At 58.6% G+C, this 57,671-nt stretch carries 47 protein-coding genes and 2 pseudogenes (2 of these 49 running past the window's edge); 39 read left to right on the forward strand and 10 right to left on the reverse strand.

What is annotated here, in order from left to right; all coding sequences use genetic code 11:
- The 13 genes from AC50YL_RS27120 to AC50YL_RS27180 all read left to right on the forward strand — a co-directional run.
- Positions 1-512, forward strand: partial view of a methyl-accepting chemotaxis protein gene (locus AC50YL_RS27120; RefSeq protein ID WP_494836103.1) — the final stretch only. It extends 1,498 nt beyond the left edge of the window; the window shows 512 of its 2,010 coding nt (coding positions 1,499-2,010); its start codon lies off the left edge, out of view; its stop codon occupies positions 510-512.
- Between the two features lie 248 nt (positions 513-760).
- Positions 761-1,582 carry an oxidoreductase gene (locus AC50YL_RS27125; protein ID WP_494836105.1) on the forward strand — a complete coding sequence of 274 codons (822 nt, stop codon included), beginning with the start codon at positions 761-763 and terminating at the stop codon, positions 1,580-1,582.
- A gap of 149 nt (positions 1,583-1,731) precedes the next feature.
- Positions 1,732-2,412 (forward strand): TetR/AcrR family transcriptional regulator, encoded by a 681-nt coding sequence (locus AC50YL_RS27130; RefSeq protein WP_494836106.1) that lies wholly within the window; start codon positions 1,732-1,734, stop codon positions 2,410-2,412.
- A 100-nt stretch (positions 2,413-2,512) separates the two neighbouring features.
- Complete coding sequence (locus tag AC50YL_RS27135; protein ID WP_494836107.1) at positions 2,513-3,253, forward strand: GDSL-type esterase/lipase family protein; 741 nt, start codon at positions 2,513-2,515, stop codon at positions 3,251-3,253.
- Positions 3,254-4,882: 1,629 nt separating this feature from the next.
- The gene (locus tag AC50YL_RS27140) at positions 4,883-6,658 is read left to right on the forward strand and encodes an ABC transporter substrate-binding protein (protein WP_494836109.1); all 1,776 of its coding nucleotides are present in this window, start codon (positions 4,883-4,885) and stop codon (positions 6,656-6,658) included.
- Positions 6,659-6,740: 82 nt separating this feature from the next.
- A complete protein-coding gene (locus AC50YL_RS27145; protein WP_494836110.1) occupies positions 6,741-7,712 on the forward strand; it encodes an ABC transporter permease in 972 nt (323 codons plus the stop codon).
- Positions 7,709-8,668, forward strand: coding sequence for an ABC transporter permease (locus AC50YL_RS27150; protein ID WP_494836112.1), 960 nt, complete (start codon positions 7,709-7,711; stop codon positions 8,666-8,668). Before AC50YL_RS27145 ends, AC50YL_RS27150 begins: the two co-directional genes overlap by 4 nt.
- A complete protein-coding gene (locus tag AC50YL_RS27155) occupies positions 8,635-9,633 on the forward strand; it encodes an ABC transporter ATP-binding protein (protein ID WP_494836114.1) in 999 nt (332 codons plus the stop codon). The genes AC50YL_RS27150 and AC50YL_RS27155 overlap by 34 nt, the downstream gene beginning before the upstream one ends.
- A complete protein-coding gene (locus tag AC50YL_RS27160; protein ID WP_494836116.1) occupies positions 9,630-10,613 on the forward strand; it encodes an ABC transporter ATP-binding protein in 984 nt (327 codons plus the stop codon). The genes AC50YL_RS27155 and AC50YL_RS27160 overlap by 4 nt, the downstream gene beginning before the upstream one ends.
- A gap of 329 nt (positions 10,614-10,942) precedes the next feature.
- Positions 10,943-12,598: an SGNH/GDSL hydrolase family protein gene (locus AC50YL_RS27165; RefSeq protein ID WP_494836117.1), complete on the forward strand. Its 1,656-nt coding sequence runs from the start codon at positions 10,943-10,945 to the stop codon at positions 12,596-12,598.
- Between the two features lie 171 nt (positions 12,599-12,769).
- Entirely contained in the window at positions 12,770-14,911 is a 2,142-nt protein-coding gene (locus AC50YL_RS27170) for a GH92 family glycosyl hydrolase (RefSeq protein WP_494836118.1), read from the forward strand.
- A gap of 107 nt (positions 14,912-15,018) precedes the next feature.
- Positions 15,019-16,347 (forward strand): response regulator, encoded by a 1,329-nt coding sequence (locus AC50YL_RS27175; RefSeq protein ID WP_494836120.1) that lies wholly within the window; start codon positions 15,019-15,021, stop codon positions 16,345-16,347.
- Positions 16,348-16,641: 294 nt separating this feature from the next.
- On the forward strand, positions 16,642-20,505 hold the full coding sequence (locus tag AC50YL_RS27180) for a sugar-binding protein (RefSeq protein WP_494836121.1): 3,864 nt from the start codon (positions 16,642-16,644) through the stop codon (positions 20,503-20,505).
- A gap of 352 nt (positions 20,506-20,857) precedes the next feature.
- Here the strand turns inward: AC50YL_RS27180 and thrC are convergent, their stop codons facing one another.
- Positions 20,858-22,246, reverse strand: coding sequence for a threonine synthase (gene thrC, locus AC50YL_RS27185; RefSeq protein WP_494836123.1), 1,389 nt, complete (start codon positions 22,244-22,246; stop codon positions 20,858-20,860).
- A gap of 175 nt (positions 22,247-22,421) precedes the next feature.
- Between thrC and AC50YL_RS27190 the strand changes: the two genes are divergently transcribed.
- Positions 22,422-23,402: an aldo/keto reductase gene (locus tag AC50YL_RS27190; protein WP_494836124.1), complete on the forward strand. Its 981-nt coding sequence runs from the start codon at positions 22,422-22,424 to the stop codon at positions 23,400-23,402.
- Between the two features lie 227 nt (positions 23,403-23,629).
- Here the strand turns inward: AC50YL_RS27190 and AC50YL_RS27195 are convergent, their stop codons facing one another.
- Positions 23,630-24,589, reverse strand: coding sequence for an ABC transporter permease (locus AC50YL_RS27195; RefSeq protein WP_494836126.1), 960 nt, complete (start codon positions 24,587-24,589; stop codon positions 23,630-23,632).
- Positions 24,590-25,173: 584 nt separating this feature from the next.
- On the opposite strand from AC50YL_RS27195, the gene AC50YL_RS27200 reads away from it, so the two are divergent.
- The 7 genes from AC50YL_RS27200 (at position 25,174) to yunB (ending at position 33,702) form a co-directional block, all read left to right on the forward strand.
- Complete coding sequence (locus AC50YL_RS27200; RefSeq protein ID WP_494836127.1) at positions 25,174-26,691, forward strand: spore germination protein; 1,518 nt, start codon at positions 25,174-25,176, stop codon at positions 26,689-26,691.
- Positions 26,688-27,779: a GerAB/ArcD/ProY family transporter gene (locus AC50YL_RS27205; RefSeq protein ID WP_494836129.1), complete on the forward strand. Its 1,092-nt coding sequence runs from the start codon at positions 26,688-26,690 to the stop codon at positions 27,777-27,779. The genes AC50YL_RS27200 and AC50YL_RS27205 overlap by 4 nt, the downstream gene beginning before the upstream one ends.
- A complete protein-coding gene (locus AC50YL_RS27210) occupies positions 27,776-28,987 on the forward strand; it encodes a Ger(x)C family spore germination protein (RefSeq protein ID WP_494836131.1) in 1,212 nt (403 codons plus the stop codon). Before AC50YL_RS27205 ends, AC50YL_RS27210 begins: the two co-directional genes overlap by 4 nt.
- Positions 28,984-29,229 carry a hypothetical protein gene (locus tag AC50YL_RS27215; protein WP_494836133.1) on the forward strand — a complete coding sequence of 82 codons (246 nt, stop codon included), beginning with the start codon at positions 28,984-28,986 and terminating at the stop codon, positions 29,227-29,229. Before AC50YL_RS27210 ends, AC50YL_RS27215 begins: the two co-directional genes overlap by 4 nt.
- Positions 29,226-30,335, forward strand: a complete 1,110-nt coding sequence (locus tag AC50YL_RS27220; protein WP_494836134.1) for a GerAB/ArcD/ProY family transporter — start codon at positions 29,226-29,228, stop codon at positions 30,333-30,335. The genes AC50YL_RS27215 and AC50YL_RS27220 overlap by 4 nt, the downstream gene beginning before the upstream one ends.
- 119 nt (positions 30,336-30,454) lie before the next feature.
- Positions 30,455-32,773, forward strand: coding sequence for an ATP-dependent helicase (locus tag AC50YL_RS27225; protein WP_494836136.1), 2,319 nt, complete (start codon positions 30,455-30,457; stop codon positions 32,771-32,773).
- Between the two features lie 74 nt (positions 32,774-32,847).
- The gene (gene yunB, locus AC50YL_RS27230) at positions 32,848-33,702 is read left to right on the forward strand and encodes a sporulation protein YunB (RefSeq protein ID WP_494836137.1); all 855 of its coding nucleotides are present in this window, start codon (positions 32,848-32,850) and stop codon (positions 33,700-33,702) included.
- Positions 33,703-33,770: 68 nt separating this feature from the next.
- On the opposite strand, the gene AC50YL_RS27235 is transcribed toward yunB, so the two are convergent.
- Complete coding sequence (locus AC50YL_RS27235; RefSeq protein ID WP_494836716.1) at positions 33,771-34,775, reverse strand: M23 family metallopeptidase; 1,005 nt, start codon at positions 34,773-34,775, stop codon at positions 33,771-33,773.
- Between the two features lie 135 nt (positions 34,776-34,910).
- On the opposite strand from AC50YL_RS27235, the gene lipA reads away from it, so the two are divergent.
- Positions 34,911-35,888, forward strand: coding sequence for a lipoyl synthase (lipA, locus tag AC50YL_RS27240; RefSeq protein ID WP_494836717.1), 978 nt, complete (start codon positions 34,911-34,913; stop codon positions 35,886-35,888).
- A 120-nt stretch (positions 35,889-36,008) separates the two neighbouring features.
- Positions 36,009-36,899 (forward strand): YutD family protein, encoded by an 891-nt coding sequence (locus AC50YL_RS27245; RefSeq protein ID WP_494836139.1) that lies wholly within the window; start codon positions 36,009-36,011, stop codon positions 36,897-36,899.
- 124 nt (positions 36,900-37,023) lie between these two features.
- Here AC50YL_RS27245 and AC50YL_RS27250 read toward each other — a convergent pair whose 3' ends face one another.
- Positions 37,024-37,821 carry an NAD kinase gene (locus tag AC50YL_RS27250; protein WP_494836140.1) on the reverse strand — a complete coding sequence of 266 codons (798 nt, stop codon included), beginning with the start codon at positions 37,819-37,821 and terminating at the stop codon, positions 37,024-37,026.
- A gap of 128 nt (positions 37,822-37,949) precedes the next feature.
- Positions 37,950-39,029 (reverse strand): sporulation integral membrane protein YlbJ, encoded by a 1,080-nt coding sequence (ylbJ, locus tag AC50YL_RS27255; RefSeq protein WP_494836719.1) that lies wholly within the window; start codon positions 39,027-39,029, stop codon positions 37,950-37,952.
- A gap of 469 nt (positions 39,030-39,498) precedes the next feature.
- Between ylbJ and AC50YL_RS27260 the strand changes: the two genes are divergently transcribed.
- Both AC50YL_RS27260 and AC50YL_RS27265 read left to right on the forward strand, forming a co-directional pair.
- Complete coding sequence (locus tag AC50YL_RS27260; RefSeq protein ID WP_161746747.1) at positions 39,499-39,876, forward strand: globin domain-containing protein; 378 nt, start codon at positions 39,499-39,501, stop codon at positions 39,874-39,876.
- A 24-nt stretch (positions 39,877-39,900) separates the two neighbouring features.
- Entirely contained in the window at positions 39,901-40,593 is a 693-nt protein-coding gene (locus AC50YL_RS27265; protein ID WP_494836141.1) for a DUF2225 domain-containing protein, read from the forward strand.
- A 109-nt stretch (positions 40,594-40,702) separates the two neighbouring features.
- Here the strand turns inward: AC50YL_RS27265 and AC50YL_RS27270 are convergent, their stop codons facing one another.
- Positions 40,703-40,939, reverse strand: coding sequence for a hypothetical protein (locus tag AC50YL_RS27270; protein ID WP_161746694.1), 237 nt, complete (start codon positions 40,937-40,939; stop codon positions 40,703-40,705).
- Positions 40,936-41,118, reverse strand: coding sequence for a YycC family protein (locus AC50YL_RS27275; protein ID WP_494836143.1), 183 nt, complete (start codon positions 41,116-41,118; stop codon positions 40,936-40,938). Before AC50YL_RS27275 ends, AC50YL_RS27270 begins: the two co-directional genes overlap by 4 nt.
- A gap of 258 nt (positions 41,119-41,376) precedes the next feature.
- Between AC50YL_RS27275 and AC50YL_RS27280 the strand changes: the two genes are divergently transcribed.
- The 7 genes and pseudogenes from AC50YL_RS27280 to AC50YL_RS27310 form a co-directional block, all read left to right on the forward strand.
- The gene (locus AC50YL_RS27280; RefSeq protein WP_494836144.1) at positions 41,377-43,167 is read left to right on the forward strand and encodes a M3 family oligoendopeptidase; all 1,791 of its coding nucleotides are present in this window, start codon (positions 41,377-41,379) and stop codon (positions 43,165-43,167) included.
- A gap of 175 nt (positions 43,168-43,342) precedes the next feature.
- Entirely contained in the window at positions 43,343-43,822 is a 480-nt protein-coding gene (ndk, locus tag AC50YL_RS27285) for a nucleoside-diphosphate kinase (RefSeq protein ID WP_494836146.1), read from the forward strand.
- Between the two features lie 264 nt (positions 43,823-44,086).
- Positions 44,087-45,187 carry a P-loop NTPase family protein gene (locus AC50YL_RS27290; RefSeq protein WP_494836147.1) on the forward strand — a complete coding sequence of 367 codons (1,101 nt, stop codon included), beginning with the start codon at positions 44,087-44,089 and terminating at the stop codon, positions 45,185-45,187.
- A 12-nt stretch (positions 45,188-45,199) separates the two neighbouring features.
- Positions 45,200-46,438, forward strand: coding sequence for a TadA family conjugal transfer-associated ATPase (locus tag AC50YL_RS27295; RefSeq protein ID WP_494836148.1), 1,239 nt, complete (start codon positions 45,200-45,202; stop codon positions 46,436-46,438).
- Complete coding sequence (locus AC50YL_RS27300) at positions 46,435-47,274, forward strand: type II secretion system F family protein (protein WP_494836149.1); 840 nt, start codon at positions 46,435-46,437, stop codon at positions 47,272-47,274. The genes AC50YL_RS27295 and AC50YL_RS27300 overlap by 4 nt, the downstream gene beginning before the upstream one ends.
- A 14-nt stretch (positions 47,275-47,288) precedes the next feature.
- Positions 47,289-48,143, forward strand: coding sequence for a type II secretion system F family protein (locus AC50YL_RS27305; protein ID WP_494836151.1), 855 nt, complete (start codon positions 47,289-47,291; stop codon positions 48,141-48,143).
- Between the two features lie 31 nt (positions 48,144-48,174).
- A pseudogene (locus AC50YL_RS27310) lies at positions 48,175-48,333 on the forward strand (Flp1 family type IVb pilin); the annotation flags it as partial.
- Here the strand turns inward: AC50YL_RS27310 and AC50YL_RS27315 are convergent.
- Positions 48,283-48,447, reverse strand: a pseudogene (locus AC50YL_RS27315) (hypothetical protein); the annotation flags it as partial. The pseudogenes AC50YL_RS27310 and AC50YL_RS27315 sit on opposite strands and share 51 nt — an antisense overlap.
- On the opposite strand from AC50YL_RS27315, the gene AC50YL_RS27320 reads away from it, so the two are divergent.
- From AC50YL_RS27320 to AC50YL_RS27340, 5 genes are read left to right on the forward strand one after another with little or no spacing between them, the layout of a single operon-like run.
- The gene (locus AC50YL_RS27320) at positions 48,413-49,057 is read left to right on the forward strand and encodes a pilus assembly protein (protein WP_494836152.1); all 645 of its coding nucleotides are present in this window, start codon (positions 48,413-48,415) and stop codon (positions 49,055-49,057) included. The pseudogene AC50YL_RS27315 and the gene AC50YL_RS27320 overlap by 35 nt on opposite strands.
- Positions 49,050-51,278 carry a hypothetical protein gene (locus AC50YL_RS27325; protein WP_494836154.1) on the forward strand — a complete coding sequence of 743 codons (2,229 nt, stop codon included), beginning with the start codon at positions 49,050-49,052 and terminating at the stop codon, positions 51,276-51,278. The genes AC50YL_RS27320 and AC50YL_RS27325 overlap by 8 nt, the downstream gene beginning before the upstream one ends.
- Positions 51,241-52,347 carry a TadE/TadG family type IV pilus assembly protein gene (locus tag AC50YL_RS27330; RefSeq protein ID WP_494836156.1) on the forward strand — a complete coding sequence of 369 codons (1,107 nt, stop codon included), beginning with the start codon at positions 51,241-51,243 and terminating at the stop codon, positions 52,345-52,347. Before AC50YL_RS27325 ends, AC50YL_RS27330 begins: the two co-directional genes overlap by 38 nt.
- Positions 52,340-52,861: an A24 family peptidase gene (locus tag AC50YL_RS27335; protein WP_494836158.1), complete on the forward strand. Its 522-nt coding sequence runs from the start codon at positions 52,340-52,342 to the stop codon at positions 52,859-52,861. The genes AC50YL_RS27330 and AC50YL_RS27335 overlap by 8 nt, the downstream gene beginning before the upstream one ends.
- Before the next feature lie 20 nt (positions 52,862-52,881).
- Positions 52,882-54,501, forward strand: a complete 1,620-nt coding sequence (locus AC50YL_RS27340; RefSeq protein ID WP_494836159.1) for a DUF6382 domain-containing protein — start codon at positions 52,882-52,884, stop codon at positions 54,499-54,501.
- 80 nt (positions 54,502-54,581) lie between these two features.
- Here the strand turns inward: AC50YL_RS27340 and AC50YL_RS27345 are convergent, their stop codons facing one another.
- On the reverse strand, positions 54,582-55,481 hold the full coding sequence (locus AC50YL_RS27345) for a TIGR01777 family oxidoreductase (protein ID WP_494836160.1): 900 nt from the start codon (positions 55,479-55,481) through the stop codon (positions 54,582-54,584).
- A gap of 63 nt (positions 55,482-55,544) precedes the next feature.
- Positions 55,545-55,976 (reverse strand): DUF2621 family protein, encoded by a 432-nt coding sequence (locus AC50YL_RS27350; RefSeq protein WP_494836162.1) that lies wholly within the window; start codon positions 55,974-55,976, stop codon positions 55,545-55,547.
- 215 nt (positions 55,977-56,191) lie between these two features.
- On the opposite strand from AC50YL_RS27350, the gene AC50YL_RS27355 reads away from it, so the two are divergent.
- The gene (locus AC50YL_RS27355; protein ID WP_494836164.1) at positions 56,192-57,319 is read left to right on the forward strand and encodes a deoxyribonuclease IV; all 1,128 of its coding nucleotides are present in this window, start codon (positions 56,192-56,194) and stop codon (positions 57,317-57,319) included.
- 59 nt (positions 57,320-57,378) lie between these two features.
- Positions 57,379-57,671: the start of a formyltetrahydrofolate deformylase gene (gene purU, locus AC50YL_RS27360; protein WP_494836166.1), read on the forward strand. 607 nt of this gene lie beyond the right edge of the window; 293 of the gene's 900 nt are visible here — the first part of the coding sequence; it begins with the start codon at positions 57,379-57,381; its stop codon lies beyond the right edge, outside the window.

Here is a 57,671-nt window from a genome sequence, read left to right on the forward strand (position 1 = left end):
CCTTGTTGGCGTTGAACGCTTCGATCGAAGCCGCCAGGGCCGGTGAGTACGGGCGCGGTTTTGCCGTGGTCGCGAACGAGGTCAAGAAGCTTGCCGAACAAAGCAAGACGTCCGTTACGACCATCGTTGAATTGATCCAGTCGATCCAGCAATCCTCTACGATCGCCGTCGATCATATGCGCCGGAATGTCGTCGTGATCGAAGACGGCCTCAGCAAGATGCAGGAGATCGGATCCTCGTTCGACGCGATCCAAACCTCGATTCGTCACGTGTCCGCGCAGACGCAGGAAGTATCCGCCACGACCGAGCAATTGTCCGCCGGCACGGAGGAGATCGCTTCGTCCCTCGAGAGCATGGTGGGCATCGCGAAGGACGCCACGGAGAAATCGCAGCTGGTCGCGGGCTCCTCGGAAGAGCAAACCGCTATCATGGAGGATATCACGACTTCGGTCTATGCCCTAAACGAGATGATGGGCGAATTGAAGCATCTGGTCAAAACGTTCAAAGTGTAATCCGAGCTTGACGTTGGTTGACCCGAACGCAAGGCAAAGCGGCATCCGAGGAACTGATATGCCAATGCAAAAAGCCCTGGACATCGGCTAGTACCGATATCCGGGGCTTTTCCATTTACGCGTATTCCCTGAAGGCAAGGCAAGTTATGCTTTACAATCGACTTTGAGTCATTTATTATTGACTCATAGTCATTGACTTATAGTCAATTAAGGCGTTTGTCCCTTACCTACAATTGGAGGCATAGATAATGAGCCATAAAGTCATTTTAATCAAGGGCGCTTCATCCGGCATCGGCAAAGAAACCGCCAAAAAGCTTTTGTCGGAAGGTCACATCGTGTACGCTGCGGCTAGACGGCTCGAGCATATGCGGGATTTGCAGAAATTAGGCGCGATTATCGTGCAATTGGATCTGTCGATCGAGGAAGAGATCGGCGCCTGCGTGGACAAAATCGTCAAGGAGCAGGGCAGAATCGACGTGTTGTTCAACAATGCCGGGTTCGGCCTGTACGGGAGCGTCGAGGAAGTGAGTCTCGCCGACGCGAGATACCAATTCGAAGTGAATGTATTCGGCTTGGCCAGGATGACCCAGCTTGTCGTGCCGCATATGAGGGAATCGGGAAGCGGGAAAATCATCAATACCTCGTCCGTAGGCGGGAAAATCTATACGCCGCTCGGCGCATGGTACCACGCGACCAAGCATGCGCTGGAGGGATGGTCCGATTGCTTGAGAATCGAGCTGCGGCCGTTCGGTATCGACGTCATCATCCTCGAGCCGGGCATTATCGAGACCTCGTTCGGGGATGTGATGAGCGAGCCGCTGCTGAAAAATTCCGGCGCCGGTCCGTACAAGGAAATGGCAAACGCGATCGCGAATACAACGCGAAAATCCTATCAGGCCGGGGGCGGGTCGTCGGCCGCATTGGTGGCGAATACCGTCGCGAACGCCATCTCGGCCGCCAAACCCAAAACCAGATATGCCGTCGGTAAAATGGCGAAACCTTTGATCTCGTTGAGAAAGTGGATCAGCGACCGGAATTTCGACCGACTGATCATGAGCCAGATGAAATAACAATCAGCCTTGCACGCGAATACCTGGGTTCCGGTTTGAGTAGCGCTCAATCCGGAGCCGGGGTATTTTTCGTTCCCTTGACAAGTTTCCCGGTATTCCTTACGATTGACTGCAAGTCAATAATAGGTACGGCGACGGGGGTCTAAGCAATGAAAAGAGCCATGACGGACAGCGCGAAAGCAGAGAAGGCAAGGCTGATTTTGGATACGGCACGCGAAATATACCGGGATCGCGACTTCAATGCCATTAAAATGAGCGATATCGCGAAAGCGGCGAACGTTTCGAACGGGACTTTATTTTTTTACTACAAGACGAAGGAAATCTTGTTTATGGAAATTTTGTTTCAAGAATACGTGAAGCGCTTTCGGAACTTCGCGGACCTCCTTCTTCCCTGCGGCACGATGACGCATGACGAATTCAAAACCTTTTTTCTTGGCGAAATGGCAAACATCCTTGACCGGGATTCTTTTCTGATTCGGTTAAGCGCGATCAAAAATACGATCTTGGAAAAGAATATCGATCTGGAAACGGCCGTTAAAGATAGCACGGGGTTGTACGCGATCTTGGAAAATATCGTGCGCTTGCTGACCGAGCGAGTAAACGATTTGAACGCGGAGGCTTTCTACGAGCTGCTGTTGGCGCAAAACGCCATCATTGTCGGGTACGTCAATATGGCGAGCATGCCCGATGTGCTGCTTCAAGCGATCGATGAGCATCATCTTCAAGGGTTTCAAGTCGATTTCAAGCAAAACGCATTGACCGCAATGGACTATTATTTGGCCGGCTTCTACGAGAGACGGAGGCTTGCGGACGAACGGAAGCGCGGATAAGAAGGGGTTTGCGGCGAGCGCCTTGTCTGCTGCCTGCGGCGGCGATCCTGATTCCACCGAGAAATCGGTCAATTCGAAGCATAGCGCGGGAGGTTGCCGGATGGATAAGATAGCAGCGAGCAGCATGGATTCCGGTGCCGGGGAAGCCGTGAATACGGCCGTAATTCCGGTGCCGAAGCTGGAAGAGGACAGTTATGACTGGTGGGCGCGCCACGAGCAGGTGCTGCTTACGAAGGATGCGAACAATCCGGAAATCGTGCTGATCGGCGATTCGATTACCCATTTCTGGGGCGGCCGGCCGGAATCCGAGAACAGGCACGGCACCGGGCAGGCGTGGGATTCCGTCTTCGCGCGTCGGCGGGTCCTGAATCTCGGCTTTGGCTGGGACCGGACGCAGAACGTGCTGTGGCGATTGGACCACGGACAGATGTGCGGACTCGCTCCCGACTGGGTCGTGATCAATATCGGGACGAACAACACCAGCGAGACGGCCAATGCCCGCGCCAACACGGCGGACGAAATTCGGGACGGAGTGCGGGCGATCATCGGACGCGTCCGGGAATATGCGCCTTCGGCGCAAATCATCCTGATGGCCGTGTTTCCGCGGGAAGAGTCGGCTGACCATCCGCGCAGAAGGCTGATCGAGGCCATCAACGCGCGATATGCGGAGTTGGCCGGGGAGCTCGGCCTCGCCGCTTTTCTGGATATCGGCTCCGGCATGCTTGCCGAAGAGGGCCGCCTGCCGCGGGAGATCGCCTTTGACGGCTGCCATCTGACGGAGCGGGGCTATGAGCGGTGGGCGGAAGCGCTCCGAGGGGCGATGACCGGACTTGACGATTAGCCCGGTCTGCGCCATGCGCTTGGCATGACCGGAGCAAGCTTCATCCTGGGCGTGCGATCGCCGGTGGCGCGGCCGTATTGCGCGTCGCGGTTCTGGACAAGCGGGGAACGGATCTCGCGATCATTCTGAGGTTTGCCGTCCCGGCCGCGGACGGCAAACCTCTTTGCGTTAATCGGCGATCAATGCCGTTTTTCGGTCCGCGTTTCCCGTATCCGGGGCCGGCGGTACAATGGAGCGGTAGCAACGGGTACGGAAAGGATGAGACAGCATGACACGCCTCGCGCGGTTCTTTCAGAGTTGGAGCGTGTAGCCGAACATGTAATACGCTGTCAAGACATACGCGACAGCCTGCAAGGCGTTGTTGTTCCGGTGTGTACTTGACCGTTACTCCAAGCCGATCGACATGTAAATGGCGACGAATTTCGAGGTCTAAAGATCGACACGAAGCTAAGACGTCATAACCTTCATAAAACGACATTTACCCGCCGTCAAACTTGATGCTGCCAAGAAGAGGCTGGTCTCTTTGGCCTGGAATTATGCCGAGTACGACCGTTCGCCGAGATAAAGGAACAATCGCCGACAGAAATAATAGTTTTTCAAACTAGCACAATATCGACTATCGGATCGGCTGCATTCGTGCTTGTTCCCGAGCATAGAAGCATTCTCATGCTTTAGAGTAATGGCCGCGGTATAACGTCAATCTCCCATGGATAGGTAAGCTAAGATTAACTTGATTAATGTGGATAATAGAGCTTTGGAAGATAACGAATTTAATCCGCAGACTCGTAGTTTGGGGCTTGATCCTAGCGAAATGACCTCCTGACCGGTCCGACATAGCGCCCGATGTTCTATGATGTTTACACGCGCATCCGGGCAATCAAGCAGCTGGGTGAATTCCTTTGCTTAGGTAACAGGAGCACTATTTCTACTAAATATTCCCTACCGCATATATCCCTCTTGCCGAGTGAACGACTGTAGACAGATTCGGAATTTCGCAAAGACGTTCCGTTATGAAGTCATCCTATACATTTGTCGAATTGTGTCAGTCCATGTCCAGCTCCGTAATTACGGAATCGGCGTTCGTTTCAGCTTGATCGCTGAAAGCCCGTTTGATTGGCGATTATTTGCACAATGTGGTGCATTCGAACCAGGCAGCCGACGGGCGGTAGAAACCCGTGTTGTTCGCATTTCCGTTCGCAAGATTATGTTAAAGCTGTGGCGCGATACAACGTTACATTGATGTGCCATTAATGGATGAAAGTTATAAATCTTAGTAAAATCTTTAGGTTTGAAAGGGTTTTCAGTCATTCTTCGAATTTCGAGGTTTTTCTCTCTAATACTTCCATTTTCATGCCGTTCTACATCATTTTCACTGCAAAAATCAGGTTTTCGGGCATGTAGAAAAATAGGGAAAAATTATTTAAATTGAGTTAAAATAACTCTTACAAAAATTAATTTAGTCTGCGAATTTAATTATTTAAATTAGCTATTTACATCCGAGATTTTTTGAGTATAAAATGTAATAGTCTTGTTAGACTTTATGACATCAACTAGCATTAAAGACCTATTGTCGGAAGGAGAGTAAGGTAAGTTAACATTATTTACACTACAAAACGGGGATGTGTGAAAATGAGAAAAAGAAACAGAGTAACAATTGCGCTAACGATTCTCGCTATTACCGGATCTTTGCTCGCAGGTTGCAACAATTCCAACACGAACTCGAACACGAACAGCCCGGCTGCCGCTAACGGAAACGACAACGCGACTACCAACGAAACGCCGGCCGCAAACACTGGCACGACGAACACCTCGACTCCCGATCCCAATGCGCCCGTCGACGGCGGAAGCCTGACGGTCGGCACATTCTCGGATATCGTGTCGATTAATCCTCTGTTCATTCAAGACACTTCCTCAGGGGACGTATCTGCTTTTGTAAATGCGAATCTATTCGACATGGACCGTCAAGGCAACGTAACAGCAGAGCCTTGGTCGCTCGCGGCTGAAGCGCCGACTGTCAGCGCGGACGGCTTGAGCTATACGGTCAAATTGAAACCGGAAGCGAAGTGGAGCGACGGTCAGCCGGTAACTGCCGATGACATCAAATTCACGTTCGATACCGTGAAAAACCCCGAATCCGGTTCGCCGGGCATCAGCGCCTTCGACAAAGTCGAATCGGTTACCAAAGTAGACGATAAAACGGTCACGATCAAGCTTAAGCAAATCTACGCACCGTTCCAATATTCGCTTGTTTCGACGCTCGCTCCCTATCATGTTCTGAAAGACGTCGCGCTCAAAGACTTGGCAAAAGACCCGTTCGGCTCGGATCCGGCCAAGACGGTCACGAACGGACCATGGAAATGGACGAAATGGGAACGCGGCCAATACTTGACCTTTGAAGCCGACCCGAACTATTGGGGCAGCCAAAAGCCGCATATCCAAACCCTGACATACAAAATTTACGCCGACCAGAACACGGAAATGCAGGCGCTTCTGAAAGGCGACATCGACTTTACGTCGGCCGTTCCGCTTCCGACGCTGGACGCGGTCAAAGGCAAGGACAACATGGGCTTGATTCTGGCTCCCGGTCCGCAATACGAGTACCTGGAATTCAACTTCGACGGGGCTAACTTCCCTGGCAAGTACGATCTGTTCCAAGGCCAAAAGACGAGACAAGCCATCGCGACGGCGATTAACCGCCAAGGCATGGTCGATAACATCCTTAAAGGAACCGGTACTCTGATGAATGCTCCGTTCCTGCCGAATTCATGGGCGGCTCCGGGCGATGCGGCCGTGAACTACGCGTACGATACGGAGAAAGCCAAGACGATGCTGGCGGAAGACGGCTGGAAGCCGGGCAAAGACGGCATCCTCGAGAAAGAAGGTCACCGCTTCTCGTTCGAACTGCAGTACAACGCGGGCAACAGCCGCCGCGAGCAAGTGGCAGCGGTTATCCAGCAGAATTTGAAGGACGTCGGCATCGAAGTAACGCCGAAAGCGATCGACTTCGCTTCGTGGATCGACCAAAACGTAACGCCGGGTAAATTCCAAGCGCTGCTGTTGGCATGGGTCTTGAACACGCCGGACCCTGATGGCGAATCCACGTTCTCTTCCAAGTATTTCACGCCTGCCGGCCAAAACAACGGCTGGTACAAAAACACCAAGCTTGACGATCTATGGGTAAAAGGCTACTCGACCGTGGATCAAAACGAGCGCAAGGCGATTTACCAAGAAGTCGCGAAAGAAATCTCGACGGATCTGCCTTACGTCTTCTTGTACCAATACGGCTTGCCGATGGCCTTCGACAAGAACAAAGTTCACTTCGCCGAAGCCGATAAACCGGAATCATCGCTTTCCTACGGTTACTTCTTCCATTTGATCAATTGGTGGGTAACGCCCGCTAACTAACTTCAGAACCGCAGCGAAGGGACAGAGAAGGGAAGGTCTTCGGATCCTTCCCTTCTTCCTTTCAAATAAGGGGGTAAGTGATGTGATTGAATATTTCATTCGGCGGTTGCTGCAATCCGTATTGGTCTTGTTTTTCATTACGGTCCTGACATTCCTTCTCATCCATGCCGCTCCGGGTGGCCCCCGGCAAATTTACTTATCGCCGGGTCTTTCCCAGGAAGCGATGGCGGTACAAGCCCATAACCTGGGTCTCGATCGTCCCATTCCGCTGCAATTCGTCAGCTGGATCGGCGATTTGCTGAAGGGCGACCTGGGCTATACGTTCAAGAACCATATCCCCGTCGGGGAGATAATCTGGCCAACGATCGGCCATACCATGGTCCTGATGGGATCCGCATGGCTGTTATCTTTATTGATCGCAATCCCTTGGGGGATCTATAACAGTACCGTTGAATACAGCCTCTCCGACCAAACGGCCTCCTTCGTCGCCTACTTGGGATTCGCGATGCCAACGTTCTGGTTCGGGATTATTTTGCAGGAATTGTTCGCGCTCAAATGGAACCTGCTCCCCTTGTCCGATATGTGGACGATGGGCAGTGAAGGGAATATAGGGAATCTGATCTACCATCTCGTGCTGCCGGTTTCGGTACTGACGCTCGGTTTTCTTGCCGGGTATTCCAAGTATTCCCGTTCGAGCATGCTCGAGGTGCTGGACAGGGATTATATCCGGACGGCGAGAGCGAAGGGACTGAACGAACGAAGGGTTATTTTTCGACATGGCCTTCGCAATGCGCTTATTCCGATCATTACCCTGTTGGGCTTGGATCTGCCGATCCTGGTAGCGGGCGCAGCCTTGACCGAGAGCGTATTCAACTGGCCGGGCATGGGGCGGCTGTTCGTGCAGAACGCCGTTTCCCGGGAATATTCCGTTTTGATGGCGGTCACGCTGATCACGGCGGTATTCGTCATTGCAGGAAACCTGCTGGCCGATATTCTCTACGCGCTCGTCGATCCACGTGTGAGGCTGGATAGAAAGGGAGGCTCCGCAACATGAGCGAAGCGAAAATCGCATTGCAAGAAAAGCCCGTCATCGAGAAATTCAAACGGCCTCCCGGCGTTTGGAGCGTGGGCTGGAAACGGTTCGCGGCCAACCGGTTCGCGTTGGTTGGCTTGATCGTGTTGATCGTGTTCGTCTTGTCCGCAATATTTGCCGAATGGATCGCGCCTTATGACCCGTCCCGCATCGACATGATGTTCCCTAACCTGCCGGCAGGCACGGGAAATCATTTGCTGGGCACCGACGAATTAGGCAGGGACATCTTCTCGCGGCTGCTCTTCAGCAGTCAGGTATCGCTGCTCGTGGGCTTCACCGTCGCGATCGCTTCGGTAATTATCGGGACGCTGATCGGCGCCATCTCGGGCTACTTCGGCGGCTTTATCGATACCTGCTTCATGCGGCTGGTGGACGTGATGAACTCCATCCCGCTGCTGTTCTTGAACATTTTGATCCTGGCGATATTCGGTTCGAAATTTTACTATATGATTCTTGTGCTGTCCTTCACGGGTTGGATGAGCGTCGCGCGGCTTGTGCGGGGCACGTTCCTCTCCCTGCGGGAAATGCAGTACGTGGAAGCGGCCAAGGCGATCGGCGTATCGGACTGGGGTATTATTTTCCGTCATCTGCTCCGCAACGCGTCCGCGCCGATTATCGTCAACGCGACGTTGATGGTAGGCGGCGCCATTCTCAGCGAATCGGCGTTGTCATATCTCGGCTTGGGCGTGCAGATTCCGCAGACCAGCTGGGGTTTGATGCTTTCGAACGCGCAGGAGTTTATGCTGGTTGATCCTGTGCAGGCCGTATATCCGGGCTTGTGCATCCTGATCGTCGTCTTGGCGGTCAACTTTATCGGAGACGGCTTGCGGGACGTGCTTGATCCGCGGCAGAAGGCCATGATGTCCGCAAGGAGGTTAGACCGTTGGCGAAAAAAATTCTCGAAGTCCGGGATCTAACCGTAGGGTTTCCAAGAGAACACGGTCTATTGAAAGCGACCGACCACGTATCGTTCTCGATCGAAGAAGGGCAAACGCTCTGCATCGTGGGCGAATCGGGCAGCGGTAAGAGCGTAACATCGATGGCCATCATGCGATTGATCGATTACGCCGGCGGTATTATCTCCGAAGGCAAGATTACCTTCGATGGCGAAGAGTTGACCACGAAGAAGCAAAGCGATATGAACCGGATACGCGGCGAGCGGCTGGCCATGATCTTCCAGGATCCGATGTCCGCGCTGAATCCCGTGTTCTCGGTCGGCGATCAGATCGCCGAGAGCCTTCGCATCCACAAAGGCATGAAAAAGAAGGATGCATGGAATAAAGCCGTGGATATGCTGAAGCTCGTGGGGATTCCGGAAGCGGAAATCCGCGCGAAGCAATTTCCGTTCGAGATGTCCGGCGGCATGTGCCAGCGGGTGGTCATCGCGATGGCGCTGGCCTGCGATCCGGAATTGATCATTGCCGACGAGCCGACGACCGCGCTCGACGTGACCATCCAAGCGCAAATCCTGGACCTGTTGCGCCGCTTGAAGCGGGAGCTGCGCACGGCGACGCTTCTCATCACGCACGATATGGGCGTGGCGGCCGAGATGGCGGATCGGATTGCCGTCATGTACGCGGGCACCATCGTCGAAGAGGGGACGGTCGACGAAGTATTTCGCACGCCGCGGCATCCCTATACCGTTGGACTATTGCGTTCCATTCCTCGTCTTGAAGAGGAACCGGGGAGCGAGCTCTATACCATTCAAGGCGGTATTCCGGGCATCGGAGAGCTTCCGCAGGGCTGCAGGTTCCACCCCCGCTGTCCGCACGCGATGAGTCGCTGTTTCATAGAGGAGCCGCCGCTGCTTGCCGCCAAAGGCAATGAAGGCCATCGGGCAGCGTGCTGGCTAGAGGGAATTCCGGAGGTGTCGACACGATGACGGAACCGTATTTGGTAGAAGCCAAGGAATTGAAAAAATATTTTCCGATCAAGAAAGGCTTGCTCGGGCGGGTCGTCGGCCACGTAAAGGCCGTCGACAACGTGAATTTCGGCGTCCGTCCGGGCGAGACGTTCGGACTCGTCGGCGAATCCGGCTGCGGCAAATCGACGCTCGGCCGCGTCATGCTGCACCTGCAGAAGGCGACGGGAGGAGAAGTCCGGTTCGAAGGCCGGGATATCCAGCAGGCCGGTCCCAAAGAACTGCGCGCGCTTCGCGAGGAGATGCAAATCATCTTCCAGGATCCGATGGGTTCGCTGAATCCGCGCTTTCTGATCCGGGATTTGATCGGCGAGCCGCTTCGCCTGCACCGCAAGATGTCGGCATCGGATATCGACGATCGCGTCGTCGAGCTGATGAACCTGGTCGGGCTCGACGTGAACCGCCGCAACCGCTATCCGCATGAGTTCTCCGGCGGGCAGCGCCAGCGGATCGGAATCGCGCGGGCGATCGCGCTGAATCCGAAATTCATCGTGGCGGACGAATCCGTGTCGGCGCTTGACGTATCCGTGCAATCCCAAGTGCTGAATCTTATGATGAAGCTGCAAAAGGAGCTCGGCCTGACGTATCTGTTCATCGCGCATGGATTGAACGTCGTCCGGCATATCTCGAATCGGGTCGGGGTCATGTACCTCGGCAAGCTCGTCGAGGTGGCGCCGGCGGACGAGCTGTTCGCCCGTCCGGGACATCCGTACACCAAGGCGCTGATGTCGGCGATTCCCCAGCCCTCGCCGGGTCAGAAGCGGGATCGCATCATGCTGCAGGGCGAAGTGCCTTCCCCGGTCAACCCGCCTTCGGGCTGCCGGTTCCATCCGCGCTGTCCTTATGCGCAGGATCGCTGCCGGACGGAAGAGCCGCTGCCGCAACCGATCGGCTTCGACCGGGAAGTGGCCTGCCATTTCCCGCTGACCATGGATCTCTGATCCTCGTCGCCGCGCTTAGCCGAACGCGATATATCAATAGAAGAGTCAATGATAATCCCGGCCATCAAGGTTCGCTCTTGATGGCCGGGATTTTGTGTGTCGACGTCCAACCAACGTCGCATGCAAGAACAGCGGTACTGATAGATGAAACGAAAGATACACGAAACGGAATTTCCTATCTAATGGCGCCAGCCGAATCATCCGTTTATCCTGCGACCTGGACGATCGCGGGTCTTTTTGACGCGGCGGCGGACTGCGCCGGCAGGAGGTGAAAGCCCGGTCCAGAAATTAAGTAGTAGAATCCGTATTAAGCAGAGGGGGAATCGTTCATGAAGAAATCATCCGGGCCGCTCGCCGGCGCAAACGCTGGATGGGTAGTTTGCAAACCGGGAACTTGGCAGGTAAGGGTGCGGCCCGGAGAAGTCCGAGCGGAGGACGGCCGCATCGTTCGGATCGATTCGGAACGGGTGCTCGCCATCCGCCCGGGCGGCAGAAGAGCGTATCGCTGCCAGCGGTACGCGATCGTCGGCGAAGCGCGGCAGTCTCCCTGCTTCTGGAACGGCGAAGACATTCGCGGAAGCGGCGGCATGCCTTACCAGCGCATGGTACCGGGCTCGCTTCGCGTCTACGACGAACATCGGTCCGCGCTGTACGAGCCCGACGAGGATTATTGCTACGACTATTATTGGGGGACGATCAAGCGCCATCCTGAAGGCCGGATTCGCGAGCAGGAGCTGCTTTCGCTCGATTATGACGTCTGGCTTTGCCGCTACGACGCGATCGTGCTGCGGGAGGACGGCACGATCGCCGTCGCGGAAGGGGCGGAAGAAGCACCGGAGTCTCGCGAGCTGCTGCTCCCGGATCCGCCCGTGGTCAAGCACGGCTTCGTGTTGGCGCATGTGTTCACGGGCTGGGGCGAAGCCTCGCTCTATGACGGATCCGCCGGGATTACGGCGGAGGACGGGGAATGGCCGTCGGATGAAGCTTCGCTGCCCAGCGTGACCGGGCGGTATCTGGATGCGGCTCCGCGCGATTATCGGGTCGAGATCGTCGCGTTGTCGCCGGACGACGATTCGCTCAGCATCATCGTGTCGGCGGAGGGCATCGATTACGGGCGGGAGCGACTCCTGACCGAGGAAACCTTGCGCTGGTCGGCTCCGGTGACGTTTCCGCGCAAGGCGCAGGCGCCGCTCGCGATCGTCAGCGAATACGGACACGCGGTCGATTGGGGATTGTCCATCGATTTCAGCGGACTGGAGCCGGATGCCGGCTGGGTTGGAGCGCGATTCCGCATAGCGGCAAGACCGCATTCGGTCTTGAACCTGACCGCGTCAAGCGCGGAGGCGGTCGATGCGATTCCCGTCTTGAACCGCGAGGCGCTGGAGCCGTTCAGGCGAAAGCTGCTCGCGGGCGGCCCGGCGCGCATCGCGTTCTACGGCGAGAGCACGACGCGTTCGGGACGCTGGCCGTATCAGCTGATGCGCTTCCTGCGGCGCGCCTGCCCCGATGCCGCGCTCTATTCTTCGAACGTGGCGATCGGGGGCGAGAGCTCCGTCCGCGGCGCCCGCCGTTACGAGCATGAAGTGCGCAGCACGGAACCCGGCCTGGTCGTCCTGGAGTATATGCTGAATGATTCCGGCTGCCTCGAAGCGGCGGGACCGGCGGTACGGGAGATCCTCGCCAAGCTTCGCCGCGACGGGATTCCCTGCCTGATCGTGACGAATAACGGCATGAATCCCCTCTTCTGCGGGTCGATGCGCGCGGTCGAAGCCTCGCATGAGTTGTACCGCCGGATAGCGGAGGAATTCGACTGCGCGTTCGTCGGCGGATTCCGGTATTTCGAACGGCTGCACGCGTTAGGCGTTTATTTTCTGACCGCGTTGAAGGGCAATATGGTCAATCATCCGTACGGCAACGCGGACCCCGATTGGGGGAGCTTCGACGAAGCGCTCGGGCATGCGGTCATCAAAGCCGTCGCCCCGTAAAGGGCGCCTTGGAACGGGATATGCGGCCATCCGATCCTCGGAGCGCATTCTTAATTACTGCGCACGCAGGAGGAAAAGCATAGGAATACCGTAGTTTTTGGAGCTTTGCCTTATTTAGCCGAGGAAAGCGCCTTGTTACAATGAGAGGGACTCAGAATTGGAGGGGAATTCATGCTCGCCGTAGACTATGTAAACCCGATGATCGGCACGATCGGCCATCTGCTCACCTCGACCTCGCCGACCGTTTCTTTGCCGCACGGAATGATGAAGCTTGCTCCGATCACGACGCCGGGGATCGCCGACAAGTACCTGGCGGACCGGATATTCGGCTTCCCGGCCGGCTGCTGCTCCATCATGCCAGCGCGGAATCCGGGGCTGCCCGATCCGTCCGCGCATTCGTCGCTGTACGATCACGATCTGGAGCATGCGGCGCCCTATGCCTACCAAGTGCTTCTGGAAGATGAAGAAATCTTAGCGGAGATGACAGTCTCGTATCAATCCGCGATCTACCGGTTCCGCTGTCCGGTCGGCCCGGAGGCCGCGCTCGTGGTCGGTTACCCTGCCGGAAGCCGCTTGACGCTGCTTACGGAGCATGCGGCCGTGATTGCCGGGACGGTGGCGGGCGTGCCGCATTTTACGCATCTCGCATTCTCGCAGCCGGTCGAACTTGACCGCATGTGGGAATCGGAGCAGCAGTCGGGCTGCGTGCTGCGCGCGGCGTTAGCAGGCGGCTTGCTCGAGGTGCGCGCCGGCATCTCGTATATCGACGAAGAGCAGGCCGCGCGCAATCTGTCCCGCGAGCTGGACGGCCGCACCTTCGAGGAGACGAAGCAAGCCGCCCGGGCAATCTGGCAGCAAGCGCTCGGCCGGATCGAAGCGAGCGGCGGATCCGAGGAGCAGAAGACGATCTTCTACACCTCGCTGTATCGCTCGCTGCTCAACATGAGCAGCATCACGGAAGACGGCCGGTATTACAGCGCGTACGACGGATGCATCCACGAGAGCGAAGGGCGCGATTTCTACGTGGCGGACAATATCTGGGATACGTACCGCTGCCTGCATCCGCTGCAGCTGCTGCTGGATCCGGAGCGCAAGCAGGATATGATCCAGTCGTACGTGCGCATGTACGAGCAATGCGGCTGGCTGCCCCAGTTCCCGTTCGCGCAGGGCGATCTGCCCGTCATGACGGGCAACCATACCGCGGCGCTCATCTACGACGTCTACAACAAAGGCTATCGGAATTTCGATGCGGCCAAAGCGTTCGAAGCGATGAAGGTGAACGCGACGGAGGTGACGATGCTGCCCTGGGTGCACGGTCCGCTGACGGAATTGGATCGCGTGTACCAGGAGGAAGGCATCTATCCCGCGCTGCGTCCGGGCGAGACGGAATGGGTGCAGGAAGTGCACGGCTTCGAGCGCCGGCAGTCCGTCGCCGTGACGCTGGAGCATGCGTACGACGACTGGTGCGTCGCGCAGCTGGCGCTCGCGCTCGGTCATGCGGATGATTACGAGGCGTTCATGCGGCGGTCGCGGAATTACCGGAATCTGTATAACGAGACGACCGGGTTCATGTCGCCCAAATCGACCGACGGCGAATGGGTGGAGCCGTTCGACCCGAAGTACGGCGGGGGGCTGGGCGGCAGGGATTATTTCTCCGAATGCAACGCGTGGATCTACAGCTTCCACGTCCAGCATGACATCGAGGGCTTGATCGAGCTGATGGGCGGCGCGGAGCAGTTCGAGGAACGGCTGGACGCGCTGTTCGCCGAGCAGTACGACGGTTCCAAGTATCGCTTTCTGGGGCAGTTCCCGGACGCGACCGGCTTGATCGGACAATACTGCCAAGGCAACGAGCCGGCCTTCCACATCCCGTATCTGTACAACTACACGGCTTCGCCCTGGAAGGCGCAGCGTCGCGTGCGCGAGATCATGAAGCTGTGGTACCAGGCGACGCCGACGGGCATTTGCGGGGACGAGGACAACGGGGCGATGTCCGCCTGGTACGTCTTCGGCGCGATGGGACTTTATCCGATCTGCCCGGGCAAAGCGAGCTACGAGATCGGCAGCCCGCTCTTCGAGAAGACGGAGATCGCCGTTCCCGGCGGCGGGATCTTCACCATTCGGGCGGAGGGCGTATCGGACCGCAACAAATACGTTCAGGCCGCGGAGGTGGACGGGAAGCCGCTGACGGAACCGCGCATCTCCCATGAGGCGATCGCGGCCGGAAGCACCTTGACGCTGCGGATGGGGGACAGGCCCAACAAGGCTTGGGGAACCGCGTTGCCGTACGCTGGCCGGGCGGAGAATAGTTGAAATTCCGTTTCATCATAGGAGTCACGGGCGGCGACGGCGACGTTGCCGCTTTATTCATCCGCGCGCAAGCAAACGGGTGCAAAACCAATCGGAGGGGACGATCTGGCATGTATCAGCTATTGATTGTTGACGACGAGAAAGTAATCCGCGACGGCTTGGCGGCATGGACCTGGGAACGATACGGCGTCCAAGTGGCCGGCTGCTGCGCCCACGGGTTGGAAGCGCTTCAATTCATCTCGAACCATCCGGTCGATATCGTCATGACCGATATCCGGATGCCGTTCATGGACGGGATCGCGCTGATGGAATCGCTGAATCGGCTGTATCCGTTCATTAAAATCATCGTATTGTCGGGCTACAGCGATTTTGCGTATGCCCAGAAGGCGACGCAGCACGGCGCGGTCGATTATTTGCTGAAGCCGGTTCCGTTCGCGGAGCTGCCGAAATCGATCGCGCGCTTGACGGAGCGGCTCGACGAGCAGAAGCAAAAGGAAGAACGGCTGGCGGTGCTGACGCGCAAAGCCAGGCAGCTGACGAAGGTGCTGCGGGACGATTTTCTCGGCCGGCTGTTGGAGAAGCCGCTATCTCCCGAGGTGCTGGAGCAAGGCAGCGCGGAGAGCGAGATTCTGCTGGAGGCCGACCGCTACGCGGTTGCCGTCGTTCAGCTGGACCGGTTCGCAATCCATAAACAACGCATATCGGAACGGGAGCTCAATCTGATCGCGTTCTCGCTTGACAACATATTGAGCGATCTGTGGGACTCGCAGCAGTTCGGCTACCATCTGGTCGACAAGACCGCCATGACGGCCTACATGCTGTCCAAGAACGACGACCATCGGCGCTTCGGCGACATCGCCTCGCAGCTGCACCGCTATATCGGCTTGTTCAAATCGACCTTCTCGATCGGCATCGGGGCGACGGTCGCCAGCCCGTTCGCGATCCATCAATCGATGCAGGCCGCGAGGGCGGCGCTGGCCGATAACGTTCAGGAAGGCGCCGTGCGGATCGGCGGCTTGCCGAATGCGCAGGAATCCGATCCGCCGCCGGCCTTCGTCGGCTTGGAGGATGAAGAAGAGGGGCTCGGGCCGGATCCCGCATTTCACGACAGCATCATCCTGGTGGAGGCCAAGCGGTACATGAAGGCGAATTACGGCCGGAGCCTGACGCTGAAGGAAGTGGCCGACCACGTATTCATATCGACGGGCCATCTGTCGTCCTTGTTCAAGGACGCGGGCGAGCGGTTTTTGAAATACTTGACGACGATCCGCATGAACAAGGCGAAGGAATTGATGCTGGACAACAGCTACAAGGTGTACGAAATCGTCGAGCTGGTCGGCTATTCCGATCCGGCGTATTTCACGGAAGTGTTCAAGAAGCATACCGGCAAGACGCCGAACGAGTTCCGGGGCAAGCTGAAGCAGCCGCGCAACGGCTAGCCGCCTTCGCATCTCCCGACGGATGCCGCAATTCCCGGTGGCCGCCATATCTCCCCATGGTTACCATAGAAATCGCAATTTTGTCCCCTGTGCGCGGCGGCGGGCCGGTGGTACGATCTACTCGCCATTCCGCAGCAATGAATCAGATTCGAAGAAGAGGAGGGATGAGGCCGACGAATGCTCCGGGCTGCGGATCGCCGCAAGCGATTCGGGCGATAACCGGCGAGCGAACGCAAACGATGGAGCGGGACCTTCCGCAGGACCGCAATCCGCATTCAGAAGGAGATGATCGAATTGACGAACAACGCAATAACCAGATGGACGGCCGTGCTGCTGACCGCAGTCCTGCTGCTGTCGGGGCTGATTCCAGGTACGGTCCGCAGCGCCGGGGCCGATCCGCTGCCCGGGGAGAACCTGACGACCGTGGACGCGGCGAGCATTCCGTATACCGGACAATGGACCGGCAATACGACCCAGACGGCCTTCACTTTCACGGGTTCGATGTGGTGGAGCGATGCCTGGTCGTGGATGTACGACAACGTCAGCAACCTGAACGAGGCGGTGACGTTTCATTTCACGGGCGATTACGTCGCGCTCAACATGACGAAGCATGCGCAGGGCGGCATCGTGAAGGTGTACGTGGACGGCGTGTTGAAGAGCACGGTCGACACGGTCAATCCGACTTGGGTGGAATCGGAGAAAGTATTCGAGGCGACGGGACTGACGAACGCCGCGCATACGCTCAAGGTCGAGGTAGCGGGCAAGTCGATCGCGGGCGACGCGTACGTGCTGATCAAGTCGTTCGTATACGGCACGCCGCCGGCGCCGAATCTGGATCCCCCTCCGGCTCCTGCGCCGAACCATACGCTCGTGAATGCGGCCGCGGTGCCGAACTCGGGTCAATGGACCGGCAACGCGTCGCAGACGGCGTTTACGTTCACCGGCACGGGCTGGTGGAGCGACAGCTGGTCGTGGATGTACGACAACGTCGCCAATGCGAACGACGCGGTCCAGTTTAATTTCACGGGCAACTCCATTGCCCTCTACATGACGAAGCACGCGCAGGGCGGCAAAGCCAACATCTACGTGGACGGCACGCTGAAGACGACCGTCGACACCGCGAACGCGGGCTGGGTGGAATCGGCAAAGGTCTATGAGCTGACGGGCCTGACGCAGGGCGCGCATTCAATCAAGGTCGAGGTGGCGGGCAAGTCGATCGCCGGAGACGCGTACGTGCTGATCAAAGCGTTCGATTACGGTACGCAGCCGGCGAATCCGGACCCGGATCCGGACAAAGTGACGGTGAACGCGGACAGCAATCCGCATGCGGGCGCCTGGACGACTAACGCGGCGGAGCCCGAATTCACGTTCAACGGCGCGGGCTGGTGGAGCGATAATTGGTCATGGATGTACGACAACGTGGACAATGCCAACGATTCCGTCGACTTTCATTTCACGGGCACGACGATCGCGCTGTACATGACGAAGCAGCCGCAGGGCGGCATCGTGAAAGTCTACATCGACGGCCTTCTCGAGAGCACGATCGATACGTACAATGCGACTTGGGTCGATTCGGCCAACGTATTCGAGGAAGCCGGGCTGCCCGCGGGCGCCCATACCCTCACGGTCAAAGTGGCCGGCAAATCCGTCTCCGGCAGCGCCTACGTGCTGATCAAGGCGTTCGAATACACGCCGAGCGAAGGCGGCGGAACGAGCCCTTACAAATTCAAGCTGATCACGGTGACGAGTCCGACCTATTACGCCGCGATCAACGGGCAAGTGGGCGTGACGTTCTACGCGCCGGGCTTCACCAGCGCGAGCGCGGAATCGCTGCATGCCCCGGACAGCGGGCATACGAACCCTTACGGCTACATGAAGCCGCTGACGTCCGCGACCATCGCGCTGGATCAGAACGATAACGGCAAGGGCACGTTCACGTTCAACGCCGCGGACTTCCCGAAAGGGCCGGTCGCCATCCACATCAAGGCATGGAACGCGAACGGCGAATCCGACGACAGCTACCTGCAGCTGGTCAACAACGCGGGCGCGGTATGGAGCGGCGGACCGGCCAATACGCGGAATACGGTGCCGGCGGCGCTGAGCGCGCACGGGCTGACGATGCAGCAGGTGTTCCTGGACGACTTCACGACCTTGCCGACGATCTCCTACACCGGCGCGGGCGCCGACAAGTACGCCGCCGCCAAGCCGGACCCGACCGGCTGGCCGGAATACGCCGACGCCAAATTCACGCCGCCGAACTATTCCTACGGCAGCGCGGTCAGCAACTACAGTCCGTTCTCTATCGTCAATTCGGATTACATGAAGATCGAGACGAAGGATTGGGGCACGGTCATCGAGCCGAATTGGGGCCAGACGTACACGACGGGCTTCCTCGCTTCGATGGGCACCGACGGATCGGGCTTCACGACCAAGCCGGGTGCCGCGCAATATTTCGAAACGCGCTTGTTCCTGCCGCCGAATCCGGGCTTGTGGCCGGCATTCTGGACGTTGACGCCGAACGATCCGAACGGCAGACCCGGCAACGACGAGCTCGACGTGCTCGAAGCGTACATGGGCGGCAATCCGACGACGACGACCTACAACCATCACACCTGGGGCGACGGGTACGGCGGCATTCATACCGGCGGCACCGCCAGCACCGACGATTACGGCAACGCGGTCAATCTGGCGGAAGGCTGGCATACGTACGGCATGCTGGTGACCGAGGACACGACGTATTACTACTTCGACGATCAGTACATCCCGGGCTCCTCGCACGCGACGCTGGACCGCAGCTGGACGGTGGGCAACTATTTCATGATTAACAACGCGTTCCGCAAGAGCGATTCCGACTCCTATCGCGGCGGCTTTAACCGGTACGGCAATACGGGCGAGATGTACGTGGACTGGGTGCGGGTCTTCCAGGTGCAGAACACGGGCTTCACGCCAATGTTTAGCAAAACGGTAGCGACGCCGGGCGGCACGGTGTCCATCGACGTGCTTCGCGACGCGGCGGCGCAAGCCCTGTCCGGCACGTATAACCTGACCCTGCCGACGGGCTGGTCGGTCGTCTCGGGCGGCTCGTTCACGTCCGGCCATTCGAAAGACACGATCGTGCTCAGCGTGCCCGCGGGCTTTCAGCAGTTCCAAGGCACGATCGGCATCACGCCGGTGTCCGGCGGCACGTCGTACCCGGCCAAGAACGTCAGCTTCACGACGAAGGGCTTGTTCAGCACGGAGATTTCGCCTTCCGTGAACGCGTCGGGCGGGTACGACCTTAATTTCAAATACAGCAATCATGCGGCGAGCGCGACGACGAATATCGTCATCACGGCCACGGGCCCGAACGGTTGGACGCAAACCAAGACGATCGCTTCGGTAGGCGCGAACGCGTCCCAAACGGCCGTGTTCACGATTCCGACGCTCGACAGCTACGCCACGGGCAGCTTCACGTTCCATACCGTAATCAACGGCGGCTATAGCTTCGACGTGCAGCGTCCGATCAGCGCGCTGACGGCCCGCAAGACGGCATCGCCGATCACGATCGACGGCACGATCCATGCGAGCGAATGGACGGGAGCGACGGACGTCGTGCTGAACCAGGCTTCCCAAGCATCGGGAACATGGGGCGGGGTCAACGATCAGAGCGCCACGGCGAAGGTGAAATGGGACGACGACTACCTGTATCTGGCCGTGCAGGTGAAGGACGACATTCATGCCATGTCGCAGGCGAATATCGTCGACGCCTGGGCGGGAGACAGCCTGCAGGTGTCCTTCGACCCTGCCCGGGTCGCCGGCCCCGTCGCAGGCGGGGCGCATCTCAGCTTCACGGCGGCGCTTAATTCCGCCACGGGCGCCTACGGCATCGCGGTCGACCGCACGGATTATCCGGGCCTCGGCCTCGGCTACGGGCAGCTGCTGACGCGGAGCCACAGCTTCGTGAAGCGGGACGAGGCGGCCAAGACGACGACGTACACGTTCGCCTTCGACTGGGACGATATCCGGCCTGCGGCATATGCCGGCGCCAAGGACCTCGGATTATCCTTCGTCGTCAACGACAGCGACGGTTCCGGCCGAAAGGGCTGGCTGTCGTATATGGGCGGCATCGCGAACGGCAAGGATCCGGCACAGTTCGGCGATTTGATTTTGGCGAATTAATTTAGGAAGCAGCTTGATAGGGAGGGGACCCTGCGTTTAGGCGCGGGGTTCTTTTCGCTTGGTGCGCAAAGGAGGGGCACGCAGAAGATTTTCGGCGCTTTGAGCGATCGTCCGCGCTAGGGAGCGCGCAGAAGCCTATCGGCATCGCGCGGCCCTTTGTGTGAGAGAAGACGTGCATAACGGCCGTCAACCTCATGCCGGTGCTGCCGCCGCTGCCGATCATTCTGATCGCGCGAGCCGCGATCGTCTGCGCGGGCGACAGCACAAGAGCTCCCGGCGGAAGAATCCGCCGGGAGCTCTTGTGCTGCGTTGCATCATATTAGAACACGCTTAGTAATCGTCTAGCGATCGCTTAGAAGAATCGTACGAGCTGTTCCGTCACCGCATCGTTCGTGCCCGCCACGCGCGTCTGGAACTGCGGCTTGTCGGACAGCGCCCGGATCTGGGACGGAGCCGTCTGCTTGATCTCGAGCAGGCGGATCGCTTCGTCGAACTTGGCGGGATGCGCCGTCGACAGGGCGACGGTCACCTCGTCGTCCGCCGTGAACCGGTGAGCTGCCGCCACGCCGCATGCCGTATGCGGATCGAGCAGGTAGCCGTACGCGTCGTAGCAGCTCTTGATTTCATGCAGGCACTCGTCGTTTCGCACGCCATAGGCCGAGAAATCGGCTTGCACCTGCTTCAAGAGGTCGCCGTCGACGACGATCCGGCCGTCCCGCTTGAAGCCGTCCATCAGCGCGGAGACGACGTCGGCGTTCCCGCCGTTCAGATAGTACAAGTAGCGCTCGAAGTTGCTGGCCACTTGAATATCCATGGACGGGCTGTGCGTGCCGCGGAATTCGCCGGGCTGGTAGACGCCTTCCGTCACGAAGCGCTCGAGAATGTTGTTCTCGTTCGTCGCCAGGATGAGCTTGTGAATCGGCAGGCCCATGCGTTTGGCCAGATAACCCGCGAAGATATCGCCGAAGTTGCCGGTCGGCACGCTGAAATTGACCTTCTCGGCTTGTCCCTGCTTCGCCAGCTGGAAGTAAGCGTAGAAGTAATAGACCGTCTGCGCGAGAATCCGCGCGATGTTGATGGAGTTGATCGCCCGCAGGTGGTAGCGCTGCTTGAAGGCCACGTCCGCGAACAGCTCCTTGATGATGCGCTGGCAGTCGTCGAAGTTGCCGTCGACGGCGAGGTTCAACACGTTGGCGTCGTCGACCGTCGTCATTTGCAGCTCCTGCACCCTGCTTACCTTGCCGTGCGGATGGAGGATGCAGATGCGGATCCCTTCCTTGCCGCGGACGCCTTCGATCGCGGAAGCGCCGGTATCGCCGGAAGTCGCGCCGAGTATATGAATCGTGGAATCGCGTTTCTTTGAAATATACGCATACAGGTTGCCGAGAAATTGCAGGGCGATGTCCTTGAACGCGAACGTCGGGCCGTGGAACAGCTCCAGGATGTGCAGGCTGTTGTCGACGCGGCGCACCGGCGTCACCTCGTCTTCGCGGAACGTGCCGTAGCTGTCGTCGACCAGCTGCTTCAAGTCTTCGCGGGGGATCTCGCCGTCGACGTACAGCGAGAACAGTTCAAGCGCAAGCTCCGGGTAGGACAACTGCTGCCAAGCTTGGAGCGTGGCTGCGGATAGCGGCGGGATGTGCTTCGGAACGAGCAATCCCCCGTCGTCCGCCAATCCCATGAGAACGGCGTCGATAAAGCCGACAGGTGCGATTTTGCCTCGTGTGCTGATGTAGTCCATAACGATCCCCTTCACCCAAATTTTCAATCATTGTATCAAAAATCGCGGGTAATTCCCAACATAATTTCAGGTCGGCGCCCGTTTCCGATTTGACATTGTTCCGGGGGTGGCGGGATACTGGAGGATATATAGGCGAATTCGCCGACAAACTCGTAAACGGACAGGAGAGATGGACATGCAATACCGCAGGCTTGGAGGAAGCGGGCTCGCCGTATCGGCGCTGGGACTCGGCACGAATGCGTTCGGCAAGCGCAGCGACCTGGAAGCGTCGACCGCCATTGTCGATTTGGCGCTCGATCGGGGCATTAATTTCATCGACACGGCGAACATTTACGCGGGCACGGAATCGGAGACGATCATCGGCCATGCGCTGCGCGGCCAACGCGACCGGGCCGTGCTGGCCACGAAGGCGGGCCTGCCGCGCAGGGAAGGCCCGAACGGGAGCGGCTCCTCGCGCTACCATCTGCAGCGGGAGCTGGATGAAAGCTTGAAGCGGCTGCAGACGGACTACGTCGACCTGTACCAGATCCATACGTTCGATCCGTACACGCCGCTCGAGGAGACGCTCCGCGCGCTGGACGACTTCGTCCGCGCGGGCAAAGTGCGCTACGTCGGCGCATCCAATTACGCCGCGTGGGAGCTGACGAAGGCGCTCGGCATCAGCGAGCTGAAGAGCCTGAACCGCTTCGTGTCCATCCAGACCAGCTATTCGCTGGCCGACCGCACGCCGGAGCGCGAGCTCGTGCCGGCCTGCGTCGACCAGGAAGTCGGCATCATCCCGTACTTCCCCCTGGCCGGCGGCATCCTGAGCGGCAAATACGCGCCGAATGCGTCCGGCGCCGCGCCGAAAGGCTCGCGGGCCGAGACCGATCAAGGCTTCAACCGCTTCATGAAGGACCGCGAGCTGTCGCTCGGCCAGGCGGTCAAGCGCATCGCGGACGCGCACGGCTTCCGTCCGGGGGCGCTTTCCCTCGCTTGGCTGATGGCCCGTCCGGCCGTGTCCACGGTCATCGTGGGCGCGACGAAGGCCGTGCAGGTCGAAGACAACCTGAGCAGCCTCGACATCGCGCTGACGGCAGAGCTTCAAGCCGAGCTGGACGCGGTCAGCGAAGCGTTCCGCCACGGGGAGCCGTTCGCCGTGTACCGGCTCCCTTAGATAGCGGACGGTCGGGTCCCGCGCAAACGAAGCGCATGCGGCGGGAACAGAAGTTTCGCTCTTTTTACTGCGCTGTTGCACGCTGCTCCGCGTACCTCCGGAGGCGTTGAAGCCTAGGTCCGTATACATGATAGAGCGTCCTTACGAGGAACAACGAACCAACGCAAACTAAAGCTGCCGAAAGCCGGCAGCTTTTTGATTTGATTAGAAAACAAGCGATTCGCGGTTTAATTGGCCTTGCTGCCTACACGGATCCGAGGGTTTAACAGAAAATAGACGATATCGGCAATCCAAGAGAACAAAACGACCACAACCGTGATGATCATGATGACGCTGAGTAGTACTGGAAGGTTGCGACCTTCAGCGGAGTGAACCATTAACGATCCGAGACCGTTCCAATTGAACACTCTCTCGACGACCGCCGAAGAGCTGATAAGCAATGGCAAATCCATTGCGGCGAAGGTTACGACCGGTATCATCGCGTTTTTGAGGGCATGTCTCAGGATGACTCGCTTTTCGGAATTCCCTTTAGCCCGGGCAGTCAGCAGATAAGCCGAAGGAAGCACCTCCTGCAGGCTTGAGCGAATGAACTTGAGATACGAAGCGACCATGCCCAACGTCAAGGTTCCCACGGGCAGAATCATATGTTGAATGAGATCCTGCAGGTTTCCTTCCTTGCTTGGCGTATGTATGCTGCTTGGAGGGAGCCAGAACAGGTGAAACGCAAATATTTGTTGAATCCAGATAGCGGCGGCGGCGCCAGGCAGAGCGAATCCGACCAAGGCCAGGACGGCAGCCACCCGTTCCGATAGGCCTCCCGACCGGTAGCCGTTATAGATTGCCCACGGAAACGCGATCATGAGCGATAGAAGCCAGGAAGTGCCAATCAGGATCAGGCTGTTCTGCGCATTCTTCCAGATGTAGTCGCTGATCGGCTGAGCAAAGAAATCCAGACCAAGCCCTCCATGCCGAAGATCCTTGAGCCAATGCCAGTATTGCACGGGGATGGGCAGGTCTAATCCCAAAGCATGCTTCTGGGCCTCGATGGCTTGTATTTGCTCCGTCGTCATTCCGACCCCCGACCACATGTCTCCCGGCATTTTATGGATCACGTAAAAGCATGCAGCGGAAACGATCAGGAGCACGAAAAAAGATTGAACCGTCCTTCGAATGATGAATTTCCACATTTCAGACCCTCGCTAACTGGAATGGTTTATACAGGTGCATCTCGTCTCCGGACCACGTGTTCGGGGCGCGTTCTCGGCGTGAAATCTTGTTGCATCTTTCTTATCGGACGGAAATTAAGTTCAGTATAGCTAGGTGCGATTTTTATGTCAATATTTCTGACATTAATATGTTCGTATTTGGAAAAAATCATTGATATCTATCGCTATGTGTAGATTGTTGGCACTCGTCGCGGCTGAATTGAGATAATATGCGCTTCAATCCTGGCAAATAGGAATGAAATATTAAATTAATGTAAGGAATGTTTACTTATATGTAGATAAGTGATGTTAATTTATGGGTAGCCAAAGGGGGATAGCAAGAGAGACGCCGCAAGCTGGATGAAGTCGTGGCGTTTGCCGGCAGTCCCAACGTTAATTATTCAAAAAGCCGCCTCGTACCGGTTCTTATTCCCGGTACGAGGCGGCTTTTTCGCGTTCCCGCGGCCGCACGGAGCTCCGGCGTTTGACCGCATTCGTCCGTCCGCGCGTTTATCGATTGGATAAGATGGAAAAATTAATAAGTAACACCGACAAGGAGACTGCCTATGAAGGCCACCGCCGACCCGCAAACGATTTCTTCCGTGATGGAAGATAATTATAAAACGCTGTGCGACATTTATTCGAAGTGCAACGATATCATCTTCCGCGAGCTCAAGATCGGGGGGAAGACGGAGTCGTTTCTCGTCTTCATCGACGGCATGGTCAATGTCGAGGTGCTGGACCTGCATATCGTCCGCTGTCTCCAACGCTTGACGGAGCCGCTCACGAACGAGAACTGCATGGAAGTATTGGGAGGCGAACTGTCCATCTCCAATTTGCTGTCGGTCGAATCCATCGAGGATGCCGTATCGCATATCGGGATGGGCTGCATCACCTTGTTCGTGGACGGGATCAAGATATGCTTCTCCATGGGACTGGCCAAATGGGAAAAACGCGGTATCGAGGAGCCGGCCGCGGAATCCGTCGTGCGCGGTCCGAGAGAAGGATTCACGGAGACGATGAGCGTGAACCGGGCCATGCTGCGCCGCAAAATCAAGACGCCCGCGCTCAAAATGGTCCCGTACCGCCTCGGGCGTCAAACCCATACGGAAGTGAATCTGACCTACATCGAAGGCATCGCGAGCGAGGCGCTGGTGAACGAGGCCAACGACCGCATCTCCGGCATCGATATCGACGGCATTCTGGAGAGCGGCTACGTGGAGGGCTTGATCGAGGACAGTCCCTTCTCGCCCTTTCCGCAGATGCAGGTCACGGAACGGCCCGATGTCGTCAGCGCGGCCCTGCTGGAAGGCCGGGTCGCCATTCTCGTCGACGGCACGCCGTTCGTGCTGATCGCGCCAGCCACGTTGTTCACCATGATGCAGTCGCCCGAGGATTACTACCAGCGGTTCTATATCGGCACGCTGATTCGCTGGCTACGCTATCTCTTCTTCATCACGACGCTGATTTTGCCTTCCTTATATGTCGCGATCCTCACGTTTCACCAGGAGATGGTTCCGACCTCCCTGCTGCTCAGCATCGCGAAATCCAGGGAAGACATTCCGTTCCCGGCGCTCGTGGAAGCGCTTCTGATGGAAGTGTCGTTCGAAGCGCTGCGCGAGGCCGGCGTCCGATTGCCCAAGCAGGTCGGCGCCGCCGTCAGCATCGTCGGCGCGCTCGTCATCGGGCAGGCGGCAACGTCCGCCGGACTCGTCTCGGCACCGATGGTCATGGTTGTCGCCATTACCGGGATCGCCTCTTTCATGATGCCGCAATACAGCGCCGGGATCGCCATCCGGATGCTTCGTTTCCCGATCATGTTCCTATCCGGCGTCTTGGGTCTGCTCGGCCTGATGCTGGGCATTATCTTCATCGTGGTCCACCTCTGCTCCCTGCGCTCCTTCGGCGTTCCTTATCTGCAGCCGATCGCGCCGATGAAAGGCAACGAAATGAAAGACGTGCTTGCCCGGTCGCCGATATGGATGCAGCGCAGACGGCCCAAATTAACCGGTAGGCCGAATAACGTTAACCGTCAAGCTCCGGGCATGAAGCCAGAACCGCCAAAAGGGAATGAGTCGTCATGATCGAAAAAGGCCGCATATCGCCGCTTCAGCTCGCCATATTCATGCATCCCACCGTCCTGGCCACGGCGTCGCTTTCCGTCCCGGCCATCACGATGAAAACGGCGGGCCACGACATGTGGGCCGCGCCGATCGTGTCGTCCCTGATCGGATTTCTGGTCGTGTTCGTCATGTTCAAACTGCATGAGCGGTACCCGAACGAGACGTTCATCCAATACAGCGAATCCATCCTCGGGAAGTACCTCGGCCGGGCGATCGGGCTGGCCTATATCTTCTCGTTCCTGTTCACCAACGGCATCGTGATTCGCGAATACGGGGAATTCATCGCCGCGACGTTCCTGCTTGAAACCCCGATGGTGTTCGTCGTCGTGGGTCTGATGATCGTTTGCGCTTATGCGCTCCACCAAGGCATCGAAGTGTGGGCGAGGGCGGCGCAGCTGCTCGTGCCGACCGCACTCGTCATCATTGTTTTCATGCTGGTTATCATGGTGCCGGATATGCACGTCAAGGAAATGTTTCCGATCATGGAGTACGGCCCGCTTCCGCTTCTTCGGGCGTCGATCGTCCCGTCCTCCTGGTATTCGCAGTATTTCATCATTGCGATTTTTTTGCCCTATTTGTCGAAAAAGGGCCGTACCGCTTTGAATTGGTCGATGATCAGCGTGGTCGCGTCCCTCGCGACGATGACGCTGATCAACTTTGCGGTGCTGTTTATCTTCGGCAACGTCAACAAGAGCTACAATTACCCGTTCCTGATCGCCGTGCGCTACGTCTCCCTGTCCGATTTCATCGAGCATATCGAATCCTTGCTGATGACGGCGTGGCTTGTCGCGATCTTTATCAAGATCACGGTCGTCTACTATGCCGCCGCGCTCGGCACGGCGCAGATGCTGCGGCTATCCGACTACCGCGTGCTGATCGCGCCGATCGGCCTGCTCATGATCCTGCTCAGCCTCTGGTGCGCGCCGAATCTGGAGGAGCTGACGGAGCTGCTGGGCAGGAGCGTTCCCTTTTTCTCGTCGATCTTCCAGATCTGGATTCCGCTGCTGATGCTCGGCTTCGCCATGGCAAGGGGGGCGCGCGCTTCATGAGGAGAAGACGCATTGGCCGAATCGTCCTTCTGATGATGGTCTTGCTCGGCGCTTTGCCTCTGGCGGGTTGTTGGGACCGGACGGAAGTGAATGACCTGGGGTTAATCACGGGGGCGGCCATCGACAAGTACAATGACAAGTTGATTCAGCTTTCCGTGCAAATCTTCATTCCCCGGGCAGCAGCCGGCGGAGGCGGCACCGGCGGCATGGAGATGAGCGGCAAGGGCGGCGGCGCCGGCAGCACGTTCGTGCATTCCGCCACCGGCGAGAACATTGCCGACGCGCTGTCGCATCTGCAGGAGAAGATGCCGCGCAAGCTGTTCTGGGGACATGCCGAAGTCATTATTTTCGGAGAAGCCCAAGCCAGGGCGGGCATCGGCGACGACGTCGATTACTTGATGCGCGCGCCGCAGCCCCGCGAACGGGCTTATATCTACGTTTGCAGCGGCAAGGCAAGGAAGGCGCTGGAAATGCAGGCCGTGCTGGAGCGGGATTCCTCGGAGGCGCTCCGCGAGATCGCCAAGAGCAAGGCGTCCATGAGCGTGACCATGACGGAGCTTGCCCAGATGCTCACCGACCATTCCGGTGGCGCCGCCTTGCCCTGGCTCAGGCAGAACCCGGCGAGATCCAAACGCAATCCCGACAGCACGTCCAATTACACCAACGGCACGGCCATCTTCAAGGGAGACCGGATGATCGGCGTCGTGGACGAAGGCGTGACCAGAGGGATCTTATGGCTGCGCGACGAGATCGTGGATGCCGTCATCACGGTTACGCCCGAAGGCGCCAAAGGGACCGTTTCCGCCAAGCTGCTCCGCAGCAAGACGAGGCTGATTCCGCATATCAAGGACGGCAAATGGAGCATGACCGTCCGGATCCATGTGGAGACCGCCGCGCTTCAGAATGCCTCATCGGCAAACTTATTGTCCAACCCCTTAGACGTCAAGCGCGTAGAGGCGGCCATGAACGCGGAGATGTTGGACCGCGTGAAGCAATCGCTCAAGAAAGTCCAAAAGGATATGAAGTCGGACGTATTCGATTTCGCCGGCGAATTCCACCGCGCGTATCCGAAGGAGTGGCACCGCAACAAGGCGCGTTGGGACGATATTTTCCCCGAAGTTGAAGTTAAGGTCGAACCCGATGCCAGACTGCTGCGGCCGGGATTGACCAATGTGCAGTCGACGACGAAAGCTGGTGAAGAACAATGACGTGGTATGCCATTCCAAGCTTGCTTACGATAAGTCTGCTCATCGCGGGCATCCAATGGCGATGGACGCGCCAATCGCCGGCGAAAGAGAAAGTCGTGTGCCTGGCGATGTTGGCCCTCGGCTGGACGGTAGGGGTGCTCCTGTATATCTATCCTCATCTGCCGGGGCCAAGCCAGCTCGTGGACTTGCTGTTCGGACGCATCGGGTCGATGCTGATTACGCAAGGGCAGGCGGACTCATGAAAGCGGCGCGTATCGGAGGCAAGCAGCTGTTCTGTCTCATGGCGGTCATGCAATCGGGGATGAACGTGCTTCTTACCATCAATCCGGCCATCATGATCGCGAAGCAGGATGCTTGGCTGTCGATGATCGTGGCCGGCACGGTCGGCGTGTTCATGGCTTTCGTGCATTCCAGGCTCAGCCGGCTCTTTCCGGGGCTGACCTTGGTCGAGTTCGCCGTGCGGATCGCGGGCAAATGGGCGGGGAACGTGATCGTCGGGCTCTATATGGTGTTCTTTTACGTTGTCCTCGGCATGATTCTCCGGCAGTATACGGAATTCATTCTGTCGACGATCTTGCCGAAAACCCCCATGCTGGTTCCGCTTGTCTCGATGTTTTTAGTTGCCATCTATGTCACGGCGTCTGGCATCGAGGTGCTGGCGAGATGCGCGGAAGTGTTCGGGCCGTTCATTCTGGGCGGCATTTTCGTGCCGCTCTTGCTGACGATCCACGACGTGAAGGTCAATAATCTGTTTCCGATCTATGCGGATACGGGGTTAACGAACATCGTGCTCGGCTCGCTGCCGACCATGACGTTCCTCGGCGATTGCGCGATGCTGATGATGCTGTACGCGTTCGTGGGGGATGCCAAACGAGGCACGAAGTTTGCGCTTTGGGGCGTCGGCACGTCCGCGTTTCTGACCCTTGCCTCCACGCTTATGGTTATCGCGGTGCTGAGTCAGGCTCAGGGAGCCGGCATCACCTACCCGTATTTCAATTTGATCCGCAACACCTCGTATTTCGATTTCGTGCAAAATCTCGATTCGCTCGTCATCGCGATTTGGATCGTCAGCGTGTTCATCAAAGTATCGCTCTATTTCTTCGTCTGCGTCTACGGGACGGCGCAGTGGGTCAAAGTGCGGAAGTGGAAACGCATGATCTGGATCTCGGCGCCGATCGTATTCGTCATCTCGCTCATTCCGCGCGACTTCGTGGAAAGCTCCGTTATCTTCCCGCAGAAGATCGCGATTCCGTACATCCTCCCCTACCATATGTTCGGCATCCCGCTCGTGCTGTGGGCGATAGCGAAGCTGCGCCATCTCGGAAAGCCGGCCGTCGGGAAAAATTAACCCTTGCGCCGGAAGGCGGATTCTTGCGATACTGGACGTAAAAGCAAACGGCGGAAAACGACATCCCTCTCCGGCTTCGGAGAGGGATGTTTTCGCGTCCGGAACGGAAGGTAGATCGAATGACGGCCGCAGGCATGGATTTTTTCGCGCGCAAGCAGGCGGAGCTTGGCGTGGCATTGAACGAGGTACAGAAGAAGGCCGTGCTGCACGCGGACGGCGCGCTGCTCCTGCTCGCGTCGCCCGGATCCGGCAAGACGACGACGATCATCATGCGCATCGGCTATCTCATCGAGGCGAAGGGCGTTCATCCGTCGCGGATCAAGGCGGTGACGTTCAGCCGGGCTTCGGCGCAGGACATGAAGGAGCGCTACGGCCGCTTTTTCCCGGATCATCCGGAAGGCGGCGTCCAGTTCTCCACCATTCACAGCTTCGCGTTCGAGGTGATGCGGGAACATTTGCGGCGCTCGCGCCTGTCGTTCCAGATCATCGAGGGCGAAGTGGAACAGCCCGAGGAGGAAGAGCTGCCGCTGCACAAGAAGCTGATTCTTCGCGACCTGTACCGCAAGGTGAAGGGCGAGAATTTGACCGAGGACCAGATGGAAGAGCTGACGACGTACATCAGCTTCCTCAAGAACAAGCTGATCCCCGAGCGCGAGTGGGCAGAAGTGCGGTGCGACGTGCCGGAGGCGGCCGCGGTCGCGAAGGAATACGAGGCGTTCAAGCGGTCGTTCGCGGGCAAGCTGCTCGTGGATTACGACGATATGCTCGTGCTGGCGAACGATGCGCTGGAGAGCGGCGGCGAGCTGCTGTGGAAATACCAGAACCGGTACGATTACGTGCTGACCGACGAAAGCCAGGACACGTCGCTCGTGCAGCATGCCATTATCGAGAAGCTGGCGAGAAGGCACGGCTGCCTGTGCGTCGTGGCGGACGACGATCAGAGCATCTACACGTGGCGGGCCGCGGAGCCCCAGTATTTGCTGGATTTCCGGAACGTGTTTCCCGATGCCGCCATCCTGAAGATGGAACAGAATTACCGGTCCTCGCGCAATATCGTGGACATCGCGAACCGGTTCATCAAGCGTAACGAGAAGCGCTACGACAAAAACATGTTCACCCGCAATTCCGGCAGCCGGCCGATCTTCCTGAAGCAGCTGGACGATTACAAGGGCCAGGCGAAGTATGTGGCGTCGGCGGTCGAAGGCACGGAGCCGCTCTCCGAGACGGCCGTCCTGTACCGCAACAACGCCTCGTCGATCATGCTCATGAACGAATTCGACCGCCGGGGCATACCGTTCTACATGAAGGACGGCGACAACCGTTTCTTCTCGCACTGGGTGCTGGAGGACGTGCTCGGCTTCATGCGCATGGCGTACACCGACAAGCGGCCCGACCTGCTGGAGAAGATCCACACCAAGATGGCCGGTTACATAACCAAGGTGCAAATGGCGGCGCTGAACGCGCTGGACAACGGCGAATCCGTCTTCGACAACCTGCTCGCGCACGTACCGCTGCAGAGCTACCAGCCGAAGCAGCTGGCGGACTGCAAGGAAGCGTTCCAATCGATGCGGGGCATGGACCCGCGCGCGGCCATCCGGCTTATCCGGTTCAGGCTCGGCTACGAGCGGGCGATCGACCGGATGTGCGAGCGGCTCGGCTTCCGCCGGGAGAATCTGATCGGCATGCTGAACACGCTCGAGGACATCGCGGACGGGCTGGAGACGCTGGAGGATTTCGCGAACCGGCTGAAATACTTGGAAGCGGCGATGAAGGCGTCCAAGAAAAACAAGCACGCGGACGCCGTCACGTTCTCCACGCTGCACAGCGCCAAAGGCTTGGAGTTCGAGCGCGTGTTCATGGTCGATCTCATCGACGGGATCATTCCTTCGAACGACGATATGAAGAAAGAGGACGGCGAGGTATCCGACGAGATGGAAGAAGCGGTGCGGTTGTTCTACGTCGGCATGACAAGGGCCAAGCGCGAGCTGACGCTGCTTAGCTATGCCAGGCGCGACGGGGAGGACGTGAAGGAATCGCAATTCGTGAAGGCGGTCCGCGAGCTGCAATCGCCGCCTCCGCCCGCGCCGCCCTCCGTCGTCCGGCCCGAGGCGGCTTGGCAGACCGAATCCGGAGGCGGAGCGCGGCCGGCAGCGGCGAAGAAGGCGCCGGCCGCCAAGCGGCTGCGCGCGCCGGGGAGCCCGGGATCCGGCGTCACGGTTACCGAAGGCCGGCCGGGCGAAGCGGCCTCCGAGCGCAACCCGCATGCGCTGAAGAGCTTCGACGGCTTAAAGCCCGGCGACGTCCTCGTCCATTCCGCCTTCGGGGCCGGGGAGTTCGTATCGGCGAACCGGGACTTCGTCGAGATCCGCTTCGGCATCGGCATCCGCAAGCTGTCCGCGGCCGCCTGCATCGGAGCGGGCATGCTGACGCTCCGGTAGGCTTCTTCTTTTTTGTCCGTTTCCCGCATAAGCTTGGAAGGGAAAGCGGACAAACGCCAGGAGGAGGCCGTCGCATGCGAAGGTGGGGGAGAAGAGGCTGGCGGAGCAGGGGCGTCCGCCGCCGTTCCGGCGGCAAGAACGGCAAGTCCGGCAAGCTGCTGACCCGCCGAAGGGTGGTTTTCCTGCTGGTTTTGCTGTTTCTGCTGTTCTTCTTCCAGACGTTCATTTTCATCGAGCGCAACCTGCAGAAGCCGCTGATGACCGTCGCGGAGGTCCGCGTGAAGCAGGTGGCGACGCAAGCGATCAACAAGTCGATCACGGAGCAGGTGGCGGATCAGACCGACGCCGACAAGCTGATCGAATGGAAAACGAACGCGGCCGGCAAAATATCCGGCTTCATGCTCAATTACGCGGAGCATATGCGCATTACGTCGGAGACGATCGACACGGTGCAGAACACGCTCGACCGCATGGGCGACATTCCCGAGAAGATTCCGCTCGGCCAGGCGCTCGGAAGCGCGATTATCGCGTCGTTCGGACCCCGCATCCCCGTCAAGTTCGAGCCGATCGGAGCGGTGAAAGTGGACCTGAATACCCGGCAGAAAGATGCCGGCATCAATATGATTCTCGTGGAAGTGTACATGCATATCGTGGCGGAGGTATCGATTATCATTCCGTTCGACACGAAGCCCGAGCTGGTGGAGACGGAAATCCCGATATCGTATCTGCTCGTCGTCGGCGACGTGCCGACGTATTACTACGACGGCAAGGGCAACCCGGTCGGCGAGACCGCGCCGAATGCGCCGAGCATCGCCATCCCCGCGGAGCCGGGCAAGGACGATGCGGACGTCATTGCCGGCGGCGACGAATCGACGCCGAACGAGAGCGATCCGCCGGCCGACGCGGAAACACCGGAGGATACCCCGTAATAGATGCAAAAAAGAGCGCTTATCGGCCGGTTCCGGATAAGCGCTCTTCTTGTTACGCGGCCCGCGGGCTAATGCCTGCGCAGGCGGCGTCTTTCTTCGGTTTCCCACTGCCTCAGGCTCGGATACGGATCGAAGGACCATTCGACGAGGCCGCGGTCGCGGTAAATCCCGTAATGCAGATGCGGCGGGAATTTGCCCTGCGTGCCGGGCCGGCCGTAGCCGGAGCTGCCTACCCATCCGATCACTTGGCCGGGCTTTACGACGGAGCCCGCGTCTATGGTCTTGTCATAGCCGGACAGATGCGCATAATAATGATAGTAATTATTGAGATCGCGGATGCCGAGCCGCCAACCGCCGTACGGGTTCCATCCCTTCACCTCGATAATGCCGAAGCAGGTGCTCCGCACGGGTACGCCGTGATTGGCGAAAATATCGGTGCCCTCGTGGATCCGGTACCCGCCCCAGCTTCGGCGCGTTCCCCACGTTCCTTTGTAGGAATAATTGGAGCCGATCGGAATTGGAAACGCATGCTGGAACAGGTCGAGCTTGCCGTACGTCTCGTAGAGCCGCGAGAACTGCCGGATGCGCTGCACGGCTCTCGTATTGTGGTAATACTGCCACAGGCCGATGGAGAAATCGTCCTCTTCCGTGCCGTACTGCAGCAAATGGTTCGCGACGGCATACAGCAGATCGGTGTCGTTCGTGCGTTTGGCCAGCCCGTCGCCGTCGCCGTCTTCGCCGATTCCCTTGAACCAGTGGATCGACAACGGAAACTCGTCGCCGCTGTCCGGATTCAGCTCGCCGGCCCACTCCTTGTCCGTCACGAACACGCTGACGAACGCGCCCAGTTGTTGGCGGGTTTTGGGGCGGGCCCTCGTCATCGTCCGTTCGTACTGATCGACGGCGGCCAAGCGAAACCAAGGTACGCCGGTCACGACGCTGATCTCGTCGTACAGGATTCGGCGTTTGGCATAGATGTCGGCGGGGGACATCGCTTTGCCCGTTTCCGCGGCGCGCGCCCGTTCCGGCAGCGGCTGCAGGAGCAGCGAAAGCGCGATCGGGATTACCGCCATGAGGCGGATGGCATATGATTTCACAGATTCAGCCTCCAACAAAACGACCGTCGCGGACGCGGCGAGCATGCGCTGCGGCGCTTCGCTCCCGGCCGGTCGATCCTCTTCAACGGATGCAGCTCTAGCGGCGCTGTCCTGCTGTTATGGTTTGCAAATCATTGGTTTTTATCCGAAACATGCTATAATAAAACGAAAGTGAACAAGGAAAGCAGGTACCAGCGCATGAAGACAAAAGAGAAACAACCCAAGCCGGATTGGCTGCGAATAAAATTAACGACCGGCGGCAATTACGCCGAACTCAAAGATATGATGCGTTCCAAGACGCTGCACACGGTGTGCGAGGAAGCGCGCTGCCCGAACATTTACGAATGCTGGGCGAACCGGACGGCGACGTTCATGATCCTGGGCGATATCTGCACGCGTGCCTGCCGGTTCTGCGCGGTGAAGACCGGCCTGCCGACGGAGCTTGACCTGCAGGAGCCGGAGCGCGTGGCGGAAGCCGCGGAGCAAATGGGCTTGCGCCACTGCGTTATCACCTCCGTGGCGCGCGACGATTTGGCCGATGGCGGAGCGAGCATTTTCGTGGAAACGATCAAAGCCGTCCGCCGCAAGCTGCCCCTGTGCAGCGTGGAAGTGCTCATCCCCGATTTCATGGGCAATTGGGATGCGCTGCAAGCGGTGATGGACGCGAAACCCGATATTTTGAACCATAATATAGAGACCGTCGCCAGACTTTCCGACCGGGTGCGCGCGAAAGCGAAATACCCGCGCTCCATGGAGCTCCTGCGGCGGGCGAAGGAAATGAAGCCGGACATCCCGACCAAATCGAGCATCATGCTCGGCGTCGGCGAGGAATGGGATGAAATTTTGCAGGCGATGGACGATCTGCGCGCCGTGGATTGCAACATTTTGACGCTCGGTCAATATTTGCAGCCGTCGCCGACCCATATGCCGATCGCGCGCTACGTGCATCCCGACGAGTTTGCGAAGCTCAAAGAAGAAGGCTTGAAGCGCGGGTTCAGCCATGTGGAATCGGCACCGCTCGTTCGCAGCTCCTATCATGCGCATGAGCAGGTGAAGTCCGCGGAGGAAGCACAAAGCGCATCCCTGTGAGCTTATGCTTACGAAGTAGTTTTGCTCATTTTTGCCGGATATCCGGAAGCAAACTGTGATCGCAAAACTTTTAAGGAGTGAGAAGCAGCCTTGATCCATATAAGCGGCAGAACCTACGCATTGATACACGAAAACAGAAACGGCTGGAATTTCGAAGCGTTCAGGGAGCGCTACAGCGAAGTGTTGGAACGGTACGATTATGTCATCGGGGATTGGGGATATAATCAGCTGCGCCTGAAAGGTTTTTTTCGCGACGGCAATCCGAAAGCGACCCGGGAATCCGTCATCTCCTCGATGGCGGACTACATCAACGAATATTGCAATTTCGGCTGCGCCTACTTCGTGCTCGAGAAACAGCCGGGCAGCTCGAAGCTGGGCGAGGACGGCGAAACCGGCGAGGACGGCGAGCTGCGGGTCGTAGAACTGCCGGATAGCGCCGAAGAAGCCTATCTGACGGCTTCCCGCGTCATCGCGGCCGCCAAAGCGAGCGATGCGCCGGCTGCGGAGAACCAGCATGTCAAATTCATGCCCCGCCACGAGCGGGACTTGCGCCGCGAGCAGCAGCGCAACAGCCGCAGGGAGACGGTCAAGGAGCCGGAGAAAGAAAAGGACGACAAACGCGAGAACCGCAAGCCGAACGGCAAGGACCGCGACCAGGGCAACCGCCAGGGGCAGCCGGGCGGCCGGGGGCAAGGCCAGCAGCATGAGCGCGGCGAACGCCAGAACCGGGGCGAACGTCCGGAGCGCGGCGACAAGCAGGAACGCGGCGAACGCCAAGAGCGCGGCGGCCAAGAACGAAGCGAGCGGGCCGAGCAGAACCGCGGCGAGCAGCGGAGCGAACGTCCGGAACGCGGCGAGCGTCCGGAACGGTCGGAACGCAGCCGCAACAAGCAGCGCCATTTCAATCCCAATCAGCAGCATCAGAAGGCGCCGGTCGCGGCAGCCTCCGAACCCGGACACCGCCCCCAACAGCCGAACAAGGCCAAGGACGCGGCTCCGAAACAAAGCTGACGACGCGGGGCGGATGGCGTCCAGACCGAAGAATATAGAGCTTGAAGATAAAAGAATGCCATGCGGGCAACAAGCCTGCATGGCATTCTTTGTTTTCGGCCGAAGCGCGTTCGCCACGGTGTCGTTATTTCACTTCGTAGCCCAAGAACGCCTCGCGCACCCGGTTCCAAAACGGGAAAGGCCGGTAGCGGGCAAAGCTGATTTTGCGCGCGGACACGCTGCAGCGGATGGAACGAATATCGGATCGCGTGATGTTCAAATGATCGAAGGTGAGCTGGAGCCGCTGGTCTTTGCGCGATATGATGTCGCAGTGATGATGCTGCGGCAGGACGACCGACGAGCCGAGCGTCCGGTACACGCGGTTGTTGATGGACGCGATCTCGGCGATTTGCAGGCAGTCGATGGACGGATGGATGACCGCGCCGCCCAAGCTTTTATTGTAGGCGGTGCTGCCGGAAGGCGTCGATACGACGATGCCGTCGCCCCGGAACATCTCGAACAGCTCGTCGTTGATGTCGATCTGGGCGACCAGCGTGTTGTCGACGCCCTTCAGCGTGAATTCGTTTACCGCTATATAAGTGGACAGCCCTTCGGACGTGTCGAGCACGATCTCCGCGAGCGGATAACGCACGATCTTGGGCTCGTCCTCCGCCATCATGCGGACCAGCTCCTCGAGCTCGTCCACCTTCCAATCGGCGAAGAAGCCGAGATGGCCGGTATGGATGCCGACGAACGCGATATCTTCGATGCGGTCCACGTATTTGTGAAATGCTTGCAGCAGCGTCCCGTCGCCGCCGATCGATATGACCATGGCGGGCATATCGTCGCTCCGCGTCAGTCCGCGGGCAGCCGCTAAGGTATGGAAATCGGCGGCAAGCTTCTTCGACAGCTTATCGCCTCTGTCAATAACGACGTAATTCAAACGTTGTGGCCCCTTCCGCACGGCCGAATCCGAACGAGCAACCGCGCCGCGTGCGGCATCGGCTGCCCAAATCCCGAAATCAGCCTGTTCTTCTTGCATCATAGCCGAAAACGGGGCTGAATACAACGTCAGGCGGCCGGACCGAGCCAGCCCCAAAACGCGTAAACCAAGACGGCGGCAATGAAGCCGTGCAGCAGGCGCGCGAGGAGAAAAGGCTTGTAGCGCAAATCCGTGCGGCTCAGCAGGCTGGCGACTTGGGCGTGGACGGACAAGCCGGCCCAGGACAGCACGAATGCGGCGATCGCCGCCTGCTGCATGAGCCCGCTGCCCCCGGCGCTGCCCGCCGCTCGCGCGCCGAGCGTCACTTCGAAGATGCCGCTCACGACCGCGTCCGACAACGCCGGCGGCATGCCGACGGCCCCGAGCAGCAGGCGAATCGCGCCGGCCAGCACCTCGATGCTTCCCGTCTGGCGGAGCAGCTCCATGATGACGGAGAAGACGACGACGAGACCGCCGACGACGATCATGAGGCGCAGCGCGGCCTGGACCGCGTCCTGCAGCAGCGTGCCGAGCGGGCGGCCGTCCATCATTCGGGCAGTATGCATGGCATGAATGGCCTCGGCGAGCCTGCTTTTCTTTCTTCTCCCGGCTCTGCCGCCCTTTTCCGCCGATTCGCCGCTGGCGGGGGCATGGCGGTCGTGAAACCGCATCAGCAGTCCGATGATCAGGCCGCCGCCGTAGTGGGCGGCGGCGAGGACGGGGGCGAGCGCGACGCTGTGGAAAAATCCGACCGAGACCGCCCCGATCAGGAAGATCGGATCCGACGTCGTCGTGAAGGCGACGAGCCGTTCGCCCTCCGCGCGGTTGATTAGCTTCTGCTCCCAGAGCTGCGCCGTCAGCCGCGCGCCGACGGGATAACCGGAAGCGTAGCCCATGGTGACGACGAATCCGCCGATGCCCGGGATGCGGAAGAGCGGGCGCATGAAGGGATCCAGGATCTTGCCGAAGAAATGCACGATGCCGAAGCCAAGCAGCAGTTCGGAGATGACGAAGAAGGGGAAGAGCGCCGGAAACAATACTTCCCACCATATCGATAATCCCCGCAAGGATGCTTCCAACGCTTGCGCGGGGAACGCCGCCAGCAGCAACGCGAGCACGGCCGCCGACCATGCGGGAATGACGGACGGGCGGAGCAAGAAACGGACGATATGCAAGGGGGGCTCCCTCCTATGGGCAATTGAAATCGTACTCTTATTGCTATATGTTCCAGTGCGTACAATCATCACTTGTCCCTGCGGAACCTGTCCCGCAAAGGCAGGAAAAATGCCAGATTTACGGCAAAATATTTTTTTAGAAAACGCTTGCAAAACAGGGTGTCTTTTTGTCCCGGGTATGGTACAATCGGATTAAGCTAATCGAACGCACGAGGTGATGACGATGAGTATTATTGCCGGCATTCTTGTCTGCGCTTTCGTTTACGTCATCCGTGAGTCGCTTGTGGCTCCCGGAGAAGAGGATTACGAGAGTTGATCCAGCTGCCTTAGTCGTTTGTTTATACTACTGCCGCAATGCCCTCCTACAAGAGGGCATTTTTTTGATTTTTAACCGTTCGATTGTTTGATGAGGAAAAATGAAAAACTAATTCAAAAGACCTAAAAAACGGAGATGAAAATGACGATGAATAACTATAGCACTATTTTTGAAGCGGTCGGAGGAGTCGAAGGAATCAGAAAAATCGTGGAGGCCTTTTACCCCAAGGTACTGAAAAACCCGCTGATCGGTCCTCTTTTCCCGGCTGACATCGATCCCGTCATGGATCGGCAGACCTTGTTCCTGTCGCAATTTTTCGGCGGTCCTTCCCTGTACTCGGATCAACACGGCCATCCCATGATGCGGGCGCGCCATCTTCCCTTTCCCATTACGCCGGAACGCGCCGAAGCCTGGCTGGGCTGCATGCGGGAGGCGCTCGCCGAGACCGATCTGCCCCATGAGCTGCAGGAGCTGATCCTGGTGCGGCTGTCGGGGCCGGCGCATCATTTTATTAACCAACCTTAAATGACCTGGAGACGTGATGACGATATGGAGCCCCTTTACACGACAAAGAAAACGTGCATTTGCTGCGAGACTTCCTATCAGACATCGCGTGTCCGTCCCAGCTTCAAAAAAGCGGATAGCCGGGATACCGACTTCCGCGCTTGCTACGAAGGCGAGATCAACCCGGATTATTACGTCGCGTGCGTTTGCCCGGAATGCGGGTTCACCTCGACGGAGAACGGCATGACGTCCATGACGGACACGCAGCGGCAAAAGTATTACGGCGAGATCGGCGCGCGCTGGACGCACCGCGATTACGGCGGCAGCCGTACGAGGGCACAAGCGTTGGTCTGCTTCAAACTCGCGCTGGTCTGTGCGGGCCTTGTCGGGGAAAAGGAACGCGTGGTGGCCGGCATTCTTCATCATATCGCATGGCTGTACCGCACCGAAGACGGCGCCGAGCAGGAGCAGCGCTTTCTGCGATACGCCCTGGATGCGTACGTCGCCGTATTCGAAACGGAAGGGGTATCGCTGAATAACGCCAAGCTGATGTATCTGATCGGGGAATTGCATCGCCGAATCGGCGATCCGCGCACGGCCGTCCGCTGGTTCTCCCGCGTCGTGAACGACAAGAAAATCACGGATGCCGCGATGATTCGCGCAAGCCGGGAGCAGTGGCAGCAGATTCGCGAAGCGCAGACGGGCCTGGACGAGGAGACGGCTGCGGGAATCGCATAAATGAACGAAAAAAAGCCGTCCGGGCATCTAGCCCGGGCGGCTTTTTGTCGTTTGATTCGTTGGAGAAAGATGAGTCCGGCGGCCGCCGATCGGCATTGGCCGCTGCAAATTATGCGCGCCTGAGCACCGTATCCGTCAGCAGGTAGTCCTGGTCCGTGTCCACGACGGTCAAGCGGTTGCGGCAGCAGGGGAAGACGAGCAGCTTCTTTTTGCCGTCATGAATGTCGGAGAGTTCTCTAGGCCTTAGCGGCAGCAGGACGTTGTCCTTGCCGCAGAACGGACAAGAAGCAACGTACACGTCCTTCATGATGATGTCGTACGGCCAAGTGCGTTCGAACGGAATCACGGCTTATCCTCTCCTTGAGGATCGGCATCGCCCGCGGGAGCGGCGTCGGCCTTCGCCAGCTCGGCGATTTTCTGCAGCAGGATGTGTTTCGGCATATGCATGAGATGCTCCAGCGGAACGTTCAATTGCTTGGCCAGCTTCACGGCCGTCTCGGCGGAAAGCTGCAATGGTTGTGACATCGGTGTCAACTCCTTATCGTCATGGCCTTCGTCGGAAGCAAGGCCTTCACTTGCATAAAGTGGTAAATGGGACAAGACGTCCGTTATAATCAGTTATACACCGACGCGGCCCATTACGCAACGCGCAGAAAACGGATAAGCCGGCGCTGCGGGCTGCGCCCGCAAAAACTTAAGCGTATGCTTACGAAGCAGTTTTTGCTTTACCTCGCCGGATCGCCGGCTGCGGGCCGTGCCCGCAAAAACTTTTAGGAGGCCAATATGACCCACTATCCGATGACTTGGGACTTAGACGTGATTTATCCGGGCGGATCGAGCTCCGCCGCGTTTCTGGAGGAGCTGGCCGGCATGGAGCGCGACATCGCGGCGCTGACGGGCGATCTTGCGGCGCTGGCGCCGAACGCGGTTCCGGACGCGAAGCAATTATCCGCTTGGACGGCCGACGTGCAATCGATCTTGCTGCGGATTCGGCAATCCGATTCCTTCGTGTCCTGCCTGCAGGCGCAGCAGATGAAAGACGCGGCCGCTACCGGCTTGAACGACCGCGTGAAGACGATGTCGGCGAAGTTCAATGCCGCCCTGACGAGCTTCGACGAGAAGCTGCTCCGGACGGACGACGCCGCTTGGCGGGCATGGCTGCAGTCGAACGACGCCGCGCCGGTCGCGTTCGTGCTGAACGAGCGCCGCGAAGCGGCAAGGGACAAGCTCCCGCCGGAGCAGGAAGCGCTGGCAGGCGAGCTGGCGGTCGACGGGTATCATGGCTGGGGCGATTTCTACAACACGATCGTCTCCCGCATGCGTTTTGAAGTCACGGAGGCGAACGGCGAGACGAAAGGACTGTCGGCGGGGCAAATGTTCAACCGTCTCTCGAACAGCAACCGCTCCGTGCGCGAAGCGGCTTTCCAAGAGTGGGAACGGGGCTGGGGCGAGCAGGCCGATCTGTGCGCGGATGCGCTGAACCGGATTTCGGGCTTCCGCTTGAAGCTGTACGGCAAGCGCGGCTGGGACGCGATCCTGAAGGAGCCGCTGGACATGAATCGCATGAGCGAAGCGACGCTGAACGCGATGTGGTCGGCGGTTACGGAAGGCAAGCCGAAGCTCGTGCGTTACCTCGAGCGCAAAGCGAAGCTGCTCGGCGTCAACAAGCTCGACTGGTATGACGTCAACGCGCCGCTAGGTTCTACCGACAAGAAGGTTTCCTATGACGAGGCTGCGGCTTTGATTAAAGAACAGTTCGGCTCGTTCAGTCCGGATCTGGCCGATTTCACGGAGATGGCGTTCAAGGACGCCTGGATCGAAGCGGAAGACCGGCCCGGCAAACGTCCCGGCGGTTTCTGCACGGCGTTTCCGAAGAGCGAGCAGACGCGGATTTTCATGACCTATTCGGGAACGCCGGACAATGTGTCGACTCTCGCGCACGAGCTCGGCCATGCATATCACCAGCATGTCATGAACGACCTGCCGCCGCTGGCGCAGGAGTACGCGATGAACGTCGCCGAGACGGCCTCGACGTTCGCCGAAATGATCGTGGCGGATTCCGCGCTGGAAGCGGCGACCGAACGCGACGAGAAGCTGGCGCTCCTGGACGAGAAGCTGCAAAATGCGGTCGCGTTCTTCATGAACATCCACGCCCGGTTCCTTTTCGAGAATCGGTTCTACGAGAAACGCCGCGAAGGCATGGTGAGCCAGGACGAGCTGAACAAGCTGATGGAAGAGGCGCAGAAGGAAGCGTTCAGCGGCGCGCTGGGCGAGCTGCATCCGCATTTTTGGGCGGCGAAGCTGCATTTCTATTTGACGGACGTGCCGTTCTATAACTTCCCTTATACCTTCGGTTATTTGTTCAGCGGCGGCATCTATGCCATCGCGAAGAAGGAAGGCGCATCGTTCGCGGAACGTTATGTCGCGCTCCTGCGGGATACGGGCCTCATGACGGTCGAAGACCTGGCCGAGAAGCATCTGGGCGTCCGGCTCGACGAGCCGGCGTTCTGGCGCGAAGCCGTCGCGCTGCTGCTCGAAGACGTGGATGCGTTCGTCGCGTTGACGGAAGAATAATTCGAGCTTCGTCGCGGGACGGAACGGTCGGCTTGCGCGCGGATGAATGAAATCGCCTTGAACGTGGAATACTGAAGCATAGAAGGAACGGTGCGGCCTTATTAGGCGTCTGCGCCGTTTTTCTGTCCTATATGGACAGGTTGCTTTGCAGGGTTAACACGAAAGGAGACTTCGGATGCAGCAGGAGCAGACGTTTGTCATGGTGAAGCCGGATGGGGTGAGGCGCGGACTGGTCGGCGCGGTTATCGCCCGTTTCGAGCAAAAGGGGTTCAAGCTTGCGGCGATTGAACTGCTGACTATCGATCGCGACTTGGCGGAACGGCACTACGGCGATTTGCGGGCGAAACCGTTCTTCGGCGAGCTGGTCGATTATTTGACGTCGGGGCCGGTATGCGCCATGGTCTGGCAGGGCGAGCACGCAGTCGAAAACGCGCGCTCGCTGATCGGGAAAACGAATCCCGCGGAGGCAACGCCCGGGACGATCAGAGGCGATTTCGCGATGGATATCGCGGGCAATATCGTGCATGGCTCGGACTCAGCGGCGAGCGCGGCGCGGGAGATTCAATTGTTCTTCGGCAGGCATGCCGCTTCGCATCCCCTCGATCTGTTTGCCGGGGACGAAGCGAGGCATGGCGACGAGCATATGCTGCATTAGCCGAATCATTCTGCGCTTGAATGACCTGATTTGGAAAAGCCCTCGCGATCTCATGAACGAGATCGGAGGGCTTTTGGCTGTCTATCGACGGTCAAGCTGCGAACGATTAAAAAATAAAGGAGTTGACGCAAGGGCAAACCCGTGGTAAATTATGGTCAATTCTACATTTTACGCTACGGAAGCACCGTAACCGCGCAGCAGTTCTGCGTTGTTACGGTGCTTTTTTGCGTTCTTTTCATTCTGGAGGAGAGTGGCATCTTCATCATGGGCAAACGAAATCTGATTGTGGCCGTCAAAGAGAGCGAATACGTCGAGCGTCTGGCGGATTACATCCGTCACGCCGCATTCGGCGAGAGCTGGCAACTGACGGCTTTTACGAACCCGGCGGCGCTGCGGGGTTTCATTCGCGGCGGATACCCCGTCGATCTGTTGGCCGCGCAGCCGTCCATGCTGGACGAGCTGGGAGAACTGCCGGCTCATCTTGCCGTTGCGGCGCTTGTCGAATATCGCGGGCAGTCGCGGGACGTGGCGGAAATCATGCAGTTTCAGCCTCTTCCTCTGCTGCTTCAGGCATTTACGGCTCATTTTGCCGCGAGCGGCCATACGCTGCCAAGACCCGCCATTCACGGCAAGGGACCCGCGGTCATCGCCGTGTATTCGGCCTCGGGCGGCACCGGCAAAACCACGCTTGCCCTGCAGCTCGCCCAACAAGCCGGCATATCGGGGATCCCGGCGTTCTACTTGAATTTGGAGCAATGGAATGCTTCCTTGCCCGCGGAGGCAGGCGGAGGGGGCGGCGATTTCGCCAAGCTGCTGTACACGCTCCAATCGGAGCCGGATCAAGGCGCGTCCGCCGTAGCGGCGCTTCGCAAACGGCATCCGACGTTCGGCGTGGATTCCATCGCGCCGTGCGATAACCCCGAAGAGCGGTTGACGCTTGGAGCCGAACACGTGAAGAGCCTGCTCGCGGCAATTGCGAATACGGGAGATTACGGCTGCTTGGCCGTTGACTTGGACACCAGGCTTGACGCGCTTCACATCGGAATATTTGAAGCATGCGATGCCGCGGTCTGGCTCATGACGCCGGATGCCGCGAGCCTGCGGAAGAACGAGCTTGCGCTGCATTACGGGGATCGAAAGTACGGGACGGCGTTCGGGGAGCAGAAATCCAAGTTCAGGTTCGTCCAGGTCGGCGGTTCTCCCCATGAGCCCGCGGTTTATGGCGGCGGGAATATCCGGGTGGACGCGGTGCTTCCGTATGTAGAAGAGTGGGCGAGCGGCGGGCATCTGAGTGGCACGGGCGCGATGGCTCCCCATTACCGGGGAGCGGTGGAATCGCTGCTTCGCAAGCTCGGCATCGCGTAGGGAGGCGGGGAGATGAACGAAGAAACCATACAGCGCTTGAAAGAACGCATCCGCGGACAGCTTGAACTCGACAGTGCCATATCGGACGAAGTGCTGAAAGCCAAAATCGAACACGTCGTATTCGAGTGGTGCACTCAGCACCCCCTTCCAGCCGGCGAGAAAGTGCAGCTGGTTCGCCGGCTCTTTCATGCTTTTCGCGGACTCGATCTGATGCAGCCGCTGATGGACGACCCGACCGTGACCGAGATCATGATCAACGGCCACGAGGAGCTCTTCGTCGAGCGGGCAGGCCGGCTGACGCGGCTGCCGTTCGGATTCGAGAGCAGGGAACGCTTGGAGGATCTGATCCAATCCGTCGTGGCCGGCGTGAATCGCGTCGTCAACGAGTCTTCGCCGATCGTGGACGCCAGGCTGAAGGACGGATCCCGGGTGCATATCGTCCTTCCCCCGATCGCGCTGAAAGGACCGACGATGACGATCCGGAAATTTCCCGAAAAGCCGCTCCTGATGAAAGACTTGATCGCGCTCGGCGCCTTGCCCGACGAAGCGGCAGCCCTGCTGGAAAAGCTCGTCAAAGCCAAATACAACATTTTTATCAGCGGAGGCACGGGTTCCGGCAAGACGACGTTTCTGAATGCCTTGTCCCAGTTCATTCCCGAGGACGAGCGGCTCGTGACGATCGAGGATGCCGCCGAACTTCAAATCGTATCCGTGCCGAATCTCGTATCGATGGAGACCCGCAATGCGAACACGGAAGGCAAGGGAGCCATCTCCATGCGCGATCTGATCCGGGCATCGCTTCGGATGCGGCCGAACCGCATCATCGTCGGGGAAGTGCGGGGCGGCGAGGCGATCGATATGCTGCAGGCGATGAACACCGGCCATGACGGATCGCTCTCGACGGGCCATTCCAACAGCGCCCGCGACATGATCGCGCGGCTGGAGACGATGGCGCTCGGGGGCGCCGAGCTCCCCGTCGCCGTGATCCGGCAGCAAATCGCGTCGGCCATCGACATTATCGTTCATCTGTCCAGGCTGCGCGACCGGAGCCGCCGCGTGACGGAGATCAGCGAAGTGGTCGGCATGGCGGACGGAGAGGTCGCCATTCAGCCCTTGTACCGCTTCGAAGACGAGGGAGAACGAAACGGGCGCGTGCTTGGCGGGTTGCGGCGATGCGGGGATGGACTTCAACGGACCTGGAAGCTGAAGATGGCGGGGATGAGCGAAAGATCGGGGGGCGAGGGCGCGTGAAAAAGAATGGCCGCAAGCCGCGGAGAGATTGGCCGGACTGGCTGGCTTGGCCGGATACGGCGGCGGCGATATTGCGTGCCCGGAACTCCGGCAGCCTGACGCAATACTCGGACTACCGGCTGACCAGGCGGCAATTCGTGTCGTCGGGAATCATCGGCGGGACAATCGTTTTCGCGGCGGCGTTCCTGTTTTACCGTTCGGTGCCGGCGGCTCTTATTCTCTCGGTAATGGGCATCGCGGTTCCGCGCATGCATCGGGGGTTTCTGCTTGAACGGCGGAAGTTCCGGCTTGCGCAGCAATTCAAGGAGGCGCTGTACGCCATTGCATCGTCGCTTGCCGCCGGGCGATCCGTCGAGAACGCGTTCTTGACCGCCCAGGAGGATCTGAAGCTGCTGTACCCTAGTCCGGCGACGGAAATCTTGGTCGAGTTCGACATCTTGGCGGCCCGCTTGGGATTCGGCGAACCGCTTGAGCAGGGGTTGACGGACCTCAGCCGGCGGGCCGGCATCGAGGACATTACGCAATTTACCGATGTATTCACGACATGCAAACGGTCCGGCGGAGATATGGTGGACGTGATCCGGCGAACGTCGCAAATGATCGGCGAGAAGCTGGAGGTGCAGCAGGAAATTACGGTCATGGTGGCCCAGAAACGGTTCGAATCCCGGATTATGATGGCGGTCCCGTTCGTATTTCTCGCTTTTCTCAGTCTGTCCGCGCCGGACTACATGGCCCCGCTGTACAGCGGGGTCGGATATGTCCTGCTTACGGGCGCTCTGCTGATGCTGGGCTTCTGTTATGTGCTTATGTCCAAAATCATGAATATCCGCTTATAAGGAGACGGGCGCCAATGGTTGCAGCTTGGGCGGCAGGATTGCTGCTGACGATCGTATGGGTCTTCGGGATCGTCGAGAACGAACGCGGCGGAGAAGGCGGGAAAGAGCAGAAGAGCCGGTGGATTTCTGGTCCCTTCCTCCGCCTGCTGCTGCGAAGCGGATTGCTTGAGCGGTTCCAGCCGCTCGCGGCGGGATTGCACGGGAAACTGCTGATCCTGAACGGACAAGCTTGGTCCGCGGACGCGAGCCGCGGGTTTATCGCCGAGTCGCTCGGAACCGGCTATGCCGCGATGTGCGGAGGCGCATGGCTGGGCGTCTTGAGCGGCGAGCCGGCGATGCTTTATATCGGGCTGCTGCTCGGCATCGTCATTCCGGCGGCGAAATGGAAGGATGTATACAGCAAGGTAGAGCGCCGCAAGCAGGATATCGTGCTGCTGCTGCCGGAGCTATTGAATAAGTTGATGCTGCTGCTGGGAGCCGGGGAAACGCTCCAGCGCGCCTTGGTCCGCTGCGCGGAGCGCAACGATGGACACGCGCAGCATCCGCTGCTTCTCGAGCTGCGAAAGGTGAACGAGTCCGTGCGCAACGGGGAGTCGTTCGCGGCGGCGATGGAAGTGTTCAGCCGCCGCTGCGGCGTGCAGGAGGTATCGGTCTTCACCACGACGATGCTGCTGAATTACCGGCGCGGCGGCGACCGCCTGGTGCTCTCGCTGAAGGAGCTGTCTTATTCTCTGTGGGAGAAACGGAAGGCAGTTGTCCGATCGCGGGGCGAGGAGGCGTCGTCGAAGCTTGTTTTTCCGCTGGTCGGCATATTTTTCGTGCTAATGGTGCTGGTCGCGTCGCCCGCCATTCTGATGATGCGCGGGTAGATATTTTATTTCATGACAGGGAGAGATGAAGATGCGTAATTGGAAACAGGAAGTTCGTCGATTTTGGAAGGGCGAGGAAGGATTGGGCACGCTGGAAGTCGTGCTCATCATCGCTGTCGTGATTATTTTGGCGCTTATGTTCAAGGGCTGGATCATCAAGCTGCTCAACAATTTGATGAAAAGCGCGGACGATAAGGCAAATGGCATTTTCGACTCGGAATAGACGCCGGTTGGTTGCGTTCCTCAAGCGGGAGGAAGGAAACTTTACGTTGGAAGCGAGCATGGTCGTCCCCGTGTTGTTCATCGCGCTGCTTGCGCTTCTGATGCTGAGCCTATACACGTACCAGACGGTAGTGATCTACCATTCCGCTTCGGAGACCGCGGAGCGTACGGCATTTCGCTGGGATAACAGCGCCCGCGACCCGGTTAGCGGGATCGGTCCGATCGGTCAATACGACGGATTGTATTGGCGGATGGCGGACAACGGGGCTTTGCAGTCGTTGTTCGGCTTCGTTTCGGATAGCGGCGGGGATGGCGGAACGGAGATCGCCATAGGAGAAACGGGCGCCGACGAGGGGAACGGGAGCTCGCTCCCGGAACGCAAGCTGAGAGCGGAAGCGAGCCGGGTTGGAAAACCATTTCAAGGGGCGATGCGGTACGACTACGGGGCGTTGGAGAAACGGGTGCAGGTCAAACTGCGTCAGCCGATCACCATTCCGCCGCTGGAAACGTTTCTCGGACATTCGGAGCCGACTTCCGCGAGTTCCGCTTCGATCGTAGATCCCGTCGAGCTGATCCGCAACGTCGACTTGATTCGCTACTATGCGGGGAAATTCAAAGGCGGCATGGACGGCGATAAACGAAAGCAGGCGCAGGCTATCCTCGGAGATCGGCAGGCGATGAATCATGGCTAGCGGTTTCGGGGAACGCGCGCGCTTCAAGCGCGAAACGAAAAAAGGACGGTTGCGGTTATGGCGGCGCGAGGACGGGGCGGTATCGCTCTACCTGGTCGTCTCGACGGCGGCGATGCTGTTTCTTGCCTCGTTGTTGATCGATTACGCGAGGATCGCCGCATTCGACAAGCAGAGCGAATTGGCCGCGCAATCGGGCATTCGCTCCGCACTGTCCGCGTACGACGAAACGCTGTACGAACAGTACGGGTTGTTCGGCGCGGGAGGGACGGACCGGAATCAGCTGTTCGCGGAGGCAGCCGAGCATAATTGGAAAGCCGAAGCGGGCAATGGCTTTCAGCTTCTCCGGATACGGAAAGAAGCTTCCCACGTGGATTCGTACGAGGTATTAGGCAATCAGACGGTGTTTACGCGTCAGGTGTTGGAGGAAATGAAGTATAAAGGGCCCGTGGACTTCGCGATGGAAATCGCGTCGCGGTTCGCGCCAATGAGCTCGGCCATGAAGGAAGCGACCGCGACGGTCAACGTTTTGGAAGAAATCAAGCAGCTATACGAGGAAAGGGAGAAGCATCTGGAACGAATCGCGGAGCTCCGAAAGCAAAGCGCGGCGCGCCTAGCCGGGTTTTCGGGCAAGCTTGGATCCGCTGCGGACCTCGTCAGCGGGTACGGCGCCTACGAAAGTTGGCTGCAAGCGGATGCCGCGCTCGCCGAAGGCGCAAAACCCGCGCATGGGGCAGAAATCGCAGCGTATCGAAGCCGGGCGCAGAGCGAAGCTGCTGTCTTGAAGACAAGCGCCTTCGAAGAACAGGCGCGGCTCGACGCGGATCTGGCCCAGGCGTTGTCCGAGCTTCAAGCGGCGGAGCAACTGAATGCTTCGATTGCCGCTGCGGTCGCGCGCACGCGGGAGGAACAAGCAGGAAGCGGCTTCGATAGTCTTGCCGGCGCGAACGTTGCCGGACAGGAGGCGTCCTCGATGACGCCGGAAGAACTTGCGCAATTCGGCGATACCCGGTCGTCCGCGGATGGGTTGGTCATGAAAGCGGAATGGTTTGCGGATTATCGGCAGGAATTGAACGATCAGCTTTCCGGCTTTCGGCATGTCGCCGAAGAAACGGAAGCTTTCCGGGCGACGATGCTTTCCGCCGTCTCTTCGTCTGGCGCAGCCTCGGCGCTCAATCAGGCATGGACGAGCTTAAACGAAGCTTATCAAGTTTATTCGCAGCGCTATGTCGATCCGGGAACGGTTATTCGAGCAAGGCAGGATGAGCTTCAGCGGCGGCAATCCCAAGACGCGGAACGGAAATCCAATGAAGCTGCGGCGAAGTCCAAATGGGGCCAAGTGAAGGCGATGATCGGCGGGATGACGACCGGCGGGGGGAACGAGGAGCAGAAGAAGGCATTCGAGGACGTGAAGCGGTTGGCGGCGGATAACCTGCAATTCAACCAAGCTGCCCATGATGACGGCGAAACCGCCGATGATCCCCGGCAGTCGGAGGACCCCGGCGACGAAGCCGAATCCGCCATGACCTCCATGGGTTCGATGTTCGGCGGTATGGCCGATTTGCTGGGAGGCATACGAGATCCGCTCTACATCAACGAATACGTGGTGCATCGTTTTAACAGCTTCGACCCCAAGCAGCTGCACGGGATCGTTACCGGCGGCAAGCAAGAAGATTTCTCGAAATCGTTGACGCTCGAGAATCAGGAGGTCGAATACATCTTGTACGGACTTCATGAACCGGGAGCCAATGTCGCGGCCGCTTTCGGCGAGATCTTCGCGGCACGGCTTGCGATCAGGACGATGGAAGGCTTGATCGCATGCAAAGCACTCGGAAATCCCTTGCTCGTACTGTCCGCGGCCGTGCTGTACGGCCTTGAGAAAGCGATCGCGGATATGACCTCGTTGGCGGAAAACGGCAAGGTACAACTTTCGAAATACGTTCCCGCCGAACTGACGTACGCGGATTATTTGCGCGTCTTTCTCATCGTGCACGGCAGCGGAGGACAATCGCGGAAAGCCAGGGTTATCGCCGTCATCGAACATAATACGGACATGGATTTATCGAATATCGCGACGGGATTATCCGGCGAAATGACGTCCTCGGTCAACTTATGGTTCCTGCCGGGGTTGATGAGAAGCTTTACGGCGACGGGCATTCTGAGCGGAAAGGTAAAGGACGGCCGTTATGAGAAAACGCAAACGATCGGCACCTCTTACGGGTAAACGGAGAGGCGAGTCCGGGAGCATCGCGCTGGAAGCGAGTCTGGTGCTTCCGGTCGTGCTCATGGTGATCATGTTCTTCATTTGCCTGATTAAAATGAACGCGGCGCAGATGGCGCTTCACGGCGTCGTCTCCCAAACGGTTCGGCAAGCCGCGGCGAATATCCATCCGATCGAGCTCGCCGTTAAGGGCAGCAGCTCCGGCGGCGAGGATCAACCGGAATCCGGCCTGGGGTCATCCGGCGGGAGCGACATGGAGTCTCCCTCAAATGGCGGCGGTCCGGATTCGCCAAGCGGAGGCGTCCAACAGCAAGCGGATTCCTCGCCTTCAGGCGCAGCCGGCTCCGCTTCCATGCGGGACGAGCCGCTGCCCGTTGTCCGGTTTCTGGCGGACAAGCTCGAAGATTGGCTGCCTTCTCCGTCCGGTCCTTTGTTGGCCGCAGCCCTGAAAGGGGATTGGAAAACGATTCAGGATACGGCGGCGGCAACGGTCGGCCGGCCCATCATCGAACCGATGCTCCGCCGAGAAGCGGACGCGGCCGTACTGGACCCGGCGCGGATTCGCCTCTCCAAGCTATCGCTGCCGGACTTGAAGAACAAAAGCGATTTATCGCTCATGATCGAAGCGGAATATTCGTTTCGGCTCGGTTTCCCGTTCACGAAGAAGACGATCGTCCTTAGAGAACAAGCGGAAGAGCGGGTATGGACGCCAGATCCCATTCCGGCGCCGAGAGGCGATACCGGCGCGGATTCCGAGCACGCGCCGATTCAGATCGTGACGATCGAACCGTCGCCGGTCCGGCCCGGAAACAAAGCGCGCGTGGTCGTGAAAACGACGCCTGGCCGAAGCTTGTCCATTGAAGTGATCTATAAAAGCGGCCATAGCGTCGCCAAACATCTGGGCGATACGGTTACGGATCAAGAGGGACTGGCGGAATGGACGTGGCTGGTATCCGGAAACACCACGCCGGGCACGTGGGAGATCGTCGTCACGGCAAGCGACGGCGTTACGGCCGCGAGGCATTTCGTCGTACAGAAGAAGCAAGGGGGGACGGAAGTTTCGAATGAATAGCTGGATTACGGAGATCATGGCGGCTTTGTTCATCGGAGCGGCGTTTATCAGCGATATCAAATCAATGACGATATCGAACAAGCTGAATATCGGGTTTCTCGCTGCGGGGGTTTCTTATCACGTTATCGCAGGCGGCGCAACAGGAGGCTTGCATGCTTTAGCCGGCGCAGGCGCGGGCTTGGTACCGCTCCTCCTTCTCTACCTGTTGAAAGGAATCGGAGCAGGAGACGTGAAGTTTTTTGCGGCGCTGGGCGCGATTCTCGGGATGGAGGACGTTCTGAAGGTGATGATGTACGCCATCTTGTACGGCGGGTTGATGGGCGCCGTTACCTTGCTGTTCAACCGGTCGTTCGGCAGGCGGCTGTTGTTCGGAGCGGTATCGGTCATCGTGGCGGAATCCCGGCTGCAGGCATGGGAGGCAAGCTTCGCGAATTCGGGAAGCTTGCGGTTTCCTTTCATGATCGCGGTCTTGCCGGGAGCCGTCACGGCATGGTTCATGATGGCGCCTTTGTAATCGTAAAGGAGGGATATACGATGATTTTGGACGAGCTTCAGGTCGACTTTGCCATGAAACGCGGCCATGAAATGATCGTGGACACGAAGTCCGGCATAAAGCGGGATGAGCTTGACGGCATCGAAGTTCAAATGCTGCAGGGCACGCGGATTCCGAAGCTGCTGCCCATAGAGTGGATCGACATCGACGGCGGGATCACGTTCCGGTATCCGCTGGGCGGGAAACGCATGCTGATGCATCGGCTGCAAACCCAGCAAATGACGATGTTTCAATTTTATACGCTGCTGCTGGCTGTCGTCGAAGCTTTGGATGACAGCAGGCATTTTATGCTTCGCGGGGAATGCTTCTTGCTGCACGAGCAGTACATCTTTATCGGGGATAACTGGGACGATGCCGTTCTTGCCTATGTTCCTCTGCGGGACAAGCGGATGGTATCCTCAGCGGGCGAAGCGGTGCTGGCGATGGCGATTCGCTGGGTTGGCGCGGTCGAAGAGCCCGACGGCTTGGGCTTGCAACAGGTCTTCCAGCATTTGCGCGGCGAATTCGTTTCATGGGAGCGTTTGAGACAAGCGCTGCTCAAGCTCCTGGGAGAGAGCTATAGGGCCGGATTGGCGGAGAACAGCAGCGCGGACGAAGCTTACGGGAAGCAACCTGCCGCCGTCTTTCAAACCGTTCAGGACAAGAAAATAGAGAAGCCGAGAGAAGAAAAAGCGAGATTCGAAAAGCCCGCTGCCGAATTTTCGGCAAAATCGGCGTTCGCAAATGAAAGCGCGCCCGTAGACGCCGCTTGGGACATTAACGGCAGCGGCCGCGCGCGGGATGCCGATATTCCTTTGACCGAACTTCCGGAAGAAGCCGAGGGCGGAACCGGCAGAACGGGGTGGATCATCGGGGCGGGATGGATTCTCGCGGCGGCCGTCATCTGGCGGTTCCTGTACCTGTCTGCCCCATCGCAGACAAACCTCTCCATCTGCGCCGCGTTGACGCTAATGACCGGAGCGGCGGCACTGCTCTTGATGAAGCGTATAAAAAAGAACCGCGAGGAACCCGATGAACGCAAAAGCTGGAGGGATGAACAGGAGTGGCCCCCGGAGGACGCGTTCGTGCCGAATTCGATCCAGTTCGGTAAGGGTACGAACCATTCGGCGCAAGTTCCCGGGAAACCGGCCGTCCCGATTATTCCAGAGCAAGAACCGCGGGAGCGGGAATTCCTGCCGCCTGCGCCAGCATCGTCAAATAAAGCTGCGACATACTCGCGTACGGCTGCAAACGACGCTACGGTTCTGCTCGGACAAGAGGCCAAAGAGCCATCCGGCGCCGGTACTGCCGGGCGGCTGCCTTGGCTGGAGCGGCAAGCCGAGGGCGAGGCGGAGAAAATCAGATTGGAACAGCTTCATTTTATCATCGGCCGTTCCAATGAAGGCGTACACTACATCGATCAAGCTTCGGGAATCTCCAGGGCGCATGTCGAGCTGCTCGCCAGCGAAGGCCTTTGGTCCGTGAAAGACATGGGTTCGCGCAACGGCAGCACCTTGAACGGCAGCGCTATGGTCCCGTACAAATCCTATCCGCTCACGGATACCGATCAGCTGCAGCTGGCCGGCGAGCAGGGGCCGGTATATGTTTTCCGCGCAGGTTGATTGAGCCCTGCGACCAGTTAGAGCTGCGAGGGGCGAGCCGACAGATCGTCCTTACGGGAAGTCCTCGAGCTAGCCCAACCTTACTCTCGGGCGAGCAACTGACGCATGGCGACGCTTGCTTTCGGGTAACGGAACGAGAAGCCGAGTTCAACGCTTTTACGGGGAATGGCTCTTGAGCCTTCCAGGAGAAGGAAGGAGAGCTCGCCAAGCGCGGTTTTCAGCACAAAAGCCGGCAGCGGGAACCAATGCGGCTTCCCTGCCGCCGCGCCGACGGTGCGGCCGAAGTCGTCGTTCGTCAACGGCTCTGGCGCGCAGGCGTTTACCGGACCTTCGATCGCCGGATTGTCGATGCAGAATAGGATCAAGCTTGTCATATCGTCTTCATGGATCCATGGAATCCATTGTTGTCCGCTTCCGATGCGACCTCCGGCGAACAACCGATAGGGAAGCAGCATTTTCGGAAAAGCGCCGCCTTTCATGCCGAGCACGAGGCCGATGCGCAGCTTCACGAGCCGTTCGGCGGGAATGCGGTCCGCAGCGGCCTCCCACTGTTCCACGACGGAAGAAAGATAGTCCGTGCCCCGAACAGTGCTTCCTTCGTCATGCGCGCGGCTGGCATCCGTTCCATATATCGAGATGCCGGAGGCATTCACGACTACGCGCGGTTTCTGTTTCAGAGCCGCTGCTGCTCGCTCGATTGCCATGGCGGCATCGAGCCGGGATTGAAGGATTGCTTGCTTGCCTGCCGCGTTCCAGCGCCTGTTAATGGATTCCCCGGCAAGATTCACGATCGCATCGAACCCTTCAAGAGCGGACGGCGACTCCTCAAGCTGCCCCCATGCGAGATACTGCAGCCGCGGCTTGAGCTGACGTTGCCCTCCGGAACGCGAAATCACCATGACTTCGTCTCCCCGTGCAAGCAGCGCGTCGACCAGCAGGCTTCCGACATAGCCCGTTCCTCCGGTTACGGCGATTTTCATGCCGATCCCTCCCTTTTTTCCAGTTACCACCATGGTACAACAAAAGCCGCCCAAGCAGGCGGCTTATTTATTCAGAAGATGCGTATAGGGCGAATAATCGATCTGCTCCCGCTCCAGGAACGTCACCAGGCTGCGGTAGTCGCGCTTCGGCGTTGCCCGTATGTATCCTTCGATGCAGTGGTTGCGCATCACTTCCGGCGATCCGCCTTCGACCGCCACTTGCGCGATCTTGGCCGCGATGGAATGGCGCGCGATATCGCGAAACGCGCTTGGCACCGGCGCCACGAGCTTCTCGAGAAATTCCTTGGAATCCTCCGGCCACATGCCGCGGCTTCGTTCCACCCAATAGTTTTGCCAATCGAGCTTGGACTTGCCATCCCGCATGGGGAGGACTTTGAGAAATTTGCGGAACATGAAATAACCGCCGATCGACATGAACACGATCATGACTACGGCCCAAAACACGATAAAATACATGAACCAATTCGGAGCCATCGTTTATCCTCACCTCTTGCAGCGCAGTATTCCGTTAAACATCGGCAAATCGTAATTTATTATAAGCCATGCGCAGCATATCCCGCAACAGACGGCAAATTTCGGAACCTAGATTTATTTCGCCATTCCTTGTAAAATAGGAAGGACAAGCGTTTTACTAGGACCTGCGACCGGCAGGCTTCCGTCGTATAAACGAAAGGAGCGAAAAATCGTCCATGTTGAAAATCGGTTCGCATGTTTCATTTTCCGATAAAGGGCTGCTTACCGCAGCAAAAGAGGCTGTCACTTACGGCTCCAGCACGTTCATGATTTATACCGGCGCTCCGCAGAACACGCGCCGCAAGCCGATGGAGGATCTCTACATCCCCGAAGGCAAAGCAGCGATGAGCGAAGCGGGGATCGACGAAATCGTCGTGCATGCTCCCTACATCATTAATCTCGGTTCCTATAAAGACGACACGTTCGAACTGGCCGTGAGATTCCTGCAAGAAGAGATCCGCCGCACCGACGCGATCGGCGTTCGCAACATCGTGCTGCATCCCGGGGCGTACACGGACAAAGACGCCGAATTCGGCATCTCCCGGATCGCGGAGGGTTTGAACGAAGTGCTGGACGGCACGAAAGAAACGAATGTCAACATCGCGCTCGAAACGATGGCCGGCAAAGGCACGGAAATCGGACGCAGCTTCGAGGAAATCGCGTCCATCATCGATAAAGTCGGCTCCAACGACCGCCTTACGGTCTGCATGGATACCTGCCATATGCACGATGCCGGCTATGATCTCATTAATGATGCCGATGGCGTATTGAGCCAATTCGACCGCATCGTCGGCCTGGACCGCGTCGCCGTCGTCCACATCAACGACAGCAAAAACCCGCGCGGAGCCGGCAAAGACCGCCACGCCCCGATCGGCGCGGGCTGGATTGGCCACGACGCCATTCGCAACTTCGTGCATCACGAGGCGCTCAAAGGCCGTCCGTTCATTCTCGAGACGCCATGGATCGGCCAAGAGGACAAAACGCAGCGTCCGATGTACGAGGCGGAGATCGCCTTGCTTCGCGGAGACGCGTCGAATCGTTTCGGCGGCGAATTCCTGGAGGACGTGGAACGCCTGCATCACTTTTTCGCCAAGCAGGACATTGACCACCGCGAGTTCGTGCTGAACGTCTGGGACGTGCTCAAGAACGACGCGAAAGCGAAGAAGGCCGACCCGCGCGAGCCGATGGACCGCTTATACGACCTCGTGGCCGAGCACCGCATCCTGCCCGAGCTTTCGGAAGAAGCGATCAACCAGCGCATCACCGCCTGGTTCGCCGGCAAAACCCTGCTCGTGAACGCATAATGCCGGCTTTGGCCAGCGCCAGCTCCACTACTTGTTGACGGAAGGAAGTCGCTTTTCACATGCAAAACATTCATCAGACCCAGCAGACCTCGCAGCGTCCGGACAAGTCCAACCGCGCGCGCATGCTGATTTCCTGCCCGGACCGCAACGGCATCGTTGCGGCCGTGTCGCAGTTTCTCTACGAGCATGGCGCGAATATCGTGCAATCGGACCAATACACGTTGAATCCCGGGGGCGGCATGTTTTTCATCCGTTTCGAATTCGATCTGAACGACTTGGAGCGCGAGCTTCCGATTCTGCAGGAAGATTTCTCCCGCGTGGCGGACCGTTTCGAGATGAAGTGGCATACGTT

It is taken from the genome of Paenibacillus sp. J22P277 (assembly GCF_059383675.1).

Coding starts and splice junctions, on each gene's coding strand:
- AC50YL_RS27215 (WP_494836133.1), top strand. CDS start 28,984: ATGACGTGGTATGCCATTCCAAGCTTGCTTACGATAAGTCTGCTCATC.
- AC50YL_RS27280 (WP_494836144.1), top strand. CDS start 41,377: ATGACCCACTATCCGATGACTTGGGACTTAGACGTGATTTATCCGGGC.
- AC50YL_RS27175 (WP_494836120.1), top strand. CDS start 15,019: ATGTATCAGCTATTGATTGTTGACGACGAGAAAGTAATCCGCGACGGC.
- AC50YL_RS27225 (WP_494836136.1), top strand. CDS start 30,455: ATGACGGCCGCAGGCATGGATTTTTTCGCGCGCAAGCAGGCGGAGCTT.
- AC50YL_RS27150 (WP_494836112.1), top strand. CDS start 7,709: ATGAGCGAAGCGAAAATCGCATTGCAAGAAAAGCCCGTCATCGAGAAA.
- AC50YL_RS27345 (WP_494836160.1), bottom strand. CDS start 55,481: ATGAAAATCGCCGTAACCGGAGGAACGGGCTATGTCGGAAGCCTGCTG.
- AC50YL_RS27235 (WP_494836716.1), bottom strand. CDS start 34,775: ATGGCGGTAATCCCGATCGCGCTTTCGCTGCTCCTGCAGCCGCTGCCG.
- AC50YL_RS27205 (WP_494836129.1), top strand. CDS start 26,688: ATGATCGAAAAAGGCCGCATATCGCCGCTTCAGCTCGCCATATTCATG.
- AC50YL_RS27125 (WP_494836105.1), top strand. CDS start 761: ATGAGCCATAAAGTCATTTTAATCAAGGGCGCTTCATCCGGCATCGGC.
- AC50YL_RS27305 (WP_494836151.1), top strand. CDS start 47,289: ATGGTTGCAGCTTGGGCGGCAGGATTGCTGCTGACGATCGTATGGGTC.
- AC50YL_RS27135 (WP_494836107.1), top strand. CDS start 2,513: ATGGATAAGATAGCAGCGAGCAGCATGGATTCCGGTGCCGGGGAAGCC.
- AC50YL_RS27170 (WP_494836118.1), top strand. CDS start 12,770: ATGCTCGCCGTAGACTATGTAAACCCGATGATCGGCACGATCGGCCAT.
- AC50YL_RS27330 (WP_494836156.1), top strand. CDS start 51,241: ATGAGAAAACGCAAACGATCGGCACCTCTTACGGGTAAACGGAGAGGC.
- AC50YL_RS27295 (WP_494836148.1), top strand. CDS start 45,200: ATGAACGAAGAAACCATACAGCGCTTGAAAGAACGCATCCGCGGACAG.
- AC50YL_RS27340 (WP_494836159.1), top strand. CDS start 52,882: ATGATTTTGGACGAGCTTCAGGTCGACTTTGCCATGAAACGCGGCCAT.
- AC50YL_RS27190 (WP_494836124.1), top strand. CDS start 22,422: ATGCAATACCGCAGGCTTGGAGGAAGCGGGCTCGCCGTATCGGCGCTG.
- yunB (WP_494836137.1), top strand. CDS start 32,848: ATGCGAAGGTGGGGGAGAAGAGGCTGGCGGAGCAGGGGCGTCCGCCGC.
- AC50YL_RS27200 (WP_494836127.1), top strand. CDS start 25,174: ATGAAGGCCACCGCCGACCCGCAAACGATTTCTTCCGTGATGGAAGAT.
- AC50YL_RS27265 (WP_494836141.1), top strand. CDS start 39,901: ATGGAGCCCCTTTACACGACAAAGAAAACGTGCATTTGCTGCGAGACT.
- AC50YL_RS27350 (WP_494836162.1), bottom strand. CDS start 55,976: ATGGCTCCGAATTGGTTCATGTATTTTATCGTGTTTTGGGCCGTAGTC.
- AC50YL_RS27290 (WP_494836147.1), top strand. CDS start 44,087: ATGGGCAAACGAAATCTGATTGTGGCCGTCAAAGAGAGCGAATACGTC.
- AC50YL_RS27325 (WP_494836154.1), top strand. CDS start 49,050: ATGGCTAGCGGTTTCGGGGAACGCGCGCGCTTCAAGCGCGAAACGAAA.
- AC50YL_RS27355 (WP_494836164.1), top strand. CDS start 56,192: ATGTTGAAAATCGGTTCGCATGTTTCATTTTCCGATAAAGGGCTGCTT.
- AC50YL_RS27195 (WP_494836126.1), bottom strand. CDS start 24,589: ATGTGGAAATTCATCATTCGAAGGACGGTTCAATCTTTTTTCGTGCTC.
- AC50YL_RS27165 (WP_494836117.1), top strand. CDS start 10,943: ATGAAGAAATCATCCGGGCCGCTCGCCGGCGCAAACGCTGGATGGGTA.
- ndk (WP_494836146.1), top strand. CDS start 43,343: ATGCAGCAGGAGCAGACGTTTGTCATGGTGAAGCCGGATGGGGTGAGG.
- AC50YL_RS27130 (WP_494836106.1), top strand. CDS start 1,732: ATGAAAAGAGCCATGACGGACAGCGCGAAAGCAGAGAAGGCAAGGCTG.
- AC50YL_RS27220 (WP_494836134.1), top strand. CDS start 29,226: ATGAAAGCGGCGCGTATCGGAGGCAAGCAGCTGTTCTGTCTCATGGCG.
- AC50YL_RS27140 (WP_494836109.1), top strand. CDS start 4,883: ATGAGAAAAAGAAACAGAGTAACAATTGCGCTAACGATTCTCGCTATT.
- AC50YL_RS27335 (WP_494836158.1), top strand. CDS start 52,340: ATGAATAGCTGGATTACGGAGATCATGGCGGCTTTGTTCATCGGAGCG.
- thrC (WP_494836123.1), bottom strand. CDS start 22,246: ATGGACTACATCAGCACACGAGGCAAAATCGCACCTGTCGGCTTTATC.
- AC50YL_RS27275 (WP_494836143.1), bottom strand. CDS start 41,118: ATGTCACAACCATTGCAGCTTTCCGCCGAGACGGCCGTGAAGCTGGCC.
- AC50YL_RS27210 (WP_494836131.1), top strand. CDS start 27,776: ATGAGGAGAAGACGCATTGGCCGAATCGTCCTTCTGATGATGGTCTTG.
- AC50YL_RS27260 (WP_161746747.1), top strand. CDS start 39,499: ATGAATAACTATAGCACTATTTTTGAAGCGGTCGGAGGAGTCGAAGGA.
- AC50YL_RS27160 (WP_494836116.1), top strand. CDS start 9,630: ATGACGGAACCGTATTTGGTAGAAGCCAAGGAATTGAAAAAATATTTT.